Source organism: Stenotrophomonas sp. GD03794 (assembly GCF_029842145.1).
Classification (GTDB): Bacteria; Pseudomonadota; Gammaproteobacteria; order Xanthomonadales; family Xanthomonadaceae; genus Stenotrophomonas; species Stenotrophomonas riyadhensis.
Genome location: NZ_JAOCFV010000020.1, coordinates 1 through 57,379, shown reverse-complemented (window position 1 = coordinate 57,379; position 57,379 = coordinate 1). Strand labels below are relative to the sequence as shown.

Here is a 57,379-nt window from a genome sequence, read left to right as displayed (position 1 = left end):
GATGATGGCCGCGGTGACCGCCGCGTTCTTCGCCGCGCAGGACGACCCGGCACCGAGCATGGTGTCGTTCCTGGTGTGGGCGATGGTCGCCTCGGTGGTGGCCGGTGTGTATCTGTTCGGTGTGTTCCCGGCGGTGCACGACTTCGGCCTGCTGGGGCTGGTGCTGGCAGTGGTGTTCCTGCCGCTGGGCTTGATGCTGCACCATCCGAAGAGCGCGCTGTTCGCGCTGCCGCTGACGGTGAACCTGGCCGCGCTGCTGAGCTTGCAGAACACCTACAGCGCCAACATCCAGACCTTCCTCAACTCGTCGATCGCGATGTTCATCGGCATTGGCTTTGCGGTGGTGATGACCCGCCTGTTCCGTTCGGTGGGTGCCGAGTGGACCGCACGCCGCCTGGTGCGGCAGGGCTGGACCACGCTGGCCGAAGCCGCCGAAGGCCGTGGCCAACAGGACCGGCAGCGCTTCGCCGCACGCATGCTCGACCTGCTGGGCCTGCTCGCACCGCGCCTGGCAGCGACGCCCGAGGGCAGCGACATCGCCTCGGTGGACATGCTCAACGAGGCGCGCATCGGCCTGAACATCCTGCAGCTGCGTCGCGCACGGCTGGAACTGCCCGAACGCAGCCGCGAAGCAGTCGAGCACATCCTGGAAGAGATCGCCGTGCACTACCGTCGGCAGATCGCTGCGCGCAAACCGATTGTGGCGGCCGAAGCGCTGCGCGAGCGGCTGGATACCTCGCTGGGCCGGGTCGGCAGCGTGGCCGCCTGCAAGGCCCGCGATGAAGCCCTGATGGGCCTGATCGGCCTGCGCTTCGCGCTGTTCCCGGAGGCGAAGGCATTGGCGCCGGGGCTGGCGATGCGCACAGCGACGCAGCCGTAGCGCGCTACCCTGTGCGTCCACAGACTCCGCGCAGGGGTCGGATCCTTCGCCCCCGGCGAAGGCTCTGACCCCCGCTCAGCACAGGAAGCTCCAATGAGTTACGACATGATGGTGTTCGAGGCCAGCGCCGCCCCGCGCGAGGCGGCGGCCTTCATCGCCTGGTTCGAGAAGCAGACACAGTGGAACGAGCGCCACGAGTACGACGACCCGGCAGTCAGCAGCCCGGCGCTGCAGGCGTGGTTCGCGGAGATGGCGCAGGAGTTCCCGCCGATGAACGGGCCGTTGAGCAATGACGACGATGATCGTGCCGAGGTGACCGAGTACAGCATCGGTAGTCAGGTGATCTACGGTGCATTCGCCTATTCGGTGGCCGAGCGCGCGCACGGGCGGGTGCAGGACCTGGCCGAGAAGCACGGCGTGGGCTTCTTCGATGTGAGTGCTGATGAAGCGGCCATCGTGTTCCCCGATGGGCTGGTACTGATCGCGTAATGACGTAGGGTCGTATCCCTCCCGGAGGGAGGGCTCTGACCCGGAGCATGCGTGCCTCGGCGACGAGGGTCAGAGCCCGCTCCCGTTGGGAACGGGATCCGACCCCGTTTCAGAACAACGTGCCCTGCACCGTGGGCTGTTCAATGCGCGCCGGTGCTTCGGCCACTGCCTCCGCACCCAGCCGCCAGGCCAGACCACCCAAGCGGCTGGCATGGCGCTTCAATGCGGCCTGCAGCACGTCGGCGCTGCCCGCCACATGCAGCACCTGGCGGGCGCGGGTCAGGCCGGTGTAGACCAGTTCGCGCGACAGCACGCGGCTGTCCTGGCGCGGCAGCTGCAACCACACTTCATCGAACTCCGAGCCCTGTGCCTTGTGCACGGTCATCGCGAAGGCGCTTTCGTGCGCGGGCAGTGCCGCCGGGTGGAAGGCGCGTGGCTGGTCGACGCTGTCTCCGGGGAACCAGGCCACCATCGCGCCGCTGCCATCGCGCAGGCAGATGCCGATATCGCCGTTGAACAGGCGATGACGGTAGCTGTTCTCGGTGACCAGCAGCAGCCGGCCCTGGAAATAGCCCGGCGCATTGCCGGCCAGCAGCTGTTCAATGCGGCTGTTGAGCCCGCGTGCGCCCTGCGGGCCTTCGCGCAGTGCGGTCAGCACGCGCAGGCGTCCGGCCTGCTGCAGGGCGAGTACCGGATCGGCGGCGTCGGCCAGTGCACGCCAATGGCCCAGCAGGTGCTCGCGCTGGCCACGCAGCGGATCGGCTTCGCCTTCGTGGAAATGCACGCCGGCCAGTTCACCACTGCGCAGCAGCTGCAGCGCGGTGCTGCCGTCGCCCTCGCGCACGGCATGGGCCAGCGGTGCCAGGTCCAGCGCATTGCTCTGCCGGTAGCCGCGCTGCAGCTGTACGCGACGGCCGGCGAAGGCGCGTGGTGCGGCCTGTGGCTGCAAGGTGGCCGGCGCCAGCAGGCCGTGCAGCGCCTGCGCGTCGTCGGCACGGGTGCCGATGCCGTCGCCGCTGGCACGCAGGATCGCGCTGAGCACATCACCGGCCTCGACCGACGGCAGCTGGTCGGGATCGCCGAGCAGGATCAACCGGGTGCCGCTGGCGATCGCATCGACCAGCTTGGCCATCATCGGCAGATCGATCATCGAGGCTTCGTCGACTACGACCACGTCCACCGGCAGCGGATTGTCGGCGTGGTGACGGAAGCGCGGTGAATCAGGAATCACCCCGAGCAGGCGATGCAGGGTGGTGCCGGTACTGGGCAGCGCCGCGCACAGCGCCGGGTCCAGTCCTTGTTCCTGCAGGCGTTGCACAGCCACACGCAGGCTCTCGGCCATGCGCTCGGCGGCGCGCCCGGTGGGCGCGGCCAATGCCACCTCAGGCAGCGGCTGGCCGGCGTGCCCGGCCTGCGCGGCCAGCAGCAGCAACAGGCGCGCGATGGTGGTGGTCTTGCCGGTGCCGGGGCCGCCGGTGACCAGTGCCAGCGGATGGCGCAGGGTCACGCCGGCAGCGCGTGCCTGGTGATCCTCGCTGCCCGATGCCTGCGGGAACAGCTGCGCGAACAACGGTGCCAGCGCCGCCATATCCGGCGCCGGCAGCGGATGCCGGCCGATACGCTGCAGGCCGGCCGCCAGCTGACGCTCGTACTCGCGGTAGCGGCGCAGGTAGAGCAGGCCGTTTTCCAGCACCAGCGGCGCATCCTCGGCGATGGCATCGGCCTGCTCGGGTGTCGCGACCCACGGCGATGCGCGCAACTGTGCCAGCCAGTCCTGTGCGGCAGGCCACTCGGATACGCCTTCCAGCAACCGCTGCGGTTGCGCCGGATCGAACGCAGCATGGCCTTGCGATACCGCCAGCGACGCAAGCGCGGCCGCCAACGCCACGCTCTCGGGCGTGTCGTCGCGCAGCCGCTGCAGGCTGGTCGCCAGTGCATGGTCGAGGGTGCGCAGCAGGCCCTTCTGGTGCAGTTCCTTCAGCAGGCTCATGCACTGGCTCCACGGGCACGCGCGGCCAGTTCGGCCTGGGCCTGTTCGCCACCGGCGAACAACGCATCCAGGGCATCCACCAGCGCCAACGGAAAGCGGTCCACATGCACACCGTTGCCGGCGGCATCCAGGCCGCGGCAGAACAGGTAGCGGATGCCGCCCATGTCGCGCTCGTAGTCGTAGGCCGCACCCAGGCGGAAACGCAGCCAGCGATGCAGGGCCACGGTGTAGATCAGTGCCTGCAGGTCGTACTCGCTGTGGCGCATGGCAATGGCCAGCAGGTCCGGGCTGTAACCGGGCAGGCGGTTGGACTTGTAGTCGAGCACGTACCAGCGCCCGTCGCGCACGTAGGTCAGGTCGATCATGCCGGTCATCAGCCCTTCCAACCGGCGGCGCTGGCCGAAGCCGCGTCGCGTGCTGGAAACACCGTGCGCATGCAGCACCTGCAGCAGCGCCGGCACCGTGGTCGGCTCGATGGCGAAATGGAAGTCGATTTCCGCGCGACGCTCGCCTTCACCCAGGCTGTGCAGCGCGCCGCCTTCGGGTAGCGGCACGGTAAGCGTGTGGCCGACCAGCGGCACCAGTACGGCCACGCCATCGTCCAGATCGACGTCGGCATAGCCTTCGTCGTGCAGTGCCTTGCGCAGCACCTCGGCCTGGCCCTCAGGGGCTTGCAGGCCTGGCTGCCAGTCACCCCATGCGGCGAAGTCGACGTTCTCCATCGCTTCGTGCAGCACGTTGCCGAAGCGACTGCCCATGAAGCGCGGGTCGACAGGTGTGCTGTCTTCGGCCGCCGCAGCGGGTTCCGGCAGTGCCGGTTCCAGCGGCAGTTCCGGGCCCGCGGGTTCATCGGCGGCGGGCGCCGGCAGCTCGGTAGCGGCGGCTTCGATATCACTGTCAGCGCCCGCATCGGCATGCGCCAGCTGGGTGAAGCTGTACACCCACCAGTCGTGCGGGACGCGCCGGGTCAGGGCACGCACCGCCGGAAGGTCACCTTCCACTTCGGCCGCCAGCTGCGGCAGCGCGGCCGCTGTCTCGCTGTCATCGATGTGCACGTCGGCATGCGCGCGCAGCGCCTGCAGGTCGCCCAGCAACGGCGCCAGCCGTGTCCTGCCGAGCCCGGCCAGATCACCCACGGCGATCCACAACGCGTGTTCGGCACGGGTCAGGCCGACATACAGCAGGCGCGCATCCTCGGCGCGCTGCTCGCGCTCACGTTGGCTGCTGGCCGCTTCCCAGGCCTCATCCTTGTCCAGCTTCCAGTGCAGCTGGCGCTGGCCGCCGACGTGCACGGTGCAGTGCGAGGCGGTGTTCGGTGCGCCGCCGTCGATGCCGACGAAGGGCAGGAACACCAGCGGGTACTCCAGGCCCTTGCTCTTGTGCAGGGTGATGATCTGCACGCGGCGCGCATCCGATTCCAGGCGCAGCAGCTGCTGCTCGTCATCCTGGTCGGCGCTGGCCATCTGCCCCTGCAGCCAGTCCAGCAGGCCATGCATGCCCAGCGCCTGCGCCGAGGCTTCCTGCAGGAGTTCACCCAGCTGCAGGTAATTGGTCAGGCGGCGCTCGCCATCGATCAGCGCCAGCAGACGTTCGCCCTGCGCAGCACAGACATCGGCGATCACCGCGAACGGTCCACCGCGCTGCCAACGCTCGCGCCAGTGCAGCAGCTGCGCCTGGAACTCGCGTTGCAGGTCGCCCTCGCGCTCCATCGCGGCGATCGCACTTGCCCGCTGGCCAAGCAGCACGGTGGCCAGCACCGCACGCAAGCGGCCTTCGTCGGCCGGTTGCAGCAGCGCCAGCAGCAGCGCGCGCAGATCACGCGCTTCGCTGGTGGCGAACAGGCTCTGCTTGCCGGCCGCCACGGCGGGAATGCCGACCGCGGCCAGCGCGCGCTGCACCAGCGTCGCCTCGCGATGCGAGCGCACCAGCACCGCGATGTCACCGGGCTGCACCGGGCGCCCACGCAACACGGCATTGCCCGCACGCGCCTCGACCAGGATCTGGTGAATCGCAGCCACGCAGGCCTGGGTCGCGGCCTCACGCGAGGCGTCGGCGCTCATCGCCTTGTCACCGCCACTGCGCAGCACGCGCAGGGTAAGTGCCGTGGCGGCATGGCCGTCGCGCTGGTAGTCCTCGTCGATGCGCACGCCACCGGGCCGCACCGGCTCGAACTGGATGTCGCGCTCGAGGAAGGCGTCTTCGCCACCGTTGTCGTACAGCGCCTGCAACGCGCGCAATACAGCCGGTCGCGAGCGGAAGTTCTGGTCCAGCACCGGCGCCTGCTGCGCCACCTGCTTGGCCTTCAGGTAGGTGTGGATATCACCGCCGCGGAAACCGTAGATCGCCTGCTTGGGGTCGCCGATCAGGAACAGCGCCGGCGCCAGGCCGAGTTCGCGCACCTCCGGCGAATCGCCGAACACGGTGTGGAAGATGCCCCACTGGCGATCGTCGGTGTCCTGGAACTCATCGACCAGCGCGATGCGGTACTGCGCACGCAGTTGCTTGACCAGCATCAGCCGCTGCGGGCCTTCCAGGGCGAGCGCTACGCCATCGATCAGATCGTCGTATGTCTGTACCCGGCGCGCGCGCTTCAGCGCCTGCAGGCGCTGCGTGGCTTCGGCGCGAAGCGTGTGCAGGAAATTCAGCGCGGTACCACGCAACCAGGCATCGCGTTCGGCCAGCAGCGCGACATAGCGCGCCAACGGCGCCTGCAATGGCGACGACGGCGTGCGGTCGGGGAACTTCTTGTTGGTCTTGTCGGCCAGCACCTCCGGCAGCAGCGCCGGCAGGCGCTCGCCGGCCAGCAGCTCGCGCGGGTCGGCGTGCTCGGCCCAGGCCAGCAGCTGGCGGCCCAGAGGGTGCAGCCAGCCCAGCTTGTAGGACACGCCATTGATCCACTTGTTGTCGACGGCATCGCAGAGGTCGATGAAGAACTGCTCGCCATGTTCGCGCACGCTTGCGGACAGTGCCTCGGCCGCGCTCTGCAGCGCCGCGTGTGGATCAGCCAACGTCACCGGCTGTGGCAACGGGTGCAGTGGCGGCGTGCCCAGCAGCGCGCGCAGATCGGCGGCCAGCGCGTCCGGGTTGGACCACAACCAGGTCAGCGGCTCCAATGTGGCCGGGTCATTGGCATGCACCCGCCACAGATCAGCGGCCAGCTCCTCCAGCAGTTCACGATCGCTGGCCAGCAGTTCCGGCGGATCAAAGGTGTGGCCGCTTTCCAGCGCATGCTCGCGCAGCACGCGGGTGCAGAAGCCGTGGATGGTGAAGATGGACGCCAGGTCGATTTCGTCGGCAGCCACCTGCAGGCGGCGCTTCAGTGCAGCGGCGCTCTCGGAGCCGCCCTGCAGATGACGCTGCAGCACGTCGCGGGTCAATCTCGCGTCGGGTGCTTCACCCTCGGCCGGTTCCAGATCGACCAGGCGCGCGGCCAACGCCAGGCGCTCACGGATGCGCTTGCGCAGTTCCTGGGTGGCAGCGTCGGTGAAGGTCACCGCCAGGATCTGGCCGATGCGCAGGCCCTGCTCCACCACCAGGCGGGTGAACAGCGTCGCCAGGGTGAAGGTCTTGCCGGTACCGGCGCTGGCCTCGATCAGGCGGATGCCATCCAGCGGCAGGGCCAGGTAGGGATCGCCCGCCATGCGCTGGGTTTCCTCATCTGCGATGGCGGGGGTCATGCGCTGCCCTCCTGGCTGGTGTCGGCGCCAAGGGCGCGGCCTTCACGCACCGCACTGAAGACCAGCTGGCTGTTGCGCAGCAGGTCGGCATAGCTGGCGTCGGTGGCAAACGGGTCGGCACCGCGCAACAGCAGCTGCCAGGCGTCGCTGCTGGATTCGCCCCAGCGGCGGTCGCTGCCATGCCACTGCTTCCAGCCTTCGCTGCGTTGTTTTTCTGCCGGCGCGTTGTACAGCACCCAGCCGGTGTACGGGGCAAAGCGCAGCGGCTCGCGCAGGCCACGCTGGCGCAGCTGCAGCAATGCACGCAGTGCGGCGCGTGCAGCGGGAGCGCTCAGTGCCGGCAGCACATGCGGGCCGGGACCGGCGTCACCGCCATCGTGGAACTGCACCAGCGGCAGCGCATCGCCGGCGGCGTTGGCCAGCAGCCAGTCCAGGCCCTGGCGGATCACCGCATTGCCATTGAGGGTACCGGCGCGCAGGCGCACCAGGCCCTCGGGATGCCGATCGGCCACGCGGCCATGCAGGCGCACGCCGTCGATGTCCACTTCGTAGCGACGGCTTTCCAGCGGTTCGCCCTGCATCCAGCCCAGCAACGCACTGGCATACGGACGGGTCTTCAACTGCTCCACCTCGAACTGGCGCTCGCCCAATGGGCCCGACGGCAGCAGGCCGCGCGCGCGCAGCCGCGGGTACAACGGCTCGGTATCGCCGCTGAGCGTGGCGCGCACCACCGCCGCCTGCACGCTGCGCTTCTCCGGCCCGCGCGAGGACAGCACCAGCGGTTCCAGGTCATCGACGTCCTCGACATCGTCGGCCAGGCGCAGGCCCAGCGACTGTGCGAGGAACTGCCCGGCCGGGTCGCACAGGAAGCGGCGCAGGGTATCGAGTGCGACGTCGTCTTCCACCGCATCGTCGAGCGGCGGCGGCAAGGGGGCATCGAACCACGGCTGCAGGCCCCCACGCTGGCCGGTGAGGCGACCGGCGGCCGGATGCCATTGGCGGCGATAGCTGAAGCGGCGTGGATCGCCGTCACCGAACGCGGCTGGCGAGAACGGCTGCAGTGCGTGGCGCACGGTGAAGTCGCGGACCGCCGCAGGCGGATCGAGGTGATACGCGGCGGCGGCATCGATCAGTTCACTGACCAGCACCGACGGCTCGCGCACGCTGCCATCGCGCGGATCGGCACCGAGGTAGCTGAGGTAGAACACCTCCTGCGCGGCGGCGAACAGCTGCAGGAACAGGAAACGATCGTCTTCGCGGGTGGAGCGGTCGCCCGGACGGCGGCGCGGCGTGTCCAGCTCGGCGGTGAGCTGGTTGAGACCGGCCGCCGGGTCACGGCGCGGGAAATCACCATCATTGAGACCGAGCACGCAGATCACCCGGAACGGCAGCAGGCGCATCGGCACCATGCGGCCGAAGCTGATGCCACCGGTCAGCAGCGGTGCGCGCGTATCCGCCTCGCCCAGCGCGCCGGCGAAGTGCGCGCGCACCACCTCCGGCGGCACCCCGTCCGCGAAACCGGCCTTGGCGGCATCATCGGCGAACTGGTTGAGCAGCTTGCGCAGGCGCTCCAGCGCGCGCTGGCTGTTGGGCGAGCTGGGCGCAGTCGGCAGCAGCGCGTCCAGCAGCGACAGCAGGCGTTGCCGCCACTGCGCCGGGGTCAGCAGCTCACCGAGGCGGCGCTGGTAGACCGCCAGTACGCGCAACAGGCGCAGCAGCCGGTCCAGCGCTTCCAATGCGCCGCCCTCCAGCTCGATCCACGGTGCGACACCGGCCAGGTCGGCCTCGCTGCCGGTCGCGTGACCGAGCACCAGGCGATCCAGCGCGAACTGCCAGGTGTAGGCGTCGTCGGCCGGTGCCTGGTGCTGGTTGCGGTGCTTCGCATCCAGGCCCCAGCGTGCGCCCGCCTGCTGCAACCAGCCATGCAGGCGATCGAAGTCCACCGCTTCCAGACCGGCCGCTTCGGCCAGCGGTGCACTGGCCAGCAGGTCCAGCACTTCGTTCAAGCCGAAGCGCGAGACCGGCAGGCCCAGCAGGTGCACGAACACATCGGCCAGCGGTTCACCGGCCAGCGGGCTGCTGTCGGCCAGCGCATAGGGGATGTGCTCCTCCTCGCCCCCACGGCCGCCGAACACCGCCTCCAGGTATGGCACGTAGGGATCGATGTCCGGCGCCAGCACCGCGATCTCGCGCGCCTGCAGCGGCGGGTCGAAGCGCGGGTCCTGCAGCAGGCTGCGCAGCTGGTCGTGCAGCACCTGCAGTTCGCGCAGGCGGGTATGGCAGGCGTGTACCTGCAGGCTGGGATCGTCGCTGCGCAGCCCGTCACGCAGCTCGCCGGAGGGCAGTGCGCGGCGGTGGAACAGGTCACGCTGCAGGCAATGCAGCAGGCTGTCGGACAGGCCGCCTTCATCCAGGGTCGGGCGGGTGTCCTCCTCCGGATCGGAATAGGCGGCGATCTCGCCAGCAGGGTGCACCACCTCGTAGCTGCCCAGCACCGCCATGAAGTCGCGGCCGGCTGCGCCCCAGGCTTCCAGCAGGCGGTTTTCGCCGGCTGCTTCGCCGAAGGGATCGGGCGCGCCGCTGCGCAGGCGCTCGGCCAGTGTCTGCAGGTCACCCCAGTACGACTGCACCGGGGTGGGCATATAGAAGTGCAGCTCGCCCACCCGCGCCTGGGTGGCCATCACCCGCAGCACGTCGGGCGAGATGTTGAGCGTCGCGAACGCAGACATGCGCGGCGGCAAGCCCTGTGGCAACGGCTGGCCGGCCCCTTCGAAACGGTCCAGGTATTCCTGGATGCGGCGCGCGCGATAGTCGTGGCCGTGGGTGATGGTGCGCCACAGGATCGCCTGCGGATCGGCCGGATCGGCACCGGCCGCCCAGCGCAGCAGCCAATCGCGGCGCCAGGCCTGGTACTTCTCGAACACCGAGGCCAGCTCGCCGGCCAGCGCCCACGGCTTCAATGCGTCATCGCCGGCAAGATAGGACTGCAGCGCGCGCATCGGTGGCTGCGCCAGCAACGCCGGGTCGCGCAGGGCCTGGTACAGCTTCCAGTGCAGGCCGGCCGCGTCCAGGTCGTCCTGCTCGCCGCTGACGTTGGCCTTCAGTGCGCGGGCCACGAACTCGCCCGGGGTCAGGAATTCGAGGTTGGCGGCGACGCCGAATTCCGCGGCCAGTGTCGCTTGCAGCCAGCGGCGCATCGCCACCTGCGGGATCAGCACCACTTCCGGCGCCAGCAGTGGCTGCCCAGGTACGGGCGCGCGCACGTTGCGTGCCAGCAGCGCGGCCAGCACGTCCAGGGAATTGGAATGGTAGAGGCGGAAATCGCTGCCTGGGTCACTCATCATGCACAGTGTGCAGGACGGCAGGCAGTATTCAATGGTTGGCCCGCCAGCGGTACGGATTGTTCCGGGATGCCGGCCGATTGTCCCGGCCTGCGCCAGGACGTGTCGTGCAACAATACTGCACCGTCCAGTCTGCTTATGTTCAGCCGGCTGGCCCGATCCTTCGATGTCTAAAAAACGTTAATGGTGCCCATGTCGGCTTCCTCCTCCAGTCTGGTGCAGTTATCCGACGTCCGCATCGACCGGAGCGGGCGCACGATCCTGCGCGACGTGTCGCTGCAGGTGCCCAAGGGCAGCATCACCGCCGTGCTCGGTCCGTCCGGCAGCGGCAAGTCGACCCTGCTGGCGGCGCTGACCGGCGAACTGCGCCCGGTCGCTGGCGAGGTCACCCTGTTCGGCAAGCCGATCCCGCATGACAGCACCGCGCTGCTTGAAATGCGCAAGAGCGTGGGCGTGCTGCTGCAGGGCAATGGGCTGCTGACCGACCTGACCGTGGCGGAGAACGTCGCGCTGCCGCTGCGCACGCACACCCGCCTGCCGGCCGCCGTGCTGCGCCGGCTGGTGCAGATGAAGCTGCATTCGGTGGGCCTGCTGGCCGCCGCCGACGCCTGGCCGCGCGAGCTGTCCGGTGGCATGGCGCGCCGCGTGGCGCTGGCCCGCGCACTGGCACTGGACCCGCCGCTGATGATCTACGACGAGCCGCTGACCGGGCTGGACCCGATCGCCTCCGGCGTGATCATGAGCCTGATCCAGCGCCTCAACCACAGCCTGGGCCTGACCAGCATCATCGTCAGCCACCACGTGCACGAGACCCTGCCGATCTGCGACCAGGTGATCGCGATCGCCAATGGCGGCATCGTGTTCCAGGGCACGCCCGAGGCGCTGCAGTCCAGCCAGGACCCGCTGCTGCGGCAGTTCCTGCACGGCCAGCCCGATGGCCCCATCCCGTTCGATGCCGCGCCGCGCGCGAGGGTCGCCTGATGCCGTTCGTCCAAGCCACCCGCTCGCTGGGTCGCGCCGGCCTGTTCTCGCTGACCGTGCTGCGCGGTTCGCTGCCAACCCGTGATTTCCTGGCCGAGCTGACCCGCGAGATCTACAAGATCGGTGCGCGCTCGTTGCCGATCATCGCCGTCGGCGGTGCCTTCGTCGGCCTGGTGCTGACCCTGCAGGGCTACCGCACGCTGACCACCTTCGGTGCGGCCGACGCGCTGTCGACCCTGCTCGGGCTGTCGCTGTACCGCGAGCTGGCGCCGGTGCTGACCGCGCTGCTGTTCATCGGCCGCGCCGGCAGTTCAATCGCCGCCGAACTGGGCCTGATGCGTGCCACCGACCAGATCAAGGCGCTTGAGCTGATGGCGATCGACCCGGTGGCCAAGGCGGTGGCGCCGCGCTTCTGGGCGGCGGTGCTGACCGTGCCGCTGCTGACCGGCATCTTCTGTTCGCTGGCGATCAGTGCCAGCTACTTCGAAGCGGTGCACGTGCTGGGCCTGGACAACGGCGTGTTCTGGTCGGCGCTGCGCAACAGCGTGGACTTCTGGGACGACTTCGGCGTGGCAATGCTGAAGTCGGCGATCTTCGGCGGCACTGCCGCGCTGGTTGCCGCCTATGTGGGTTTCCACGCCGAGCCCACCATTGAAGGCACTTCGGTGGCGACCACCCGTGCGGTGGTCAATGCTTCGCTGCTGGTGCTGATGTTCAACTTCGTGCTGTCGGCAATGTTGTTCACCTAACCCCTCCACCGGCGGTGCGCAGGCGCGCGCGGCCACAACGACTCGATCAGGTAATCCACATGGCCATCCGCGGTCCCAGACTCGAATTTTCCGTCGGCGCCTTCCTGTTGCTGGCCCTGGCCTCGCTGATGGTGCTGGCCGTGGCCTCGACCAACCAGCGCTGGAGCTGGGGCAGCGAAGGCTACGAGCTGAAGGCACGCTTCTCCCAGGTCGGCCAGCTGCGCAAGCAGGCGCCGGTGAAGATCGGCGGCGTCACTGTCGGCCAGGTCGCCGCGATCGACCTGGACCCGGTGAAGTTCGAGTCCATCGTCACCCTGCGCATGGACAGCAAGGTCAAGGACCTGCCGGCGGATACCTCGGCCGGCATCTTCACCAGTGGTTTGCTCGGCGAGAGCTATATCGGTCTGCAGCCGGGCGGTGATCCGGAGGTGCTGAAGGCCGGCGACGAGATCGTCTTCACCCAGCCGGCGGTGGACCTGATCCAGCTGGTCGGCAAGTACATGTTCAGTGGCGGCGCCGGTGGCGGCGCTGCTCAGAAGCCCAACGATGGCGCGCAGGCGCCTGCAACGGAACCGCAACCATGAAGATGAAACTGATCCCGGCCCTGCTCGCCTCGGCGCTGCTGGCAGCCACTCCGTTCCTGGCCCAGGCACAGGCCGCCGCTCCCGCCGCTGCCGCGACGCAGGGCCAGGCCGGCAAGGTGGTGATCGATGCCAGCAGCCGCATCCTGTCCACGCTGCAGCAGCGCAAGAGCGAGTTCACCAGCAACCCGGCCAGCCTGCGCAGCTACATCGACAGCGAGCTGACCCGCACCTTCGATCGCGACTACGCCGCGCGCCTGGTGCTGGGCCCGCACGCCCGTGGCGCCTCCGACGCCGACATCAAGCTGTTCGCCGATGCCATGGCCGACAGCCTGATGCAGCGCTACGGCTCGACCCTGCTCAACATCCAGGGCAAGCCGAGCTTCCGCCTGAAGGGTGAAAGCCCGCTGCCGGGCAACCGCGGCGTGCGCGTAAGCACCGAGCTGGTCCGCGCCGGCAACGAGCCGACCCCGGTCGAGTACTGGATGCGCAACGTGAACGGCCAGTGGAAGATCTTCGACGTCAACATCGAAGGCATCTCCTACGTGCAGACCTTCCGCAACCAGTTCGACACCCCGCTGCGCCAGAAGGGCATCAAGCAGGTGGCCACCGAGCTGCACAGCGGCAGCATGCAGGCCGGGCCCGCGGGCAATGGCAAGTAACGCACTGGCATTGCTGGAAGGCGACACCCTGCGCCTGCGCGGGGTGCTCGACCGTGCCGCGGTGATCGCACTGTGGCCACAGCTGCAGGCGCTGCCGGCACAGCTGGCACGACTGGAACTGGGCGAGGTCGAGCGCGTGGACAGCGCCGGCCTGGCCCTGCTGGCCGAACTGGCGGCACGTGCACGCAAGGCCGGCCATCCGCTGGCGATCTCCGGCGCACCGGCCGGTTACAACGAGCTGAGCGCGGCCTACCGGCTGTCGCCCGACCTGGATTTCAACGCTACTTCTGCTGCGAGCTGACATGAACGTCGTACGCACTCTCCCCCTGATCGTCCTGGCCACCGCCCTGACCGCCTGTGCCGGCAAGCCCGCGCGCAGCGATGCGCCGGCGGCCAGCACCGTGGTCCCGGCCAGTGCCGCAACCGAGGCCCCGGCCGTGGTCGCCGACACCGGCACGGTTGACGCTGCACCGGTCGCCCCGGTGGCCAATCCGCCGGCCGCCACTGCATCTGCACCCGCCCCTGCGGCGGTCAGTGCCGAGGCTGACGCGGCGAAGACCGCAGCCGCCACCGCACCCGGCGGTGACGACGACTTCGATGCCCTCTACGGCGGTGCCGGCAACACCGGTAGTGCAGCGGCCTACGACCCGTGGGAACCGTTCAACCGCAAGGTGCACACGTTCAACAACGCGGTCGACCGTGGTATCGCCCGTCCGCTGGCCACCGCCTATACCCACGTGGTGCCACGCTTCGCGCGTACCGGCGTCAGCAACTTCTTCAGCAACCTGCGCGCACCGGTGACGATCACCAACCAGCTGCTGCAGGGCCGCGGTGCCGATGCCTGGGACAGCCTTGGCCGCTTCCTGATGAACAGCACCCTGGGTATCGGTGGCCTGTTCGATCCGGCCAGCAAGGCGATGGTGCCGCGTCGCAATGAAGACTTCGGCCAGACCCTGGGTGTCTGGGGCTGGCGTCGCTCGCGTTACGTGGAACTGCCGTTCTTCGGCCCGCGTACGGTGCGCGATGTGTTTGGCCTGGCCGGCGACATCCCGCTGTCGCCGATGCGCCGCATCGAGGAAGACAAGATCCGCATCGGCCTGCAGGGCCTGCAGTTGGTCGACACCCGCGCACAGCTGCTGGCGATCGACGACCTGCGTGACACCGCCGTGGACGAATACTCGCTGGTACGCGATGCGTGGATGCAGCGCCGCAACTACCAGATCGAGAACGATCTGCGCAGCAAGCGCGACCGTGGCCACGACGATGCCAATTCGCCGATCCCGGTCGATGCGATGCCGATGCCGCAGTGGACGCACTGAGTCCGGTCTGCAGCGCATGAAAAACCCCGCCAAGGCGGGGTTTTTCTTTTGTGGCCCTTAAGGGGGTCGGAGCCCTTTCCAAAGGAAAGGGCTCCGACCCCGACCGATCAGGCAGCCAGCGCTGCCTCGATGGCTTCGCGCAGGCGCGCGTCATCGGCAGCCACGTCCGGGGCGAAACGCGCGATGACCTTGCCGTCGCGGCCGACCAGGAACTTCTCGAAGTTCCACAGCACCGCCGGCGCCGGATGGATGGGGATTTCCTTGCTGGCCAGGCGCTCGCGCAGCGGGCCTTCGCCGATCGACTGCGGCTGCGCGGCGGTCAGCTGCTGGTACAGCGGGTGGGTGTCGTCACCGGCCACGCTGATCTTGGAGAACAGCGGGAAGCTGACGTCGTAGGTGAGCTGGCAGAACTGCTGGATCTCCGCCTCGCTGCCCGGTTCCTGGCCGAGGAAGTTGTTGGCGGGGAAGCCCAGCACTTCCAGGCCCTGTGCGTGCTTTTCCGCATACAGCGCCTGCAGGCCTTCGTACTGCGGGGTCAGGCCACACTTGGAGGCGACGTTGACCAGCAGCAACACCTTGCCCTGGTAGTCGGCAAGCGAGGACGGCTGGCCGTCGATGGTGGTGAGGGAAATGTCCTGGATCGAAGTGCTCACGCGGGGGCTCCGGCAACAGCGGGGAATGGCCCACCAGCATAGCGCCGCGCGATGCCGGTAGTGCCGGCCGCTGGCCGGCAATCATGCGATCGTTCGCAAGGGTTCATGAGGTTGCCGGCCAGCGGCCGGCACTACGATCAATCCACGCAGATCGTGCCCTGCGCCTTGCCGTCATCAATGCGCTGGCGGCAGCCGAAGCTCTGGCGCACATCGCGCTGGCAGGTGCCTGTGGCGACACTGCCAGCGGCCACCTCGGCACCGGCCAGGCACTGGCCGGTGCAGTCGCTTTTGCGGCTGCAGGCCTTGCCGGCGTCGGCATAGGGAATCACGCACTGCTCGCGTTGCAGGCGGCCCAGCCGCTGCAGGGTGCCGCCGGCGGCCTGGCAGTCGACGTCACGTGCTTCGCGGTAGGCCTCGGTGGCTTCTGGGCTGGTGCCTGCGGCAGGTGCCGCGGTCGTATCGGCAGCCGGTGGTGCGCTGCTGCAGGCGGCAAGCAGCGCGGTCAGGACAAGGCTGGTGAAGCGGCGCAGGCGCATGACGATACCTGATCGGGGCGGACAGGCCGCCAGCATACGCATCGGCGATGCAGGCGGCGTGTCAGCGTGGCTCAGGCCTCGTCGCCGTCACTGCCTTCGTCCTCGCCCGCCGCATCCCCCTCGGCAAGATCGCCGAGCAGCGACTGCGCCTGTTCCGACGCCAGCGACTCCACGCCGCGCAGGCGGCGTTCGATGGTGCGCGTCTTGCGGCTGGCCTCGCCGATGCTGCGGCCAACCGTGGTGATCTGCTTCTCGGCCTTCTCGAGAATGCCGGCAAACTTGCCGAACTCACTCTTCACCGCGCCCAGCAGGCTCCACACCTCGCTGGAACGCTGCTCGATGGCCAGCGTGCGGAAGCCCATCTGCAGGCTGTTGAGCAGCGCGGTGACCGTAGTCGGGCCAGCCACCACCACGCGGTGCTCCCGCTGCAGCAGATCGACCAGGCCCGGGCGCCGGATCACTTCGGCATACAGGCCTTCGGTGGGCAGGAACATCACCGCGAAGTCGGTGGTGTGCGGCGGCGCAATGTACTTGTCGCAGATCGATTTGGCCTGCACGCGCACCGCGCGTTCAAGCTGGATGCCCTGCAGGCGTACGCCCTCGGCGTCGCCCTGTTCCTGCGCGTCCAGCAGGCGCTCGTAGTCTTCACGCGGGAACTTGGAGTCGATCGGCAGCCATACCGGCGTATCGTCGCTGCTGCGGCCCGGCAGGCGCACCGCGATATCGACCATCTCGCCACTATCCGGGCGCACCTTCACCGCACGCGCATACTGCTCCTGGGTGAGCGTCTGCTCGAGGATGTTCTCCAGTTGCACTTCGCCCCAGCTGCCGCGGTTCTTGACGTTGGTCAGCACGCGCTTGAGGTCGCCGACGCCGGTGGCCAGCTGCTGCATCTCGCCGAGGCCGCGCTGGACCTGCTCCAGGCGCTCGGAAACCAGCTTGAAGGAGTTGCCCAGCCGCGTTTCCAGCGTCGACTGCAGCTTCTCGTCCACGGTGTGGCGCATCTGCTCCAGCTTCTGCGCATTGTCGTTCTGCAGCGCGCGCAGCTGTTCTTCCAGCGTGGCACGCATCTCGGCGATGCGTTGCTCGTTGCGCTGGGTCAGCTCCTGCAGGCGCAGGCCCAGGTTCTCGGTCAGGCGCTGCTGCGATTGCGCGCCTTCCTCGCGGCCCTTGCGTGCATCGTCCACCAGGGTCTGGCGCAGCGCGCCGAGCTGGGTATCGGTACGCCCGGTGAGCTCCTGCAGCTGCTGGCCAAACGCATGGATGCGCGCTTCCTGCTGCTGGCCGAAGGTCTCCAGCTGGCCGCGCAGTTCCTGCAGCCGCTGCCCCATCAACGCGGCGCCCCGCTGCTGGCTCTCGGCCGCTTCGGCGCGCGCCTTGCGGGCATCTTCACCCAGCGCTTCACGTAGCAGGTCCAGGCGCTGGTCGGTGCGGGTGGACAGATCGGTCAGCGCGCGGGCGAAGCCATCGAGCTGTTCGCGCAGCTCGCTGCGCCCGGCCCGCGCCTCCTCGCGCACGGCCTGTTCCAGGCGGTCATGCGGCGGGCGGCGCAGCAGGGCGACCAGCTGCAGGATGAGCACGGCCAATAGCAGGCCGCCAATGAGCAGATATTCGGTTTGCATGAGGCAAGTGTAGGCTGGCCGAGTCTCAGCTGCTGCGTCAGGACCATGCTCGCTCTGTACGGAAAGCCCACCTCAATCAATGTGCGCAAGGTGCTGTGGCTGTGTGCCGGGCTGGACCTGCATGTACAGCACGAGCCAGCGCCACTGCCGGACATGCTGGCCACGCTGAACCCGAACCGGCAGGTGCCGGTGCTGCGCGATGGCGACTTCGTGCTGTGGGAATCCAACAGCATCTGCCGCTACCTGGCCACACGCGGCGGACGCGAGGACCTGCTGCCCGCCACGGCGCAGGCCCGTGCACGGGTGGAGCAATGGATGGACTGGCAGGCCAGCGACCTCAACAGCGCCTGGCGCCATGTATTCATGGCGCGCGTGCGCCAGCATCCGGACTATCCGGATGACGCCCGCGCCGAGGCCAGCCTGGCGCAGTGGAACCGGCTGATGGGTGTGCTTGATGCACAGCTGGCCACTACCGACGGCCATGTGGCGGGCAACACCTTCACTCTGGCCGACATCGTGCTCGGGCTGTCGACCCAACGCTGGCGCAGCACACCCGGCCACAAGCCCGTGCTGCCACACCTCGCGGCGTGGTTCGAGCGCCTGCGCCAGCAGCCCGGTTTCGCCGAACACGTCGACAACGGCGTGGCCTGAGGCAGAGGTCAGATCCCTTTCCCAACGGGAAAGGGATCTGACCCCGAGTGCGCGGGAACAACCTGCGTTACCAGCCTTCCAGCACGATCTTGCCCTTGGCGCGGTGGCTCTCCAGCAGCGCGTGGGCACGCCGCAGGTTGGCCGCGTCGATGCGCCCGAAGTGCTCGCCCAGGGTGGTCTGCAGCACGCCCATGTCGATCAGCTCGGCCACCCGGTTCAACAGGTCGTGCTGGCGCTGCATGTCGGCGGTCCTGTACAGCGGCCGGGTGAACATCGATTCCCAGTGCAGGGACAGGGCCTTGCGCTTGAGCGCCATCACATCGACCTGGCCGGGATCATCGATCAGGCCCAGCTGGCCCTGCGGCGCCAGCAGTTCCACGATCTGCGCGTAGTGCTGGTCGGAGTGGGTCAGGCTGGCCACGTGCTGTACCTCGCTGATGCCGAGCCGCGCCAGGCCCTCAGCCAGCGGCAGGCTGTGGTCGATCACATGGTGTGCACCCATTGCGTAGGCCCAGTCCTGGGTATCCGGACGCGAGGCGGTGCCGATCACCGTCAGTTTCGTCAGCTTCCGCGCCAGCTGCACCAGGATCGAACCGACACCGCCGGCAGCGCCGATCACCAGCAGGGTCTGGCCTTCGCCCCCGCCCTCGGGAATTCTCAGGCGGTCGAACAACAGCTCCCAGGCGGTGATCGCGGTCAGTGGCAGCGCGGCGGCGGCGGCGTCATCCAGACTGGCCGGCTTGCGGCCGACGCTGCGTTCGTCCACCAGCTGGTACTCGGCGTTGCTGCCCGGGCGATCGATGACGCCGGCGTAGTAGACCGCATCGCCGGGCTGGAACAGGGTCACCTCGCTGCCCACCGCGTCGACGATGCCGACCGCATCCCAGCCCAGCACGCGCGGGCCATCGGTGGCCACGCCGCGACGGACCTTGGTGTCGACCGGGTTCACCGCCACCGCACGTACCGCCACGCGCAGGTCACGCGGGCCGGGCAGCGGCAGCTCCAGTTCGATGTCGATCAGGGCCTGGGCATCATCGATCGGCAGGCCGGCTTGGGTGTAGGCAATGGCGCGCATGGCAGCGGTCCAGTGGGGAAGGAGGCGACAGGTTGCGCCGCACGCGCTCCCACAGAAAGGCGCAGAATCGGGCAGCACTTTCACTCTGGCAATGAAGATGATCCGCTTCGACGATCTGCAGCTGTTCGTCCGCACTGCCGCACTGGGCAGCTTCTCGCAGGCGGCGCGCGAGGCCGATCTGCTGCCCGGGCAGGTCGCCGCGGCGGTGGCGCGGCTGGAACGCGAGCTGGATCTGCGCCTGTTCGTGCGCACCACCCGCAGCCTGCGCCTCACCGGCGAGGGCGCGCTGTACCTGCCGTACGCGCAGGACGTGCTGTCCACCCTGCGTGAGGGCCAGGCGCGCGTGCAGGGAGAGGACACCGAGCTGCACGGCACCCTGCAGCTGTCGGCCCCCTCGGACCTCGGCCGCAACCTGCTGCTGCCCTGGCTGAGCGCCTTCCGCGCTGCGCACCCGCGGCTGCGCCTGCACCTGCGCCTGTCCGACGAAGTGGCCGATGTGTTCCGCGATCCGGTCGATGTGGCCATCCGCATCGGCCACTTCGACGACGCCAGCTACGTCGCCCTGCCGCTGCTGGAAGGCAACCGGCGCGTACTCGCAGCCTCGCCCCCGATTACCTGCAGCGGCGTGGCACGCCCACCCGCCTGGAGGATCTGCGCGAGCACGACTGCCTGGTCTATCAACTCAACGGCCGCGCCTACGATCGCTGGTCATTCGAGGTCGAAGGGCGTCGCAGCGTGATCCCGGTGCGCGGCCCCCTGGTCTGCGACGATGCCGATGTAGTGCGACGCTGGGCCGTGGCCGGCGAAGGCATCACCTACAAGTCCTGGCTGGACCTGCGCGAGGACGTGCTGGCCGGGCGCCTGCAGCTGCTGCTCGACGGTGTTGGCAGCAGCATTCCGCTGCAGCTGGTGTGCCCGCACCGCAAGCAGTTCTCACCGGCCGTGCGGCAGCTGCACGCGCAACTGCGCCAGCACCTGCAACCGCTGCTGTCTGGCATGCCCACTGGCCTCACCCGCCCCCTGTCGCCAACGGCGGCACTGGCCGACAATGGCGGCCCCCCGTAACAAGAGAACGCCGCCATGCCGTGGATGGGCATCCAGGACCTGTGGACGTTTCTGGTCGCTGTGCTGGTGTTTCTTGCCCTGCCCGGCCCCGGTACCTTCACGCTGCTGACCGCCACCGGCCGTGGCGGCGTGCGCGGCGGCTACACCGCGCTGGCCGGCCTGCTGGTCGGCGACCAGATCCTGATGTGGCTGGCGTTGGCGGGCGTGGCGGCGCTGCTCAAGGCCAACCCGCTGGTGTTCCACGCGGTGCAGTACCTCGGTGCGGCCTACCTGGTGTGGGTCGGCATCAGCCTGCTGCGCACACCGAAGCACGAGAGCGGCGACGCCGGCCCGATCCGCATGCAGCCGGGCCGCTACTTCCAGCAGGCGATCCTGGTCAGCCTGCTCAACCCGAAGGCGATCCTGTTCTACATGGCCTTCCTGCCGTTGTTCATCGATCCGAAGGCACACCAGGGCATCGCCACCTTCGCTGCGCTGGCCGGCATCATTCTGGTGGTCAGCATCGCCTACTGCTCGATGCTGATCGGCGTGGGCAACCTGGCCCGTCGCCGCCTGATCCAGCATCCACGGATCAGCGATGCGCTGCGCCGTGTGGCAGGCCTGTTCCTGGTGGGGTTCGGCATCCGGTTGGGGCTGAACGGATGAAACCCTGGCCGACGGCGATGGGCGCCCTGCTGCTTCTGGCCAACACGACCGCCCCGGCGGCCACCGCACAGGATCATCGCTGCCTGAGCGGCGGCCGCAATGACGGCATCCATCTGGAATGGCGTTGGCTGGATGACGGCCAGGCCGACGTTCGCTATGCCGGGCAGCGCGAACGCCTGCTGCTGCGCCGGGTTTCAATGGAGACCACGGTGCTGGCCGAAGACCGCCCCTACCAGTTCGACAGCGTCTGGGAAGAGCGCATCAACGGGCGCCTCAACGGCCGCTACCTGCTGAGCACGCAGGGCGCGCTGGTGCTGGACCTGAGCTACGAGCGTAGCCGCGACGGACGTCGCACCACCTTCCACGATGACGTCGAGGCCTGGCAGGAAGACGGCTGCCGCTGGCCCGGCAAGGTGGCCGAGTGAGCACCATGGACGACGACACCCTGCTGGAGCGCAGCTGGGAATATCGGGAGGAGACGCTGTACCGGCGGTTGTTCGGCGATACCGGGCCGGGGATCTATCCGATCGACATGGATCTGCTGCGCAACGTCTTCAAGCAGGACCAGATCGACCCGCGCTGGCTGCATGTCGGCGTCAATGCCTGCCCTCCGCACGGTGATCGAAGGCACTGGATCTATGTCAGTTCCGGCCTGTCCAACCCCTGGGAAGGGCGGCACGAAGATGGCGATTCGGGGTTGGGCATCGAACTGATGCTTGAGACGCAGGAAGAAGCGACCTGGGCACTGACCACCTTGCGCTGGTTCACCGCGTACCACCTGCTGCTGTGCCACTCACGCATGCCCGGCAATCCGTTGGCGCCATGGGACCGGCTGAAGCTGGGGGGGCCGGTGGATCACGCAGGGAGCATGCTGCAGGCGGCCGTCTTCGTTCCGTCGTTGCATTTCCCGGGACCCCAGCAACTGCCATCGGGACGATTCGACTTCCTGCAGCTGCTGCCGTTGACCCTGGACGAGCACGCGTTCGGCCGCGCGCAGGGCTTCGAAGTACTGGTGGCCCAGTTGAGAACCCAAGGTGCGGCGCCAGTGGTTGATCCGCAGCGGGTCAGCATCGATCTGGCCCCTGCTCTCACGCTTCAAGCGCCTCCCGGCTCGCCTTGAGGGATCGAATCATTTCGAATCCTGCCAGCATTTGTGCCGATTCCGGCAGAATGCTCGGAGTACAGCCGCGCCGGTGACGCATCTGACCCTCGCATGACCCCCGTCAGTGGTAATGCTGCGCTGCGTTCGGTCACACTCGGGAACTTGTCGTTCTTAGTCACCCCTTCCGAGGCCTGCATGTCCCTGTTCCGGCGCAAGTCCCTAGATTCCGTCACCGTCCACGAAGCCGGCAGGCGTCTGATCCCGACGCTCAGCTGGCCGCACCTGATCGCGCTGGGCATCGGTGCCATCGTCGGCACCGGCATCTACACGCTGATCGGTGTCGGTGCCAACCTGGCCGGCCCGGCCGTGCTGATCTCCTTCGCCATCGCCGGTGCGGTCTGCGCCTGTGCGGCACTGTCCTACGCCGAGCTGTCGACGATGATGCCGGCCGCCGGCAGTGCCTACACCTACAGCTACAGCGCGCTGGGCGAGGTGTTCGCCTGGGTGGTGGGCTGGAGCCTGATCCTGGAGTACTCGCTGGTGGTGAGTACCGTGGCGGTGGGCTGGTCCGGCTACTTCGTCGGCTTCCTCGAATGGGTCCACACCCAGTTCGGCTGGAACGTGCACCTGCCCGCGTGGCTGGCGGCCGGTCCGCACGTGGAAGGCGGCATGATCAACCTGCCCGCGATCATCATCACCTGGCTGGTGGCCGGGATGCTGATGGCCGGCACCAAGGAAAGCGCCACCCTCAACGCCATCCTGGTGGTGTTCAAGCTGATCGCGCTGGCCATCTTCGTGGCGGTGGCCCTGCCCGCGTTCGACAGCAACAACCTGCAGCCGTTCATGCCGTACGGTTTCGCCAAGTCGATCGGCCCCGATGGCGTCGAACACGGCGTGATGGCGGCAGCGGCGATCATCTTCTTCGCGTTCTATGGCTTCGATGCGATCTCCACCGCTGCCGAGGAAACCAAGAACCCCGGCCGCGACCTGTCGATCGGCATCATCGGTTCGATGATCGGCTGCACCATCGTCTACGTGCTGGTGGCGCTGGCCGCGGTCGGTGCGATGAGCTACGCGGTGTTCGGCCACAGCGCCGAGCCGCTGGCCCTGATCATGCGCCAGCTGGGCCATCCGACCGCCGCGATGGTGATCGGCGTGATCGCGATCATCGCGCTGCCGACGGTGCTGCTGGCCTTCCTGTACGGTCAGAGCCGCATCTTCTTCGTGATGAGCCGCGATGGCCTGCTGCCGCGTGGCCTGTCCAAGGTCAACGCACGTACCGGCACGCCGGTGGCGACCACGCTGTTCACCGCGGTAGTGGTGTCGGCGCTGGCCGGCGTGGCCCGCCTGGATGAGATCGCCGCCCTGGCCAATGCCGGCACCCTGGCCGCGTTCACCGCCGTGGGCATCTGCCTGGTGGTGCTGCGCCTGCGCGAGCCGAACCGCGAACGTACCTTCCGTACGCCGCTGGCCTTCGTGGTCGGCCCGTTGGCCGCGCTGGGCTGCATCTATCTGTTCCTCAGCCTGCCGCACAGCACCCAGCTGTACTTCCTGCTGTGGAACCTGGCCGGCCTGGTGCTGTACTTCCTGTACAGCCGCCGCCACGCGCTGATCGCGAAATAACCGGATCACCGGTAGTGCCGGCCGCTGGCCGGCACCTCGCATCCTGTTGATACGGCCAGTGCCGGCCAGCGGCCGGCACTACCCCAGGGCGGTCAACCGCCCTGCTTTGCGGCGTAGTCCTGCGCCTGGCGCATCACCCGCAGCAGGTTGTCGCCCCAGATGCCGGCAATCTGCTTCTCGGTATAGCCCTTGCGCAGCAGCCACGCGGTGATCTTCGGCAGCTGGCTGACATCGGGCAGGTCACTCAGGCCACCGCCGCCATCCCAGTCCAGGCCGATGCCCACGTGCTCGGGGCCGACCACCTTGAGGATGTGCTCGAAGTGGGCGAAGAAATCGTCCAGGCTGGCATGGCGCACCGGATGCTCGTGGTCCAGCGCCTGCTCGGCCTTCAGCAGGGCAACGCCCTGCTCGATGCCCATTCCTTCCCAGCCGCCCAGCTGCTTGCTCAGCGCTTCTTCGGCCTGCTTGCGCTCGGGCGTCTTCGCGGTGTCAATCAGGTAGCCGCCATAGGCGTTCACCTGGATCACGCCACCGGCCTTGGCCAGCTTGCGCAGCCGCGCGTCATCAAGATTGCGCGGGTGGTCGTAGACCGCCTTGGCCGAGCTGTGCGACAGCACGAACGGCACCGGCATCATCGCCAGCAGGTCGTCGAACACCGCGTCGGACGCATGCGACTGGTCGATCACGATGCCCAGCTTCACTGCTTGCCGCACCAGGTCCTTGCCCGTCGGGCTCAGGCCTTTCCACTCGGCGCCCTTCGGATCGGTGGCCGAATCGGCGAACTCGTTGTTGGCGAAGTGCACGGTGCTGAGCAGTCGCAGGCCAGCGCGGTGGTAGAACGAAAGCAGGCTCGGGTCTTCCACCAGCGGGCTGGCGTTTTCCATGCTGATGTAGACCACGCGCTTGCCGGCGGCCTTGATCCGCGCCGCGTCATCGGCGGTCAATGCCAACGCGAAGCGCTCGGGGTTGGCGGCCAGCATTTCGCGGATCTCCAGCAGCCGCTGCAGGCCATGGTCACGCTCCGCGAGGTGCGCGGCGGGGCTGCGATCGCCCTGATCGGTGTAGATCGCCCAGAAGCCGCCGTCCAACGCACCCTCGACCATGCGCGGGTAGTCCACCTGCGAAAGCGCGTTTCGGTCATGCCGCTGTTCGATGTCGAAGCCGCTGCGACCGAAGTTGGCCGGCGTATCCAGATGGCTGTCCAGGGTCACCAGGCGCTGCTGCAGGGCCTTGGCACGGGCCAGCTCCTGCGCGCTGAACTCGATGGCGTGGGCGGACAGTGGCGCGCACAGCGCCAGGGCAAGCACGACGGACAAGCGACGCAACGAAGGCATGGGCATCCACCGATGTTGGGAGACGCCGACCATAGCGCCGTGAGGGTGGCCCGGGGTAGTGCCGGACGACAGCACGCGTGCTCCATTACACTCGGCGGCAGCCGCTAACGGCACTGACGGCCCCGCGCTGCATTGCCCCTGGAACGGAACCTTGATGCCGCATCCTGTCCCTCCACCACTCCCCAGCGAACACCCGGTTGCCGCCGGGCCCTGCGTCGAACAGCTCAAGCGCGATGTGCTGCCGGTCCTGTTCGCCGGGCGCATCGACATCGGTCGCTATGGCCCGGCCGAACTGGCCAGCGCCAGTGCGGAGCCCGCTTGGCAGGATGGTAGTGCCAACGCGTTGGCCAAGGCGCTGGCTGAACTGGTCAGCCGCCTCTCCGAGCATGACCCCAACGCACTGCTGGAACGCGCAGGCTGGTGGGACCGGTTCACTGGTGCCGACATCGAGCAGCGCCTGCGTCGACGCATCGCGCTGGGGGGAAACGGTGACGTCCTGGCCGAGATCGAGCGCCAGGCGATCGCGGTGCGCGGCAGCGTCGATCGGTTGAACGCACAGCTGGAGCTGCATGACGTGCAGGGCGCCCACTTGCAGATCTACATCGATGCGGGCGTGCAGTTCCTGCAGGAACTGCCTCCGGGCAGTGGTGCCAGTGACGATCCGATGGTGCTGGATCGACCGGTGGAGCGCCTGCAGCGCCGCATCGCCAACCTGACCGCGCTGCTGGCCAGCCATTCGATGAGCCGGATCCAGGTGCAGCTGGCGCGCAACCACGCCATCGAACTGCTGGACCGCTACAGCGAGACGGTGCAGATCCTGCTGCCGATCTGGCGCCAGACCATCCTCGCCCTGCACAACAACGACAACGCCAGCCCGCAGATGGTCGCCCGCGCCTCGCAGGCACAGGACCAGTTGAAACAGGCCCTGCAGCAGCTGCTGCGCACTTCCGGAGAACCGGCATGATCACGTCCCGGCCCGACCCACTGAGGGTACCGGCGGAACTGCAGCCGCGGGTCGAAGCCGTTCCCGGGCTGCGCGCGCTGTATCGCCGGGGTTCGTTCGCACGCACCCTGGGTCTGGCGTGTCTGGCGGTGCTGCCGGCCACTGCGCTGCTGTCCATGATATTCCTGCAGGGGCTGACCGGCAGTCCGCCCTCGGCACACGTGCCGGCCGGCTACGGTACTGATCCCGGCACGTCTGCCATGCTGCTGCTTGCCAGCCTGATCCTCTTTGGCGGGTTGCTGTTCTGGATGGGATTCGGCCTGCGCAGGGTGCTGCTAAACCGCGGCGTACGCCACTTCACCTTCTCGTTCGTGATTGGTGGCTCGTTGCTGGTCGGCTTGCTGTTCGGCAACGGAATCGTCAGTCCCGACTTCAGCCGGGCTGACGCCGGCGATGGCACGAAGCTCGACAGCAGCCAGCTCGGCAAGCTCATCGACAGCCCGGGTTTCACGACGCTCAGCCCGCAATGGCAGGGCTACCTGCAGGCGCAGCGCTCGCTGGCAAGACCCAGCATCCCCTTGAACGACATCGGCCAGGCCATCGCCCGCGGCGAGGACATCGGTATCGCGGTGCCCGATGTCATCCGTGCGCGCTTTGAGGCCAAAGCCAAGGTCCCCTATTCGGTGCGCAGCCAAGCGTGGCTGCGTGACCATTGGCTGCGCATGGGCGCGCTGCACTTCATCGGCACAGCGATCGCCTGGTCACTGCTGCTGCTGGTCATCGCTGGCATCGGCCTGACCACCCTGGGCTATCACGTGCGCGGCCGGGCCCGGGTGATCAACGGCCTGCTGCAGCAGTTGCAGGCGCCACCGGCGCAGGCGGGCGCGCAGCCCTGAGGCGCGCGCCGCCGGTGATCAACCGGGCAATTCCCTGGCGCTGCAGGCCGGGGGCCATGGATTTGTAGAGCCGAGCCATGCTCGGCTGATCTGATCTGGCCAAGCACCGCGCGCGTCGAGCAGGGCTCGACTCTACAGGTTGGAATCAGTCCACCACGCGGCAGAACACGGCCTTCAGGTAACGCGATTCCTGCACGTGGGCCATGAACGGATGATCCGGACCGGCGCCGGCCACCTTCAGGATCTGGATCGTGCGGCCGGAGAAATAGGCCGCGCGGCGCAGCATGTCGAGGAACTGGTCCTCGGCCACCAGGCCGGTGCAGGAGAACGTGGCGAACAGGCCACCGGGCTTGACCACGCCCAGCGCCAGCTTGTTCATGTCCAGGTACTTCTTCAGCGCGGTGATCACCTGGTCACGGTCGCGGGTCATCTTCGCCGGGTCCAGGATCACCACGTCGTACTGCTCGCCGCGGTTGGCGGCGTCGCGCAGCCACGGGAAGATGTCGGACTGGATGAACTTCGGGCGCACGTTGTTCAGGCGCGAATTGCCCTTGGCGATCTGGATGACGTCTTCATCGATGTCGATGCCGACCACGTCCGAGGCGCCGCGCGCCGCCGCATACACCGCAAAACCGCCGGTGTTGCAGCACAGGTCCAGCACGCTCTTGCCTTCCACCTGCTGGCTCAGCCACTCGCGGTTCTCGCGCTGGTCGGCAAAGAAGCCGGTCTTGTGCGCACCGGCCGGGTCAGCGCGGAACTTGATGCCGTACTCGGTGATCACCGCCGCTTCGGTGGTGGTGTTGCCGTGGAAGTCGAAGCTTTCCTGCTTCTGCACGTGCTCGTCGGCGAAGCTGTGGAAGCGGCAGCCCGGGAACTGCTCGTGCAGGGCGTCGTAGATCCACTCGCGGTGGCGGAACATGCCGGCGGCGAAGAATTCGACCACCACCAGGTCGCCGTAACGATCGACCACCAGGCCGGACAGGCCGTCGCCTTCGCTGTGCACCACGCGCCAGGCGTCGGACACCGCATCGAGCTTCAGCACCTCACGGCGCAGCGACACCGCCTGGGCGATCTTGCGCGAGAACCAGCCGGCATCCACCGGCACGTTCTGGTCGGTTTCGAGGATGCGCACGGCAATGCGCGAGTGCCCGTTGTAGAACCCGCGGCCAATGAACTCGCCATCGATGCCGACCACGTCGACGATGGAACCGGGCTTGGGCCGGACGGTCGGCTTCTCGACCAGTTTCTGGAAGATCCACGGGTGGCTGGAACGCCACGCATTCTTGAGGCGGACAATCGGAAGGGGGGTATTCATCCACCTATTGTAAACCGGGCACCGGGGTCAGATCCCCGCAGGGGCTCTGACCCCGGCCGGCATGCCAACCAAGGTTGGCATCTACCAGGGCGGGGGCCCCGGCCGCCCGGCATTTGACGGCAGCCCGGCCAGGCCGCAGAATCGGCGCCAGAAGGGGAGTAGCTCCCAGACGTTGTCGCCGTCATTTCGAGCCCGCAGGCTCCGGTGCAACGGCAGTTCCAGCCGACTGGAACTGCGAGCGAGACCTTCGCCGTACTGGCGAAGCTCTGTCCCTGGATCCCCCTCCCGATCCTCCGTTGCAGATCCTCGCCGTCCGGCCTGGCATTCATCTTTCCAACGGACATTCCCAATGCAGACGATCGGTAACGTGTGGTTGTGGGGCGGCTTCGCAGCGGTGGTGGTCATCGCCCTGCTGGTCGACCTCGTGTTGATGCGCCATGGTGGGCCGCACAAGGTCACCTTCAAGGAGGCCCTGTGGTGGTCCATCGGCTGGGTCGCGCTGGCCCTGCTGTTCAATGCGGGCCTCTGGTACTACCTGAATGAGACCGCCGGCCAGGTGGTGGCCAACAAGGTCGGCCTCGAGTTCCTGACCGGCTATCTGGTCGAGAAGGCGCTGGCGGTCGACAACATCTTTGTCTTCCTGATGATCATGAGCTACTTCGCAGTGCCGGAGGAGCAGCGCCAGAAGGTGCTGATCATCGGCATCCTGGGCGCGATCGTGCTGCGTACGATCATGATCTTCGCCGGCAGCGTGCTGATCAGCCAGTTCCATTGGCTGCTCTACGTGTTCGGTGCCTTCCTGCTGTTCACCGGCTGGAAGATGTGGTTTGCCGCCGGCCAGGAGCCGGACCTGGAGACCAACCCGGCCCTGCGCTGGATGCGCAAGCACCTGCGCCTGCTGCCGGATTACGCGGGCAATGCTCTGAGCGTGAAGCGTGATGGCGTGCGCTGGTTCACTCCGCTGTTCGCGGTGCTGATCCTGATCGCGGTCACCGACGTGATCTTCGCGGTGGACAGCATCCCGGCGATCTTCGCGATCACCACCGACCCGTTCATCGTGCTCACCTCCAACGTGTTCGCGGTGCTGGGCCTGCGCGCGATGTTCTTCCTGCTGGCCGGCATGGCCGACCGCTTCCACCTGCTGCCGTATGGCCTGGCGCTGGTGCTGGGCTTCATCGGCATCAAGATGATGATCATCGACCTGTTCAAGATCCCGACCCCGGTGTCGCTGGGCGTGGTGGCGGTGATCATCGCCGCGACCGTGGTGCTGAGCCTGAAGTACCCGCCGAAGGAAGGCGAAGGCCAGGCCTGAGCCCGACCCGCTGGATGGCACGGCCGGTGGGATTGTCCCGCCGGCCGTTTCCACTCTCCCGCCGCGGTGGCCTTGGTTTCGCACCAACCACCGCCATTGCTGAGGTATGAACAACAACGCGCCCCTGCCCGCCGGCGACACGCCGGCGCCCCGCAATGACCGCTCACGCATCCTGCGGGCGTTCAATGTCAGCCTGGCCGCCGTGCTGGTACTGGTGGCCGTGTTCGCCCTGCAGGGCACGTTCGACTGGCGACCGTGGGCGGTCGCGCCGCTGGAAGCCAAGGGCCTGCTCGGCCTGATCGGCGGCCCGATGCTGCATGCCTCGGTCGAGCACATCGCCGCCAACAGCATCGCGATCCTGATCCTGGGCACGCTGGCCGGCAGCGTCTACCCGAAAGCCACCGTGCGCGCCCTGCCCCTGCTGTGGCTGGGCTCGGGCATCGGTGCGTGGATGCTGGGCAATCCGGGCAGCGTGCACCTGGGCGCCAGCGGCGTCACCCATGGCCTGATGTTCCTGCTGGCCAGCCTGGGCCTGCTGCGCCGCGACCGCGCGGCGATTGCCACCGGCCTGATCGGCATGCTGTTCTACGGCGGCATGCTGATGACCATCCTGCCGCACGCCGACGGCGTGTCCTGGCAGTCGCACATGGGCGGCGCCTTCGCCGGCATCATCGCCGCGCTGCTGTTCCGCAACGCCGACCCGCTACCGCCGCGCCCACGCTACAGTTGGGAAGACGAAGAAGACGAGGCCGAACCGCTGGCCGACGACGAGCTGGAACCGCCGTCACCGCAGCGCGTGCCGGTGCTGTGGCAGCCGCGCGAAGGCCAGGACTACGTGGTGATTCCGTTCCGCCGGCCGGAAGACCCCCGCGGTTGAGGTGACCGATAGTGCCGGCCGCTGGCCGGCAACCTCATGAACCGGTAGTGGCCGACCTTGGTCGGCACTCCTGCCGTGTGCCAACCAAGGTTGGCATCTACCAGAGCCCGTCAGTTCGCCGCATTCCCCGCCGTGCCCATGCCATCCACCGCCTGCCGGGGTAGTGCCGGCCGCTGGCCGGCAACCTCATGAACCGGTAGTGGCCGACCTTGGTCGGCACTCCTGGCGTGTGCCAACCAAGGTTGGCATCTACCAGAGCCCGTCAGTTCGCCGCATTCCCCGCCGTGCCCATGCCATCCACCGCCTGCCGGCCCAGCGCCGGGTCATCGGTGAAGAACGCATCGATGCCGGTGGCCAGATAGGCGCGCATCTCGGCGACCGAACCCTCGGCATTGCGCGCGTTGTCGGCTCCCTTGCGCAGGTTGCTGGCCTGGAAGTGGTTCTCCGGGCGGAAGGTATACGGAATCACCATCAGGCCCACTGCATGTGCGTCCTGTACCAGCGTGGTCGGTGTCCCCAATGCGCCCTTGGCGTCCAGCGGAATGATCGAGCGCAGCTCCGGACCGATGCTGTCGGCGTAGCTGGCGATGTCCTTCAGTCCGGCCGGGGTCATCATCTGCGCGTAGGTCAGCTTGCCACCGGCCTTGGCGATGTCGGCCGGCTGGGTATCGCCTTTCCACAGCAGCTGCAGCAGGCGGATGTTGCTGCCCCGCCCGATCTTGCCGCGCAGGTAGCGCAGGTTGGCAGTCTCGAACGACTGGATGGTGACCGGCCCGACGTTGGTATAAGCGTTGCCGCGCAGCGCGGTCAGGAGCTTGTCTTCCATCGGCAGGCCGATCGACTGGAAGTAGGTCGGATGCTTGATCTCCGGCACCAGGCCGATGCCGCGGTTGGCACGGCCGGCCTGCTGCACCAGGAAGGCAAGGATCTCGTCGAGGCTGGCAATGCGGAACTGGCCATCGTAGGCAGTGCTGCGCAGTTCCGGCAGGCGCTCACGTGCGTACAGCGTCTTCAGCTCGGCCAGGGTGAAGTCTTCGGTGAACCAGCCATCGACCTTCTGCCCGTCGATGACCTTGCTGGTGCGGCGGCTGGCGAATTCGGGATGCGAGGCGACATCGGTGGTGCCACTGATCTCGTTCTCGTGGCGGGCCACCATCACCCCGTCCTTGGTCATGACCAGGTCCGGTTCGATGTAGTCGGCGCCATCGGCGATGGCCTGCGCGTAGGCCGCCAGGGTGTGCTCGGGCAGCAGTGCGCTTGCCCCGCGGTGGCCATAGACCGACACCTTGTGTGCGGCCGGGGTGGAGGATTCAGCACTCATGGCCACCGATGGTGCCACGGCCAGCGACAACAGCAACGCACAACCCCACGACTTCACTGCGACTTCCCCAAGCGGTATGTGATGGGCGTCAGTATGCGGCGGCAATGTGACAGGCGGGGGACCCCATGGATCCGGTAGTCGCCGACCTTGGTCGGCGCTCTGCCAGCCGGCGTCCATGACCCCGGACGCCCTGTGCCAACCAAGGTTGGCACCTACCAGAGCGAAGGTTGGCACCTGCCAGAGCATGAGCCACACGGTTGATCGATGACGGGGTCGGAGCCCCTTCGGGGATCTGGCCCCAGCCTCACTTGCCGATGCAGAAACTGGAGAAGATCCTTCCCAGCAGGTCATCGGCACTCATCTGCCCGGTGATCTCGCCCAGCGCATCATGCGCCAGCCGTAGTTCCTCGGCGGCCAGTTCCAGGTGCTCATGCGCCAGCTCACCATCGGCGCGCTGCGCATGTTCCTGCGCGCGCTCGATCGCATCGACGTGGCGGGTGCGCGCGGAGAACTCGCCGTCCACCTGCTCGCCTGCCCCGGCCGAAGCGATGCTGTGCAGGCGCACGTGCAGATCTTCCAACCCGGCGCCGGTGGCGGCGGAAACGAACACGCGGTCCGGATCGTCCAGCGTCGGCAGCGCCGTCAGCAGATCCGACTTGTTGTGGATGTAGACCTTGTGCGGCACCGCCGCCACGGCATCGCCCAGCGCCGCTTCGCCGGCCGCCGGATCGCGCGCATCCAGCACGATCAGCGCCAGGTCGGTGCGCTCGATTTCCACGTGCGCGCGGCGCATGCCTTCGCGTTCGATGGCGTCGCCGCCGTCGCGCAGGCCCGCAGTGTCGACCAGGGTCAGTTCCAGGCCATCCAGGCGTATGGTCTCGCGCAGGGTGTCGCGGGTGGTGCCGGCGATGTCGGTGACGATGGCGCGCTCGCTGCCGGCCAGCGCGTTCAGCAATGAACTCTTGCCCGCGTTCGGCGGACCGATCAGCACCGCGTGCAGGCCGTCGCGCAGGCGACGGCCGCGTTCGGCATCCCGCCGCAGCAGAGCAAGATCGCCGCGCGCCTGTTCCAGGCCACGGCGCACCTGCGCGCCACCGAGGGTATCCAGCGGTTCGTCGGCGAAGTCGATGGCCGCTTCCACATGGATGCGCAGCAGCACCAGCTGTTCGACCACTGCCTCGATGCGGCGCGAGAACACGCCGTCCAGCGAACGGCGGGCAGCGCGCGCGGCACGGTTGTCGCCTGCGGCGATCAGGTCGGCGATGGCCTCGGCCTGGGCCAGGTCGAGCTTGCCGTTGAGGAACGCGCGCTCGCTGAACTCGCCCGGCCTCGCCTGCCGCGCACCGAGCGCGATGCAGCGCGCGACCAGTTGCTGCAGCAGCACGGGGCTGCCATGGCCCTGCAGTTCCACCACCTCTTCGCCGGTGAAGCTGTTCGGTGCCGGGAACCACAGCACGATGCCATCGTCGATGACCTCGCCGTCGGCATCACGCAGGCGCGCGTAGTGCGCGTGGCGCGGACGCAATGCAGGTGCGCCCAGCGCATTGGCAATCGCTGCAGCGCGCGGGCCGGACAGGCGCAGCAGGCCGACACCGCCGGCGCCGGGCGCACTGGCGATGGCCACGATGGTGTCGGTACGGATCGCGTCGTTCATCGCTCAGAGCTTCCCCAGCTGCGCACGTGCCTGCGCCGCGCCACTGCCCTGCGGCTGCAGCGCAAGGTAGGTGGTGTAGGCCTGTTTGGCCTTGGCCTTGTCGCCCGCGTTGAAGTAGGCATCGCCCAGGTTGAGATAGGCCACCGCACGCGACGGGTCGATCTTCAGCGTGTTCTCCAGCCAGCGCGCGGCTTCGGCATAGCGCTGCTGGCGGTAGTAGACGAAACCGAGGTTGTTGGCGGCCTGGGCGAAGTCCGGGCGCAGCTTCAGCGCCTCGGTGAACTGCGCGGCCGCCTCGTCGTACTGCTTCTCGCGGTACAGCTGCAGGCCGCGGTCGTTGGCCTGCTGCGCGCGCTGGCGGTCGGATGCCGGGCCGGCGGTGGGCACCACCAGCTTGGCCTTGCCACCCTGCAGGTCGGCCACGGTCACCGGTGCCTGGCTGCCCTTGGCCTCGCTGGCGGCATCGACCTTGTTGTTCAGCGCGATCGCATCGGCGGTCAGCTGGCGCGTATCGGCGTTGAGGAATTCCTGGCTGTCCGGCACCTGGAACACGAACTCGCCGCCCTGCGAACCGGGCAGGCTGCCGAAGGCCGGGGTCTGGTGCGAGACCGCCGAGACCGCCGGCGCCACGTAGGCGGCCAGTTCGGTACCGGTGATCAGGCCATCCCCGTTGAGGTCGCCCTTGCCGGCCAACGCCTGCAGCAACACCCAGGTAAACACCGAGTGACCGTTCGGGCCGGCATCGGCCACCTGCTGGTCGGCACCGCCGGCGGTCAGCATCTGCCGCGCGCTGCGACGCGCGTTCTCGCGCAGGAACGACGACGACGACGGGCCGCCACGGGTCAGGCCGAGGCCGCTGTAGCAGGCATCCATCACGAACATCACATGCTTGGCCTGCATGCTTTCGGCGATGTTCTGGATGTCGGTCATCGCGATCGCGTCGGTGGCGAATTCCTTCGGATCCGAATCGACCGGGATGATGTAGCCGAGGTCGCGCCCGGAGGCGAGCTGGCGGGTCGCGCCATGACCGGCGAAGAACACGAACACGCGATCGTTCTTGCCGGTGCGGTCGTCGGCCAGGCGGTCGTGGAAAGCGGCCAGGATGTTGTTGCGGGTGGCCTGCTCGTTCTTCAGCACGATCACCTGCGAGGACGGGAAGCCGAACTGCCCGGTCAGGGTATCGGCCACCGCCTGCGCATCGTGGCTGGCGTACTCCAGCTTCGGCCATTTGGCGTAGGTGTCGATGCCGACCACGATCGCCCAGGACTTCTCGTAGCCGGTGGTGACGGTGGCAGCACTGGCCTCGCCCTTGCGCGCGCGGGCAACGGTGAACTCGCGGCCATTCCAGCCGGCGAACTGGTAGCCATCGGCGATCAGCCGGTCGAGGATCTGCGGCAGCGCCTTTACCGCACGGTCGTGGATGTCGTGGAACAGGATGATGCCGCGCTGTTCCTTGTTCACCTGGTCGAGCACGCGCTGCACGATCGACTCCGGTACCGGGTCGGCCCAGTCCATCGAGTCGATGTTCCACATGATCGACTTCAGCCCGGCCTCGTTGAGCAACTGCAGGCCTTCGGCGTTGCGCGCGCCGTACGGGAAGCGGAACAGCGGCGCGCGCTTGCTGTCGACGTCCTTCAGCAGCGTGTCGGTGTCGAGTACCTGTTGGCGCAGCGCATCCCCGGTGGTGCGCGACAGCTGGGCGTGGGTCAGGCTGTGGTTGCCGACCGCATAGCCCTCTTCCATCAGGTTGCGGCTGATCTTCGCCATCGGGCCGAGGCTGACCTTGCCGTCGGCCTCGACCTTGCCCAGGTTGCGACCTACCTCGAAGAACACGCCCGGCACGTCATAGCGCTTGAGGATGGCCACCACTTCATCGGTGTAGGCCTTGTGCGGGCCATCGTCGAAGGTCAGCACCACGGTCTTGGCCGGCAGGTCGCGGCCGAAGATCTCGCGGTCGCTGTCCTTCATCGACATCGGGTACGGCTCGATCACGCCATAGTCGCGCAGGATCGCTTCGCGGCTGTAGTCCTTGTGCAGGTGGGCGATGTAGTCGTCCCACTTCTCACGCTTCAGCTCGATGGCACGGGTGCGCTCGAAGCGGCTGAAGATGCGGGTCAGTTCCTGGTTGTAGTTGCGCTCGATCTCGTCGAGCGCCTCCAGATCCTCGCCGACGCGCTGGTGCAGCTTCACCGCCGGCAGCGACGAATCCGTGCCAATGCGCTCATGCAGATCACGCAGCACTTCGCGGAAGGCCAGGCGGTCAGCGTCGAACAGTTCCGGCGCCGACTCGATGTAGTCCAGCACGGTGCCGAGGGTGGCGAAGCGCTGCGGGCTGGTACCGCACAGCAGGGTGTCGAACTGCGCGGCGATCGCCGAGCGTTGTTCCAGGCCATCGTGGAACAGCTGCTGTCCCACGCGCGTGGAGGTGCCGCGGTCGGCGGCCGACTGCTGGTCCTCATCGGCCAGCAGCACGATGATCCGGCGGTAGCCGTCGAGCTGCTTCTGCAGCGCGGCCAGCAGCGGTGCCGCGGCCGGATCGGCGGCGGCCGCAGCCTGCGCGCTGGGCTGGATGACCGTGGTCGTCGGCGCCTTCGCGTCCTTGTCGCCGCAGCCGGCAACAACCAGCGTCAACAACAGCGAGGGCAGGAACAGGCGGAACGACGACGCACGCGGCATGGTGGACTCGAAGGTGGGAGGAACGGTGTGCCGGCGATTCTAACGCCGCATGCGAAAAGCCCGCCTTGCGGCGGGCTTCTGCTGGGGTCAGCCGGCCAGCGGCCGGCTCTACCGATTACTTCTTTTTGACCGGGGCCGGCGCGGTGGTGGCCGGGACCGGCTCGCCGCCATGGCGCTTGGTCATCCACCACTGCTGCAGCAGGCCCAGGCCGCCGTTGACCACCCAGTACAGGACCAGGCCGGACGGCATGAAGGCCATCATGACGCCGAACACCAGCGGCATGAACTGCATCATCTTCTGCTGCATCGGGTCCATGCCCGGTGCCGGGGTCAGCTTCTGGGTGAACCACATCACTGCCACGTTGATCACCGGCAGGATGAAGTACGGGTCGCGTGCGGTCAGGTCCTGGATCCAGCCGAACCAGGGCGCCTGGCGCAGTTCGACCGATTCCACCAGCACCCAGTACAGGGCGAAGAAGATCGGCATCTGGATGAGGATCGGCAGGCAGCCGCCCATCGGATTGATCTTTTCCTTCTTGTACAGCTCCATCATCGCGGTCTGGAACTTCTGGCGGTCATCGCCATAGCGTTCCTTCAGCTGCGCGATGCGCGGCTGGAAGCGGCGCATCTTGGCACCGCTCTTGTACTGGGTCGCCGACAGCGGGTACAGCACCAGCTTCAGCAGCACCACCAGGCCGACGATCGCCCAGCCCCAGTTGCCGACCAGCTTGTGCACCTGGTTCAGCACCCAGAACAGGCCCTGGCCGATCACCGCCATCATCGAGAAGCGGCTGTAGTCGACCACGCGGTCCAGGCCCGGCACGTCTTCCTTGGCAATCAGGTTGACCAGCTTCGGGCCGACCCACAGGCGGGCTTCGGTGCTGGTGGACTGGCCCGGGGCCAGGGTGAAGGCCGGGCCACGCGCTTCGATCAGGTCACGACCGGCCACCTGCGACAGCACGTAATGCGCGGTCTGGTCCTTCTGCGGGATCCAGGCGGTGAAGAAGTGGTGCTGCAGCATCGCCAGCCAGCCGCCGGTGATGTTCTGGTTCAGCGTGCCGTCGTCCAGGTAGTCCTTGAACGCACGACGCTGGTACTTCTTGTCGTTGTCGTACCAGGTGGCACCGTTGAAGCTGAACGAATCCGGGTTGGTCATGCTCCGCGACAGGATGGTCGGGGTGCGGTCCAGGGTGCGGTAGACATAGCCGTTCCACGGTGCGGCGCCGGCGTTGCTGACTTCATCCTTGAAGCGCACGGCGTACTCGTTGCGCGAGACGGTCAGCGTGCGCTTGATGGTCACGCCATTGTCGGCGGTCCACACGAACGGGATCTGCAGTTCGTTCTGGCCCTTGGCCAGCACGAAGTCGGTGGTGTCACCGACCAGCTTGAAGCCGTCGGCGCCCGGCACCGGGGTGTTCTTGTCTTCGCTGGCCCAGCCACTGATCGCGCTGTATGGATGCGCGGGATCTTCGGTCAGCAGGCGAACCGGCGGGCTGCCTTCGTCCTTGGTCTGCGGGAAGTGCAGCAGCTCGGCGTCGAGCACGCGGCCGCCATCGAGCACCAGGCGCAGCACGTCGGTGGTGACGGTCACGCGCTGGCTGGCCGGGGTAGCGCTGGCCTGGGCCTGCACGGTGGCCTGGCCGGGGGCGCCCGGCACCTGGGCGCTGGGGATCGCACCCGGGGTCGCACCCGGAACGCTCTGTGCGGCGGCCGGGGCCGACGTCGTCGTCGGAGCCGGGGTCGGAGCAGCCTTTTCACGGCTCCACTCCATCCACAGCAGCACGGCCACCATCAGCCAGGCAAAAATGAGGAATACGCGGGTCTGGTTCATCAGCGGACAGGCTCGGCGGGGCCGGGACGCGATGCCGGCTCGGTCAAAGAAGGAGTTGCGATGCCATCAGGCGGCGGCATTGTGCCGTCCACGCCCGGCGCGGGCAATGCACGCAGGCGACGCAGCAGGCGCAGGAAGGCCTGGCGGATCTCGTCGTTGCTGGCGGAACGCGCAGCACTACGAGCCACGACGACAAAGTCGCCTGGCTGGATGTCGGTACGTGTCTGACGCAGGATGTCGCGCAGGACGCGCTTGATCCGGTTACGCCCGACGGCGTTCGGATCAACCTTGCGGGAAACCGCCAGACCCAGCCTGGCCGGCCGGTCAGCCGGCAGCCAGTGCAGGGTCATCAGCGGATCGGACACACGGCGGGCGCCGTTGAAGACCGTTGAGTATTCGGCACGCGTGCGAACCCGCGCAGAGCGAGGGAATCGCTTGCGCGGGTCTGCAGTATTCACTGTCGAAGGGATTGCGTCTGCCGCGAGGTGCGGCATGGCAATCAGGCGCTCAGGACTTTGCGGCCCTTGGCGCGGCGACGCGACAGGATCTTGCGGCCGTCAGCGGTCTTCATACGGGCACGGAAGCCGTGGTCGCGCTTACGCTTGAGGTTGCTGGGCTGGTAGGTGCGCTTCGTGGCCATTGGGGGCCTCTCGTATGAATGGGACGGAAAGAACCGGAAATTCTAGAGAGGTACCCCGCCCCAAGTCAACCCCTGGCAGCTACGCGAATTCACTGGGCTGTGCAATAGCTGTGGATGTTTTTGTGAATAAGTAGGGGACAAGCATTCCGAAGGCAGGCGCTCGGTGGTAGTCTGAGCCATCCATTTCCCCCCTTTCCGGCCTGTGTTTGGGCGCCTTGTCGCGTCCATGCCCCGGCCACCGGACGATTATTGCTGATGGATGCTTGGTCCCGTAGTCTCGAGCGCCTCGAAGCGGAGTTCCCGCCGGAAGACGTTCATACCTGGTTGAAGCCGCTGCAGGCCGATCTGCGCGTGGACAGCCTGGTGCTGTATGCACCGAATGCCTTCATCGTCGACCAGGTCCGCGAGCTGTACCTGGCCCGGATCCGCGAACTGCTGGCGCATTTCGCCGGTTTCAGCGACGTTTTTCTTGAAATCGGCTCGCGCCCGCGCCCTGTGGAGGCGCAGAACGCGCCGGTTTCCGCGCCGTCGGCGCATGTGTCCAGCGAACCGCAGGTGCCGTTCGCCGGCAATCTGGACAATCACTACACGTTCGCCAACTTCGTCGAAGGCCGCAGCAACCAGCTGGGCCTGGCCGCCGCCTTCCAGGCAGCGCAGAAGCCGGGCGACCGCGCGCACAACCCGCTGCTGCTGTACGGAGGCACCGGCCTGGGCAAGACCCATCTGATGTTCGCCGCCGGCAACGCCATGCGTCAGGCCAATCCGGGTGCGAAGGTGCTGTACCTGCGTTCGGAACAGTTCTTCAGCGCGATGATCCGGGCCCTGCAGGAAAAGACCATGGATCAGTTCAAGCGCCAGTTCCAGCAGGTGGACGCGCTGCTGATCGATGACATCCAGTTCTTTGCCGGCAAGGACCGCACCCAGGAAGAGTTCTTCCACACCTTCAACGCGTTGTTCGATGGCAAGCAGCAGATCATCCTGACCTGCGACCGCTATCCGCGCGAAGTCGAGGGCCTGGAAGCGCGCCTGAAATCGCGGCTTGCCTGGGGCCTGTCGGTCGCGATCGAACCGCCGGACTTCGAGACCCGCGCCGCGATCGTGCTGGCCAAGGCACGCGAGCGCGGTGCCGAGATTCCCGATGATGTTGCGTTCCTGATCGCCAAGAAGATGCGCTCCAACGTGCGCGACCTCGAAGGTGCGCTCAATACCCTGACCGCCCGCGCCAATTTCACCGGCCGCGCGATCACCACCGAATTCGCCCAGGAAACCCTGCGCGACCTGCTGCGCGCCCAGCAGCAGGCGATCAGCATTCCCAACATCCAGAAAACCGTTGCCGACTACTACGGCCTGCAGATCAAGGATCTGCTGTCGAAGCGTCGGACCCGCTCGCTGGCCCGCCCGCGCCAGGTCGCCATGGCCCTGACCAAGGAACTGACCGAGCACAGCCTGCCCGAGATCGGCGATGCCTTTGCCGGTCGCGATCACACCACGGTGCTGCATGCCTGCCGCCAGATCCGGACCCTGATGGAAACCGACGGCAAGCTCCGCGAGGACTGGGACAAGCTGATCCGGAAGCTGAGCGAATGATGCACGGATGCCGATGAGGCGTCATCGCACAAAACGGTGCAGAATCCGGTAGCAAGCGCGGGACACGTTGTGGATAAAAATGGCGTTTGAAATGGCGCCAGATCTATCCACAGCTTTCCCCACCCCCTGGGGGTCGGTAATACAGAGGGTTTCGATGCCTGAAACTCTTTTATTTACAAAGACTTAGCGTTGTTTTCCAGCGATTCTGTCTCTACCAGCACCACCAAGCTTTTGATTTATTCCACATTTTTTAAAGCATAGGGGCACGGAACCACATGCGTTTCACACTGCAGCGCGAAGCCTTTCTCAAGCCGTTGGCACAGGTCGTCAACGTGGTCGAACGCCGCCAGACCCTTCCGGTTCTGGCCAATTTCCTGGTCCAGGTGCAGAACGGCCAGCTGTCGCTGACCGGTACCGACCTGGAAGTGGAGATGGTGTCGCGGATCGCGGTTGAAGATGCCCAGGACGGCGAAACCACCATCCCCGCCCGCAAGCTGTTCGAGATCATCCGTGCTCTGCCCGACGGCAGCCGGATCACCGTCTCGCAGACCGGTGACAAGATCACCGTGCAGGCCGGCCGCAGCCGCTTCACCCTGGCCACCCTGCCCTCCAACGACTTCCCGTCGGTTGACGAAGTGGAAGCCACCGAGCGCGTGGCCATCGGCGAAGCGACCCTGAAGGAACTGATCGAGCGCACCGCGTTCGCGATGGCCCAGCAGGACGTGCGCTACTACCTCAACGGCCTGCTGTTCGATCTGCGCGGCGATGCCCTGCGTACCGTCGCCACCGACGGCCACCGCCTGGCGCTGTGTGAAACCGACCTGGCCAAGCCCAGTGGTTCCAAGCGCCAGATCATCGTGCCGCGCAAGGGCGTGACCGAACTGCAGCGCCTGCTGGAGAGCGGCGATCGCGAGATCGAGCTGGAAGTCGGCCGCAGCCACGTCCGCGTCAAGCGCGACGATGTCACCTTCACCTCGAAGCTGATCGACGGCCGTTTCCCGGACTATGAAGCGGTGATCCCGATCGGTGCCGACCGCGAAGTGAAGGTTGATCGCGAAGCACTGCGTGCCTCGCTGCAGCGCGCCGCGATCCTGTCCAACGAGAAGTACCGCGGCATCCGCGTGGAAGTCTCGCCGGGCAACCTGAAGATCAGCGCGCACAACCCGGAACAGGAAGAAGCCCAGGAAGAGATCGAAGCCGACACCACGGTCAGCGATCTGGCCATCGGCTTCAACGTGAACTACCTGCTGGACGCCCTTTCCGCCCTGCGCGACGAGGAAGTCATCATCCAGCTGCGCGACTCCAACTCGTCGGCGCTGGTGCGTGAATCCAGCAGCGAGAAGTCGCGCCACGTGGTGATGCCGCTGCGGCTCTGACCGCTGCGCTGTTCCACGTGGAACCGAACGACGCCCGGGATCTTCCCGGGCGTTTTTTTTTGCAGGTTCCACGTGGAGCATCGAACGCGAACCCGTTGAAACGGATCCTGCCCGAGTGGATGTCCTCGGTCACGGGATGCTTGATGTCTCCGAACGATCCTTCTGAAACCTTTGAACTGAAGCAGCCGGGCAACAGGCCATGGTCAGAGAATCAAACCGCATTGCTCTGCCGCGCTTGCCGGATTCCAGGATCAAGCTTCGGTGCCCCGCTTGCCCATCAGCGAGCAGGTGGAATGGACGTCCTGCATCTTCGTTGCCGCTTCTGAAAACGCCACTGTCCACAGCTCTGGTTCGGGTCAGATCGGGCCGAGCCTAGCTTCTAAATCTGGGTATAAATCTAAAGCATGGTGATGATGGTAGCGCCAGATCTCGTGGAAAAATGCCTTATCTATATGATTTAAAGGGTATTTATGCACCTGAAACCCCCTGTATAGAGGCCCCTCAGGCTGGGGGGGAACCTGTGGATAGTTTCAGAGCCTGGTCAAAATGACTTTTTTATCCACAGATTGCCCATACCTTGTGTATAAGTCATACATGGCCGCTGTGGACAGCGTGAAACGGACGGCGTGAATTCCTTGAAATCTGTGGAACCGTCCAGGAGACGGCATCGCAGATTTCTTGAAATCTGCGGGCCATTTACGGCGACTGCGGGAACGTGGCGCGCACGGGGTCCGGACACAGGGAGTGGAATCGTTGAATTCTGAGGGTCCATACCCTGCCTCCCGCTGCAGATTTGAAGGATTTCCAGGGGCTTCAGACCGGAGATCGTGCCCTTCGCTGAAGCGCCGCCACGTGGAACACGCGATCCGGACCTCCGCTTCGTTCCACCCTCCGGCATGGCAGCCGCCGAGGGCCCGTCCGGCTTGACCGATGCAGTAAGCTGATGGATTCCCTGCCCCTCTACCGCCCCGTGCGGATGGTCCTTCGCGCCCCATGCTTATCCGCCGCCTCGCCCTGCACCAACTGCGTCGCTTCAGTGCGGTGGACCTGTCGCCCCAGCCAGGATTGAACCTGCTGACCGGTGACAACGGTGCCGGCAAGACCAGTGTGCTGGAAGCCCTCCACCTGATGGCGTATGGGCGCAGCTTCCGTGGTCGGGTCCGCGATGGATTGGTACGCCAGGGCCAGGAAGCGCTGGAAATCTTCGTGGAATGGGACGAACAGCGTGCCCATCACCCGCCCCACCGCCGCAAGGCTGGCCTGCGCCACAGTGGCCAGGACTGGAAGGGACGATTGGACGGCGAAGATGTCGCGCAGCTGGGCAATCTCTGCGCAGCGCTGGCGGTAGTGACCTTCGAGCCCGGTAGCCATGCGTTGGTCAGCGGTGGTGGTGAACCCCGCCGCCGCTTCCTCGATTGGGGCTTGTTCCACGTGGAACCGGATTTTCTGTCCCTGTGGCGCCGCTACTCCCGGGCGCTGAAGCAGCGCAACGCCCTGCTCAAGCAAGGCGGGCCGTCGCGGATGCTCGATACCTGGGATCATGAGTTGGCCGAGGCCGGAGAACCGCTGACCAGCCGTCGGCAGCACTACCTGGAACGCCTGCAGCAGCGCACCGTGGCCCTGGCCGCGAGCCTGGCTCCGCAACTTGGTATCCAGGGATTGGAGCTGAGCCCCGGTTGGCGGCGGCATGAGCTTCCCCTGGCGGATGCCCTGCTTCTCGCGAGGGAACGTGACCGGCAGGCCGGGTATACCTCGGTCGGCCCCCACCGGGCGGACTGGAGTGTGGATTTCCACAGCATCCCGGGTCGTGATGCGTTGTCCCGCGGCCAGGCCAAGCTGACGGCATTGGCCTGCCTGCTGGCCCAGGCCGAGGACTATGCGGAACAACGCGGCGAATGGCCCGTGATCGCCTTGGATGATCTGGCCTCGGAGCTGGATCGCACCCATCAGGCGCGGGTTCTGGAGCGCCTGCTCAACGGACCGGCACAAATCTTCGTCACCGCCACCGAAACACCGGCGGCGCTGGAAGAACTGACCCACATCGCCCGGTTCCACGTGGAACATGCACAGATCGTGGCTGTGCCATAGTGGGCACACCAGGGCCGCTCGACCCCGGCTGGTATAATTCGGGTTGGAATCCTTTCATTCTCGGCGCATCGCTCCAAGCGGTGGCCGACCTGCGGAGCCTACGGCAAGCGCAATGAGCGACGAACAGAACACCCCGGCAAACAACGGCAATTACGACGCCAACAGCATTACCGCCCTGGAAGGCCTGGAGGCTGTCCGCAAGCGTCCCGGCATGTACATCGGCGACGTGCATGACGGCACCGGTCTGCACCACATGGTGTTCGAGGTCGTCGACAACTCGATCGACGAAGCGCTGGCCGGCCACGCCGACCACGTTGCAGTGACGATCCACGCCGACGGCTCGGTTTCGGTATCCGACAACGGCCGCGGTATCCCGACCGGCAAGCACGAGCAGATGAGCGCCAAGCTCGGTCGCGAAGTGTCCGCCGCCGAAGTGGTCATGACCGTCCTGCACGCAGGCGGCAAGTTCGACGACAACAGCTACAAGGTTTCCGGCGGCCTGCACGGCGTCGGCGTCAGTGTGGTCAACGCGCTGTCGCAGAAGCTGCTGGTGGACGTGTTCCAGAACGGCTCCCACTACCAGCAGGAATTCAGCAACGGCGCAGCCGTGACCGCACTGGCCAAGCTGGAAGCCACCACCAAGCGTGGCACCACCGTGCGCTTCTGGCCGTCGACCGTCGCCTTCCACGACAACGTGGAATTCCACTACGACATCCTGGCCCGCCGCCTGCGCGAACTGTCGTTCCTGAATTCCGGCGTCAAGATCGTCCTTGCCGACGAGCGTGGCGATGGCCGTCGCGATGATTTCCATTACGAAGGCGGCATCCGCAGCTTCGTGGAGCATCTGGCCCAGCTGAAGACCCCGCTGCACCCGAACGTCATCTCGGTCACCGGCGAGCACAACGGCATCGTCGTGGATGTGGCGCTGCAGTGGACCGACTCCTACCAGGAGACGATGTACTGCTTCACCAACAACATTCCGCAGAAGGACGGCGGTACCCACCTGGCCGGTTTCCGCGGTGCGCTGACCCGTGTGCTCAACAACTACATCGAGCAGAACGGCATCGCCAAGCAGGCCAAGATCAACCTGACCGGCGACGACATGCGCGAAGGCATGATCGCGGTGCTGTCGGTGAAGGTGCCGGACCCGAGCTTCTCCAGCCAGACCAAGGAAAAGCTGGTCAGCTCCGACGTGCGTCCGGCGGTGGAAAACGCCTTCGGTGCGCGCTTGGAAGAGTTCCTGCAGGAGAACCCGAACGAAGCCAAGGCGATCGCCGGCAAGATCGTCGACGCCGCGCGTGCGCGTGAAGCGGCGCGCAAGGCCCGTGACCTGACCCGCCGAAAGGGCGCGCTGGACATCGCCGGCCTGCCGGGCAAGCTGGCCGACTGCCAGGAAAAGGATCCGGCGCTGTCCGAACTGTTCATCGTCGAGGGTGACTCGGCAGGTGGCTCGGCCAAGCAGGGCCGCAACCGCAAGAACCAGGCGGTGCTGCCGCTGCGCGGCAAGATCCTCAACGTGGAACGCGCGCGTTTCGACCGCATGCTGTCTTCCGACCAGGTCGGTACGCTGATCACTGCGCTGGGCACGGGCATTGGCCGTGACGAGTACAACCCGGACAAGCTGCGTTACCACAAGATCATCATCATGACCGACGCCGACGTCGACGGCGCCCACATCCGCACCCTGCTGCTGACGTTCTTCTACCGTCAGATGCCGGAGCTGATCGAGCGCGGTTACGTCTACATCGGCCTGCCGCCGCTGTACAAGATCAAGCAGGGCAAGCAGGAGCTGTACCTGAAGGACGACCCGGCGCTGGACAGCTATCTGGCCAGCAGCGCCGTGGAAAACGCCGCACTGGTGCCCGCCACCGGCGAACCGGGCATCGAAGGCCTGGCGCTGGAGAAGCTGTTGCTGGCCTATGCTGCCGCCCTCGATTCCATCGAACGCAACGCGCACCGCTACGACCGCAACCTGCTCGAAGCGCTGGTTGATTTCGTGCCGATGGATCTGGACAGCCTGCGCAGCGCTGGCGAAGGCGAAGGCCTGGATGCACTGGCCAAGCGCCTCAACCAGGGCAGCCTGGGCAGCCCGCGCTTCAGCCTGGAGCTGCAGGAAGCCAATGACGAGCGCCCTGCCGCGGTGCTGGTGACCCGTCGCCACATGGGCGAACAGCACACCCAGGTGCTGCCGATGTCGGCCTTCGAAAGCGGTGAACTGCGCGCGATCCACCAGGCATCGAAGCTGCTGCACGGCCTGGTCCGCGAAGGCGCGACCATCTCGCGTGGCGCCAAGTCGATCGAAGTGGACAGCTTTGCCAAGGCGCAGAACTGGCTGCTCGAGGAGGCCAAGCGCGGCCGCCAGATCCAGCGATTCAAGGGTCTGGGTGAAATGAATCCGGAGCAGCTGTGGGACACCACTGTGAACCCGGAAACGCGCCGGCTGCTGCAGGTCCGCATCGAAGATGCCGTCGCCGCCGATCAGATCTTCAGCACCCTGATGGGCGATGTGGTCGAACCGCGCCGCGACTTCATCGAGGACAATGCACTGAAGGTCGCCAACCTGGATATCTGACACAATCTGGTGACGGCCGGTGCGCGGGGAGGCGCGCCGGCCTTCGACCCTTGAACGCAGGTACCTGATGTCCGCATCCGCCCCGGTTTCCGCCCCGCCCCCGATTCCACCGGCCTCGGTCGCGCCGCGTGCCGGCTCCCCGTTGGCGGGCTTCTTCATCGACCTGGGCATTGCCGCCATCACCCTGTTCGGCCTGAGCCTGGTCACCGGGCTTTTCTGGGGTTTCTACCGCGCGATCATGGTCAGCCGTGCCAATGCCGAGGCCAATGGCGGCGTGCTTTCGCCTGACGCAGTCGGCGCGGCGGTTGGCCAGCCGGGTGCCCTGGCGCAGATCCTGATGGCATTGATCGCTACCGGAGGCGCCGCACTGCTGTTGTACTTCTGGCGCCGTCCCGCCAATGCGGACGAACGCCTCGCCTCCCGCCAGGCACTGCGGCGTCCCTCGACCTGGGGCTGGACCCTGCTGGTGGCCACGCTGATCGTGCTCGGCAGCAACGGCATCGCCTTCCTGGCCAAGCAGTTCGGCATCGAGCCGGTACCGACCAACGTGGAACTGATGCAGAACGCGATCGCGCGTTTCCCGCTGTTCCTGGTGCTGTTCGCGGTGGTGCTCGCCCCGGCTTACGAAGAACTGCTGTTCCGCCGTGTGTTGTTCGGGCGCCTGTGGCAGGCAGGCCGCCCCTGGCTGGGCATCGTCCTCAGCAGCCTGGCCTTCGCCCTGGTCCACGAAGTGCCCGGCCTGAGCAAGAATTCACTGCTGGGCATGGCCCAGCTGTGGCTGGTCTATGGCGGCATGGGCGCCGCGTTCTGCTGGCTCTACCAGCGCACCGGTACGCTGTGGGCGGCGATCACCGCGCATGCGCTGAACAACGCTGTCGCACTTGCAGCGATGGTGTTCCTGGGGTCAATGTAACGCCGTGTCCGCTTGACGAAAGATTAAGCCGTTACGCTACACACTGCGCACATGAACACGGGGGAGCTTCCATGAAACACCTGCTGCTGGCCCTTGTCATCACCACTCTGGTCAGCGCCTGCGCGACCACGACCTCCCCGACCGGCCGCCGGCAGATGGTGGGCGGCGTATCGCAGGCGCAGCTGGACCAGCTCGGTGCACAGGCGTTCGCCGAAACCAAGCAGAAGGAAAAGATCAGCACCGACGGGCGCCAGAACGGCTACGTGCAGTGCGTGGTCAACGCGCTGGTCGCACAGCTGCCGCCTCAGTACCGTGGCGTACGGTGGGAGACCGCGGTGTTCGTGGACAAGGAACCCAATGCCTTCGCGCTGCCCGGCGGCAAGGTCGGCGTGAACACCGGCATCTTCACCGTCGCGAAGAACCAGGACCAGCTGGCTGCCGTGATCGGCCATGAAATCGGCCACGTCATCGCCCGCCACCACGAAGAGCGCATCACCCGCCAGATGGGCGCGCAGACCGGGCTGGCCGTGCTCGGTGCACTCGCCGGCGCCGCCTACGGCGAGGGGGCGGCCAGCACCGTGAACCAGCTTGGCGGGATGGGCGCGCAGACCGCCTTCCTGCTGCCCGGCTCGCGTACCCAGGAGAGCGAGGCCGACGTGATCGGCCAGCGACTGATGGCCCAGGCCGGTTTCAACCCGGCACAGGCGGTCGATCTGTGGCAGAACATGATGGCCGCCAGTGGCGGTCGCAGCCCACAATGGCTGTCCACCCACCCCGACCCGGCCAACCGGATCCAGGAACTGCGACGCGATGCACCGGCCCTGGCGCCGGTCTATCAGCAGGCGCAGGCGGCCGGGCTGCGGCCAAAGTGCGGATGAGTGCGCAGTTTCATGCTGTATTGCAGCACATAAAACGATTTCTCACGCCATCTGTTTCTGATACGTTTGGCGGCTCAGATTTTTCTGACAGTCCGACTTTGCCGCTAACCGGCGGTTCGATCGAGGTGAACGATGATTTTCCGTAACCACAAAGCTGTGCTTTCCGTCCTCGTCGCGACCGCCCTCACCGGCGCCGTGGTCACCGATGCCTTCGCGCAGTCCTCGCGCTCGTCCGAGCGTGGCAACCGCGGCGGCAAGCAGGCCAAGGCCGAGGTGCTGTACCCGAACGCGACCCGCCAGGAGCCGACGGTCAAGGCTTCGGCCAAGCTCGGCAGCAAGCTGCAGAAAATGATCGACAGCTACAACAAGGAAAAGTTCCCGGAGACCCGCACCCAGGCCGACGCGATCCTGGCCGACAGCGCCGCGAACGAGTACGACAAGTCGCTGGCTGCGCAGCTGGCCTCGCAGGCCGCGTACCAGACCGACGACACCGCTGCGGCGATCGCCTACCTGAAGCAGGTCCTGCAGTTCAACGGCCTGGACAACAACGGCCACTTCCAGTCGATGCTGATGCTGGGCCAGCTGGAGCTGCAGGAAGACAAGACCGCCGAAGGCCTGGCGACGCTCGACAAGTACTTCGCCGAGAGCAAGTCGACCAAGCCGGAAGAGCTGATCGCCAAGGGCCAGGCGCTGTACCAGCTGGAGCGCTACCAGGAAGCGATTCCGGTGCTGAAGCAGGCCATCGCCGGCTCGACGGAACCGAAGGACAACTGGAACCAGCTGCTGATGGCGGCCCTGTCCGAAGCCGGCCAGTCCGGTGAAGCGGTCAAGGAAGCCGAGGCCCTGGCTGCCAAGAACCCGAACGACAAGAAGGCCCAGCTGAACCTGGCCAGCATGTACATGCAGGCCGACCAGATGGACAAGGCGGCCGCGGTGATGGACAAGCTGCGCAGCAGCGGCCAGCTCACCGAAGAGCGCGAGTACAAGCAGCTGTACTCGATCTATGCCAACACCGAGCACAAGGAAAAGGACGTCATCGCGGTCATCAACGAAGGGTTGCAGAAGGGCATCCTGAAGCCGGATTACCAGGTTTACCTGGCGCTGGCCCAGTCCTACTACTACTCCGACCAGGTGCCGCAGGCGATCGATGCGTGGCAGAAGGCTGCCCCGCTGTCCAAGGACGGTGAGACCTACCTGAACCTGGCACGCGTCCTGCATGCCGAAGGTCGCATCCCGGAGGCCAAGCAGGCCGCCCAGCAGGCGCTGGCGAAGGGTGTGAAGAACCAGGCTGATGCCAAAAAAATCATCAACCTGAAGTAAGTAGGAATAACGCCTGAATGCCTGCTCAGTTGATGCGCAGGCGCTCAGGATTGGTATAAGCTTGGAGGTTCCTGCGGTGTCATGCACCGCTGATCAGGGATTCCGCCCCCGGCATCCCGGCCCCACTATTGAGCTCTTGGCGCATGACGGAACAACTAGTCGTTCACCGGTACGAACAACCCGATGACAAGGGGCTGAGCTGGCCTCGCATCGTCGGCATCGCGTTTGTAATTGCCCTGCATCTGGCCGCCTTCATGATGCTCCTCATTCCTGCCGTGGCTCCCAAGGCCGTTGCGGAGAAGGAGCGCAACGTCATGGTGACCATCGTCGATGCGCCGCCGCCGCCGCCCCCGCCGCCGCCGCCGCCGCCGACCGATACTCCGCCGCCGCCGGTGAAGAATCTGTCGCCGCCGAAGCCGTCGCCGGTCCCGCCGCCGCCGCAGGCGCCGGTCGTGGATGTGCCGGAACCGCGTCCGAACGATATCGTCACCCCGCCGTCGCCGCCTGCGCCGCCGGCACCTGCGACCTCGATCGAGGCCAGCGTGGACATCTCGTCGAAGGCCATGAATCCGCCGCGCTACCCGCCGGCAGCCTTCCGCGCTGGTATCCAGGGCGAAGTGATCCTGATCATTGATGTCGATGCCAGCGGCAACGTCACCAATGTCACGGTGGAAAAGTCCAGCCGTAACCGCGACCTGGACCGTGCTGCGATGGAAGCAGCTCGCAAGTGGCGCTTCAACGCCGCTGAATCTGGCGGTAAGAAGGCGGCAGGTCGCGTTCGCGTCCCGGTCAACTTTGCGCTGAACTGATGCGTCCGGGTGGCCGCTTGGCCACCCCCGCTCCCGGTTCGATTGTTTAGCTTAGCTACACCCTTTATCACCACACACAACAAAGGTAAGCGTCATGCTGCAGGAAATTTTCATCGCCGCTGCTGCCGGGGGCAATCCGTCCAACGCCCTGTCGCAGATGGGCTTCGAGCACCTGATCCACGAAATGACCACCAAGCCGGGTGATTTCGCGGTTTCCTGGGTCGTGCTGCTGACCCTGATCGCCATGTCGGCCATGTCCTGGTACTGGACCGTCATCAACATCTTCCGTGCCACCCGCCTGAAGAGCGCCGCTGATCGCGTCGTCAGCCTGTTCTGGGACACCCCGAATGCGCAGGACGCCATCCGTGCGATGGAAGAACAGCCGGCTTCCGAGCCGTTCTCGAAGATCGCCCTGGACGCTGCCCAGGCAGCTGCCCACCACCAGCGCGCTGAAGGCGGTGCTACCGGCGGCGTCGGTGAGAACCTGAGCCGTTCGGAGTTCGTCGACCGCGCTCTGCGTCAGGCCGTCACCCGCGAAAGCAACAAGCTGCAGTCGGGCATGACCCTGCTGGCCACCGTCGGTGCAACCGCTCCGTTCGTCGGTCTGCTGGGTACCGTGTGGGGCATCTACGGCGCGCTGATCAAGATCGGTGCCACCGGCTCCGCTTCGATCGACGCCGTTGCCGGCCCGGTGGGTGAAGCGCTGATCATGACCGCGATCGGTCTGTTCGTCGCGATCCCGGCCGTGTTCGCCTTCAACTTCTTCAGCAAGATCAACAGCGCGACCATCAGCAAGTTCGATACCTTCGCGCACGACCTGCACGACTTCTTCGCCACCGGCTCGCGCGTCCGCTAATTGCGGCGCGCGTCACCCAGCGACGAACGTAAGTAGTCACCAAGATCTAGACGGAGCCCGTTATGGCTTTCAGTAGTGGTAACAGCGGCGGCCCCATGGCCGACATCAACGTAACGCCCCTCGTGGACGTGATGCTGGTGCTGCTGATCATCTTCATCATCACGGCGCCCCTGATGTCCCACAAGGTCAAGGTGGATCTGCCGGAAGCCAACCTGATCCAGAAGCCGGAAGACGCTGAAAAGCGTTCCGGACCGATCACCTTGGCAGTCAAGGAAGACGGCTCGATCTACTGGAACGACGAAGAAATCAACAAGCAGACTCTCGAGTCGCGCTTGGCGACCGCCGCCCAGCAGACCCCGCAGCCGCCGCTGAACCTGCGTGGTGACCGCACCACCAAGATGCGCGTCATCAACGACCTGACCAAGGTCGCGCAGGAGCAGGGCATGCTGGACGTCGGCTTCGTCGCGACCAAAGAAAAGGGGCAATAAGCCATGGCATTCAGTAGTGGTGGTGGCAAGGGCCCCATGGCAGACATCAACGTCACGCCCCTCGTGGACGTGATGCTGGTTCTGCTGATCATCTTCATCGTGACCGCGCCGATCATGACGTACCCGATCGCCGTGGACCTGCCGCAGCGCGTGCTCAACCCACCGCCGCAGCTGGTCGAACCGCCGCCGCCGATCGAACTGAAGATCGACGCCAGCAACCAGGTCTCGTGGAACAACAGCCCGATCAATACCAGCGAGCTGCAGCAGCGGATGGAGCAGGAGGTCCAGCGTGACCCGACCAACCAGCCGGAACTGCGCATCGACGCCAGCCCGGATTCCGAGTACGACGTGATGGCCAAGGTTCTGGCCGCCGCGAAGAATGCTCAGATGAAGAAGATCGGTTTTGTGCAGCAGTAATCGCAACACCGCAATACAACAGTCATGACGCGACTGCAGACGCCCCTGGAAACAGGGGCGTCTTTTTTTGTGTCCGAGGGGTCCCATCGGGGTCAGATCCCTTTTCCTGCGGAAAAGGGATCTGACCCCAACAGGCAGCATGCGCCGCTATGATCGGCGGATGCTCGCCCTCTTCGACTCCCTGCGCCATTGGCTCGACGGCATCGCCCACCTCGGCACGATCCTGGCGGTGGCCTACCTGCTGTACCTGTTCGCGCTGGCGGGCTGGATCATGCTGCAGAAGCGCGAGCCGGTCGCCACGCTGAGTTGGATCCTGTCACTGGCGCTGCTGCCCTACCTGGGCCTCTTCATCTACTACCTGCTGGGCCCGCAGAAGGTGAAGCGGCAGCGCCTGCGCCGTGGCCGCGCGCGTTCGGGCATGGAGCATTACAGCGATGTCTGCCCGCCCGATGCCGACTGCACCGAGCTGGCGAAGATCGCCCAGGCCACGACAGGACTGGCACCGAGCAGTGCCACCGAAGTGACCTGGCTGGTGGACGGTGCGGCGACCTACGCCGCCTTGCTGGAAGCGGTCGCACAGGCGCGCGACCACGTGCATCTGGAGTACTACATCTTCAACCCGGACCACGCTGGCACTGCGCTGCGCGATGCCCTGGTCGAGCGCGCCCGCGCCGGTGTGCAGGTGCGCCTGCTGCTCGATGCCGTGGGATCGTCCGCCCTGCCCCGCCGCTTCCTGCAGCCGCTGCTCGACGCCGGTGGCGAAGCGATCTGGTTCCACCCACGGCAGCTGCTGAAGCCCTTCAAGCGCCCCTGGTTGAACCTGCGCACGCATCGCAAGCTGGTGATCATCGATGGCCGTCTGGCGTTCACTGGTGGCATCAACATCACCGACGACGAGGATGAGAGCCGTAGGGCGGATGCCTATCGGGACCTGCACATGCGCATCCGCGGCCACGTGGTACGCAGCCTGCAGCTGGTGTTCGCCGAAGACTGGCTGTACGCCAGTGGACAGGATCCCTCGCGGATGGACGTCGCTCGTCTATGGCCGGCCGACATGCCGCTGCGCGCGGATGGCCCGATCAACGCCCAGGTGCTGGTGTCCGGCCCGGATTCGGGCTGGGAAACCATTCACCGCCTGCACGTGGCGGCGATCCAGGAAGCGCACGCGCGGGTGTGGCTGGTGACGCCCTATTTCGTGCCCGGCGAAGCGGCGCGGATGGCACTGACCTCGGCCGCACTGGGCGGACTGGACGTGCGCCTGCTGGTACCGAAGATGAGTGATTCCTGGTTCGTCACCCAGGCCGCACGCTCCTATTTCGACGAGCTGCTGCACGCCGGCGTGAAGATCTACGAGTACGGCCCGCGCATGCTGCACACCAAGGCGTTCATCGCCGACGACGATGTCTGCATCGTTGGCAGCGCCAACTTCGACCACCGCAGCTTCCGGCTCAACTTCGAGCTGTCGATGATGATCAGCGACCGTGACCGTGTCGCCGCGCTGGCCGAACTGCTGCAGGGCGAATTCGACCGCGCCACCCGCGTGCATGACCAGGCCGGCCGCTCGCTGTGGCTGCACCGCCTGCCGGAGGCCTTCGCGCGGCTGGCCTCGCCGCTGCTCTGACGCAGCGCTACACTGCGGCGATCATCCGGGGAGCCCGACTATGTACTGGTTGTACCTGCTGCTGGCGCTGGGCTGTTTCGCCTTCGCGCTGAAGACGCCCAGCGCCGGGCTGATGAGCCTGTGCCTGCTGGCCGCCCTCGCCTTCCTGCTGGCCTGGGTACGTGGCCGCTATGTGGCCCGCTTCGGCGACCTGCAGCGCGACCCCGCCACCCTGGTCGATGCCGAGGAACTGCGTCGCCTGCGCGAGCAGGCCCAGGCCCGGCGCAATGATGACGCCACCGACCACGATCCGTCCCCTCTTTCCAAGTAGTCCCGTTCCATGACCCAGCTCAGCGTCAACGTCAACAAGATCGCCGTCCTGCGCAATTCGCGCGGCGGCGCCGAACCGGACGTGGTGCGTGCCGCCCAGGCTTGCCTGGATGCCGGTGCGCATGGCATCACCGTGCACCCGCGACCGGACCGCCGCCACATCACCGCCGAGGACGTGCTGGCCCTGTCCACGCTGACCCGCGCCCGAGGCGTGGAGTTCAACATCGAAGGCAATCCGTTCGCGCCGCCGCGAGAGGGCTACCCCGGCCTGCTGCCGCTGTGCGCGCAGACCCGCCCGGCGCAGGCCACCCTGGTGCCCGACAGCGACGGCCAGATCACCTCCGACCACGGCTTCGACTTCGAGCGCGATGCCGAGCGCCTGCGCCCGCTGGTGGCCGAACTGAAGGCGATGGGATGCCGGGTCAGCCTGTTCGTCGACGCGGGCAACCCGCTGCTGGAGCAAGCGGCCGAAGTGGGTGCGGACCGCATCGAGCTGTATACCGGGCCCTATGCGGAGGCGCATGCGGCTGGTGATGCCGACGCGATGCTCGCGTTGTTCGCCACTGCTGCTCGACGAGCGCAGGCTGTCGGCCTGGGCGTCAATGCTGGCCACGACCTGTCGCAGGACAACCTCCGCGAGTTCCTGGCCCACGTGCCAGAGGTACTGGAGGTGTCGATCGGCCACGCGCTGATCGGCGAAGCGCTGTACGACGGGCTGGATGCCACCGTGCGCGGGTACCTGGCGCTGCTTTGATGCATTGCAGCCGAGCGTAGGCTCGGCTCTACAAGGTCCCAGCATCAACTGTAGAGCCGAGCCCATGCTCGGCTCAGCATAGTCCTGAACCCTTCAGGCGGCCGTCGCAGCCAATGAGACAGCCACGACGTACCCTGCCGCAATGGGTATCGCGATCAAGGGCCGAGGTTCCACGTCCCACCTTGCCGGGCGCTTTGAAAGCACCGTCAGCGAGGCGGTGGACGACGGCTGGGCGGTCGACGAGAGCGAGGAATTCCTCGCCCCGCGCCTGCGCACCGAGGTGCGTGCCGAAACCGCACGCAGCATCATCACCCGCAACAATTCGCCGGACGTCGGCTTCAGTCAATCGGTGAATCCCTACCGCGGTTGCGAGCACGGTGCGAACGTGCCGTAAGTGCTCACGGAAATTATTTATATAAAACAATCACATATGCTCATTCTGATGAGCACTTTGCACACTGAATGCAACCCGCGCCTCTCTGCCAGGGCCAATGGAACGACTCCTAGTTCGTGTCCGTACTTCGAAGAACCCAACCGAGCCGCCAGGCTCAACGGCGCCTGACATTGAGGTGTGGATAACTCTGGGGGCAATGGGACGTCGAATTCAGCTCAGTCCCTACGGCTACATGAATCCCCGTCAGTTGCACTGCCTGTGGTTAGCAATAATACTAATTGCTCGCTGAAGGGCTTGAGGGAGATATGGAACAAGACGCCCGCAAGGTCCAGGCGCCAATCAAAGGCCGAGGCTCCGCCTCACGCGTACCGAGCAGGTTCGATACGACAGCGACAGTCGGAATCGATGATGGCTGGGAATCAGTCTATGAAGATCTTCGCGAGATGCCCCCGCTGAGGACTGAGGTAACTGAAGAGCGGGCGAGGAGTGTGATCAGCCGGAACACTTCACCTGACGTTGGCTTCAGTGCATCGGTCAATCCCTACAGAGGATGTGAGCACGGATGTGTCTACTGCTTCGCCAGACCCTCGCACGCCTACCTGAGCCTATCGCCGGGTTTGGACTTTGAGACCAAGCTGTTTGCCAAGACGAATGCCGCAGAGCGATTGCGTAGTGAGCTTAGCCGTCCGAGCTACAAATGTGCAGCAATCGCTCTAGGCATCAACACAGATGGTTACCAGCCTATCGAAAGGAGTTATCAGATTACCCGTCAATGCCTTGAGCTCCTGGCCGAGACGCGCCACCCTGTGAGCTTCGTCACCAAGAGTGCGCTGATCACCCGCGACATCAACCTGCTCGCAGCGATGGCGAAGGATCGTCTGGTCACGGTCTACTTCTCCGTGACCACGCTTGATCGAAAGCTGTCAGCCAAGCTCGAGCCCAGGGCAGCGGCACCGCATGCGAGACTCAGGGCGATGGATGCACTGCATAGAGCCGGCGTTCCGGTAGGAGTACTGGTTGCCCCAGTAATTCCCCGCATCACTGACAACGAGCTCGAGGCGATCCTCGAAGCAGCTCATGCCCATGGAGCGCGGGCTGCAGGGTATGTGTTGCTGCGCCTACCCAACGAGATCAAGGAAATCTGGAAAGAATGGCTGGAGCTGCACTATCCGGATCGGGCGGAACATGTGCTGAGCCTGATGCGCCAACTGCACGGCGGGAAGGAATACGACTCTACCTTCGGAACGCGCATGCGTGGTACCGGGCCCTTCGCAGACCTCTTGGCGCAACGTTTCAAGAAGGCACACCGGCAGCTCGGCTTCACAAAGCTCCCGCCTCTGAACACAGAACTATTCCAGCCTCCTAGGGAGTACTCCCCACAAGGCCAACTCTTCTAACGCCGAAAAAGAGCGATCGCTGCAGGCAACTAGGAACGAAACGGTCTCATGCCGTGAGACAGGCTGAGCCTAGCCTTCCCACGACGACGGAGAGCAAACCTATGAACTGGCTGAAGCTACTGCGCTTGTACTTCCCTGCCCTGCTGGCCGCATTCTTGTCCTTGATCTGCGCACTCATAGTGTCCTCGCTAAGCGGCAATAGCATGACCAGAGGGTTCTATCAGGCGATGATCTGGCTCCCAGTGGCAGGAATGGCATTTGCCTTCATTCTCGGGGCCTGGACAACCTATCGCTGCAGGCAAGCGGAGCTCGGACTTGGTCCAACCTGCCCCTACTGTGGCGGCCCGCTTGGCCCTGAGAAACAAGGCCGATACAGCTTGCATCGGACATGTATGGCTTGCGGCAAGCATGCAAATGAGCGCCACTACCGCTAACGGTAGCTAGAGGTCAAAGGACCTCGGACATGGTTGCCTACAGGCAAAAAAGTTGAAGCGTTGCATGCTGCAGCACCGAGTCAGCTCCGCAGCGAGCGCACAATCTGCGCACTGGCCATGGAGAAAATGCGACCTGAGTCGCACAAACTTCGTTCTGTGAAATCGGTCTAAGAACTGCAGCGCATCCTTCCCTCTGAGCGTAACGCATTGAGTTCCCACAACTAACTGTTCGAAGATTGAGGCTGTCTGAGCGATCTCCGACAAGAATTTTTCCAGTCTTGAACTGGAAACAATGGTGCGACTATGTTCTCGCGCCATGACGATCTATGACGCTGAAATCCGGCACGTAAAAGCGCCAAAAGCAAAGGATCAAAGCGCTGGGAAGCGCACACATTCAAAACGATCCGGAGATGCCAGCACACCACTACCAGCAGGTTTCAGCTTCCTGGTCAGCCGAGACACGGCAATGGCCATCGAGCCAGCATTTGAGTTTCTTTGCTATGAAACCCTGACCAGGGAAAAGCGGCCGTCTCTTGTTTGTTCCCCTGCATCAGCAAAGGGCTGGGCTGAGGACCTCATAGACTTCCATCACTACCTCGATGCGAGAGGCAGAACGTTCGAGCTGATCGATGAAGAGCTTCTTCAAGGCTATGCATACGATTTAAACAACAGCATCTCGCCTGTGACCTTTAGAAAGTTTGCGGCAAGTACGATACGTCGCCGCTG

Annotated in this window: 48 protein-coding genes and 2 pseudogenes (1 of these 50 cut by a window edge); 35 read left to right on the top strand and 15 right to left on the bottom strand. The window is 66.2% G+C overall.

Going from position 1 to position 57,379, the window contains the following annotated elements; translation table 11 throughout:
* Both N5D91_RS12700 and N5D91_RS12695 read left to right on the top strand, forming a co-directional pair.
* Nucleotides 1–880, top strand: the 3' portion of a protein-coding gene (locus N5D91_RS12700; protein ID WP_164161481.1) for an FUSC family protein. 1,160 nt of this gene lie to the left of the window's left edge; 880 of the gene's 2,040 nt are visible here — the last part of the coding sequence; its start codon lies off the left edge, out of view; its stop codon occupies nucleotides 878–880.
* 93 nt (nucleotides 881–973) lie between these two features.
* A complete protein-coding gene (locus N5D91_RS12695; protein WP_049446855.1) occupies nucleotides 974–1,369 on the top strand; it encodes a hypothetical protein in 396 nt (131 codons plus the stop codon).
* Nucleotides 1,370–1,478: 109 nt separating this feature from the next.
* Here the strand turns inward: N5D91_RS12695 and recD are convergent, their stop codons facing one another.
* Genes recD through recC form a run of 3 tightly spaced genes read right to left on the bottom strand, consistent with a single transcriptional unit; the run spans nucleotide 1,479 to nucleotide 10,380 of the window.
* A complete protein-coding gene (gene recD / locus N5D91_RS12690) occupies nucleotides 1,479–3,359 on the bottom strand; it encodes an exodeoxyribonuclease V subunit alpha (protein WP_279907706.1) in 1,881 nt (626 codons plus the stop codon).
* Nucleotides 3,356–7,036, bottom strand: coding sequence for an exodeoxyribonuclease V subunit beta (recB, locus tag N5D91_RS12685; RefSeq protein ID WP_180854313.1), 3,681 nt, complete (start codon nucleotides 7,034–7,036; stop codon nucleotides 3,356–3,358). The genes recD and recB overlap by 4 nt, the downstream gene beginning before the upstream one ends.
* On the bottom strand, nucleotides 7,033–10,380 hold the full coding sequence (gene recC, locus N5D91_RS12680; RefSeq protein ID WP_180854312.1) for an exodeoxyribonuclease V subunit gamma: 3,348 nt from the start codon (nucleotides 10,378–10,380) through the stop codon (nucleotides 7,033–7,035). The genes recB and recC overlap by 4 nt, the downstream gene beginning before the upstream one ends.
* 189 nt (nucleotides 10,381–10,569) lie before the next feature.
* Here recC and N5D91_RS12675 point away from each other — a divergent pair, with 189 nt between their 5' ends.
* The 6 genes from N5D91_RS12675 to N5D91_RS12650 are packed head-to-tail and all read left to right on the top strand — an operon-like array spanning nucleotide 10,570 to nucleotide 14,669.
* On the top strand, nucleotides 10,570–11,358 hold the full coding sequence (locus N5D91_RS12675; RefSeq protein WP_180854311.1) for an ATP-binding cassette domain-containing protein: 789 nt from the start codon (nucleotides 10,570–10,572) through the stop codon (nucleotides 11,356–11,358).
* Nucleotides 11,358–12,107, top strand: a complete 750-nt coding sequence (locus tag N5D91_RS12670; RefSeq protein WP_005414955.1) for an MlaE family lipid ABC transporter permease subunit — start codon at nucleotides 11,358–11,360, stop codon at nucleotides 12,105–12,107. The genes N5D91_RS12675 and N5D91_RS12670 overlap by 1 nt, the downstream gene beginning before the upstream one ends.
* A gap of 59 nt (nucleotides 12,108–12,166) precedes the next feature.
* Nucleotides 12,167–12,691 carry an outer membrane lipid asymmetry maintenance protein MlaD gene (gene mlaD, locus N5D91_RS12665; RefSeq protein WP_153856626.1) on the top strand — a complete coding sequence of 175 codons (525 nt, stop codon included), beginning with the start codon at nucleotides 12,167–12,169 and terminating at the stop codon, nucleotides 12,689–12,691.
* Nucleotides 12,688–13,350: an ABC transporter substrate-binding protein gene (locus N5D91_RS12660; protein WP_088028135.1), complete on the top strand. Its 663-nt coding sequence runs from the start codon at nucleotides 12,688–12,690 to the stop codon at nucleotides 13,348–13,350. Before mlaD ends, N5D91_RS12660 begins: the two co-directional genes overlap by 4 nt.
* Entirely contained in the window at nucleotides 13,340–13,651 is a 312-nt protein-coding gene (locus N5D91_RS12655; protein ID WP_008266246.1) for an STAS domain-containing protein, read from the top strand. Before N5D91_RS12660 ends, N5D91_RS12655 begins: the two co-directional genes overlap by 11 nt.
* A gap of 1 nt (nucleotide 13,652) precedes the next feature.
* Entirely contained in the window at nucleotides 13,653–14,669 is a 1,017-nt protein-coding gene (locus N5D91_RS12650) for a VacJ family lipoprotein (RefSeq protein WP_180854310.1), read from the top strand.
* 107 nt (nucleotides 14,670–14,776) lie between these two features.
* Here N5D91_RS12650 and N5D91_RS12645 read toward each other — a convergent pair whose 3' ends face one another.
* From N5D91_RS12645 to rmuC, 3 genes are all read right to left on the bottom strand, one after another.
* Complete coding sequence (locus N5D91_RS12645; protein WP_110714216.1) at nucleotides 14,777–15,322, bottom strand: glutathione peroxidase; 546 nt, start codon at nucleotides 15,320–15,322, stop codon at nucleotides 14,777–14,779.
* A gap of 137 nt (nucleotides 15,323–15,459) precedes the next feature.
* The gene (locus N5D91_RS12640; protein ID WP_164161475.1) at nucleotides 15,460–15,858 is read right to left on the bottom strand and encodes a hypothetical protein; all 399 of its coding nucleotides are present in this window, start codon (nucleotides 15,856–15,858) and stop codon (nucleotides 15,460–15,462) included.
* A 71-nt stretch (nucleotides 15,859–15,929) separates the two neighbouring features.
* The gene (gene rmuC, locus N5D91_RS12635; RefSeq protein WP_110714217.1) at nucleotides 15,930–17,480 is read right to left on the bottom strand and encodes a DNA recombination protein RmuC; all 1,551 of its coding nucleotides are present in this window, start codon (nucleotides 17,478–17,480) and stop codon (nucleotides 15,930–15,932) included.
* Nucleotides 17,481–17,525: 45 nt separating this feature from the next.
* On the opposite strand from rmuC, the gene N5D91_RS12630 reads away from it, so the two are divergent.
* A complete protein-coding gene (locus tag N5D91_RS12630; protein WP_180854309.1) occupies nucleotides 17,526–18,131 on the top strand; it encodes a glutathione S-transferase N-terminal domain-containing protein in 606 nt (201 codons plus the stop codon).
* 67 nt (nucleotides 18,132–18,198) lie between these two features.
* Here the strand turns inward: N5D91_RS12630 and N5D91_RS12625 are convergent, their stop codons facing one another.
* The gene (locus N5D91_RS12625) at nucleotides 18,199–19,206 is read right to left on the bottom strand and encodes a zinc-binding alcohol dehydrogenase family protein (protein WP_153856630.1); all 1,008 of its coding nucleotides are present in this window, start codon (nucleotides 19,204–19,206) and stop codon (nucleotides 18,199–18,201) included.
* Nucleotides 19,207–19,297: 91 nt separating this feature from the next.
* Here N5D91_RS12625 and N5D91_RS12620 point away from each other — a divergent pair.
* The 5 genes and pseudogenes from N5D91_RS12620 to N5D91_RS12600 all read left to right on the top strand — a co-directional run bounded on the left by N5D91_RS12620 (nucleotide 19,298) and on the right by N5D91_RS12600 (nucleotide 23,641).
* A pseudogene (locus tag N5D91_RS12620) lies at nucleotides 19,298–20,271 on the top strand (LysR family transcriptional regulator).
* A gap of 15 nt (nucleotides 20,272–20,286) precedes the next feature.
* A complete protein-coding gene (gene leuE, locus N5D91_RS12615; protein ID WP_049420930.1) occupies nucleotides 20,287–20,916 on the top strand; it encodes a leucine efflux protein LeuE in 630 nt (209 codons plus the stop codon).
* Nucleotides 20,913–21,341, top strand: a complete 429-nt coding sequence (locus N5D91_RS12610; RefSeq protein ID WP_049420929.1) for a hypothetical protein — start codon at nucleotides 20,913–20,915, stop codon at nucleotides 21,339–21,341. Before leuE ends, N5D91_RS12610 begins: the two co-directional genes overlap by 4 nt.
* Nucleotides 21,342–21,346: 5 nt before the next feature.
* Nucleotides 21,347–22,036 (top strand): suppressor of fused domain protein, encoded by a 690-nt coding sequence (locus tag N5D91_RS12605; protein WP_219629534.1) that lies wholly within the window; start codon nucleotides 21,347–21,349, stop codon nucleotides 22,034–22,036.
* A 177-nt stretch (nucleotides 22,037–22,213) separates the two neighbouring features.
* Nucleotides 22,214–23,641, top strand: coding sequence for an amino acid permease (locus tag N5D91_RS12600; RefSeq protein WP_180854307.1), 1,428 nt, complete (start codon nucleotides 22,214–22,216; stop codon nucleotides 23,639–23,641).
* Nucleotides 23,642–23,733: 92 nt separating this feature from the next.
* Here the strand turns inward: N5D91_RS12600 and N5D91_RS12595 are convergent, their stop codons facing one another.
* Entirely contained in the window at nucleotides 23,734–24,975 is a 1,242-nt protein-coding gene (locus N5D91_RS12595) for a dipeptidase (protein WP_180854306.1), read from the bottom strand.
* A gap of 154 nt (nucleotides 24,976–25,129) precedes the next feature.
* On the opposite strand from N5D91_RS12595, the gene N5D91_RS12590 reads away from it, so the two are divergent.
* Together N5D91_RS12590 and N5D91_RS12585 are read left to right on the top strand one after the other, a co-directional pair.
* Complete coding sequence (locus tag N5D91_RS12590) at nucleotides 25,130–25,939, top strand: protein klaA (protein ID WP_153856634.1); 810 nt, start codon at nucleotides 25,130–25,132, stop codon at nucleotides 25,937–25,939.
* Nucleotides 25,936–26,814: a hypothetical protein gene (locus N5D91_RS12585; protein ID WP_153856635.1), complete on the top strand. Its 879-nt coding sequence runs from the start codon at nucleotides 25,936–25,938 to the stop codon at nucleotides 26,812–26,814. The genes N5D91_RS12590 and N5D91_RS12585 overlap by 4 nt, the downstream gene beginning before the upstream one ends.
* A 145-nt stretch (nucleotides 26,815–26,959) precedes the next feature.
* Here the strand turns inward: N5D91_RS12585 and N5D91_RS12580 are convergent, their stop codons facing one another.
* The gene (locus N5D91_RS12580; protein ID WP_180854305.1) at nucleotides 26,960–28,129 is read right to left on the bottom strand and encodes a class I SAM-dependent rRNA methyltransferase; all 1,170 of its coding nucleotides are present in this window, start codon (nucleotides 28,127–28,129) and stop codon (nucleotides 26,960–26,962) included.
* 349 nt (nucleotides 28,130–28,478) lie between these two features.
* Here N5D91_RS12580 and N5D91_RS12575 point away from each other — a divergent pair, with 349 nt between their 5' ends.
* Nucleotides 28,479–29,441 (top strand): TerC family protein, encoded by a 963-nt coding sequence (locus tag N5D91_RS12575; RefSeq protein ID WP_010487446.1) that lies wholly within the window; start codon nucleotides 28,479–28,481, stop codon nucleotides 29,439–29,441.
* A 106-nt stretch (nucleotides 29,442–29,547) separates the two neighbouring features.
* Nucleotides 29,548–30,318, top strand: a complete 771-nt coding sequence (locus tag N5D91_RS12570) for a rhomboid family intramembrane serine protease (protein WP_180854304.1) — start codon at nucleotides 29,548–29,550, stop codon at nucleotides 30,316–30,318.
* A gap of 262 nt (nucleotides 30,319–30,580) precedes the next feature.
* Here the strand turns inward: N5D91_RS12570 and N5D91_RS12565 are convergent, their stop codons facing one another.
* The 6 genes from N5D91_RS12565 to rpmH form a co-directional block, all read right to left on the bottom strand.
* Entirely contained in the window at nucleotides 30,581–31,696 is a 1,116-nt protein-coding gene (locus N5D91_RS12565; RefSeq protein ID WP_180854303.1) for a glycerophosphodiester phosphodiesterase, read from the bottom strand.
* Between the two features lie 247 nt (nucleotides 31,697–31,943).
* A complete protein-coding gene (gene mnmE / locus N5D91_RS12560; RefSeq protein WP_180854302.1) occupies nucleotides 31,944–33,293 on the bottom strand; it encodes a tRNA uridine-5-carboxymethylaminomethyl(34) synthesis GTPase MnmE in 1,350 nt (449 codons plus the stop codon).
* A 3-nt stretch (nucleotides 33,294–33,296) separates the two neighbouring features.
* Nucleotides 33,297–35,969, bottom strand: coding sequence for a polysaccharide deacetylase family protein (locus N5D91_RS12555; protein ID WP_180854301.1), 2,673 nt, complete (start codon nucleotides 35,967–35,969; stop codon nucleotides 33,297–33,299).
* 115 nt (nucleotides 35,970–36,084) lie between these two features.
* The gene (gene yidC / locus N5D91_RS12550; protein WP_110714229.1) at nucleotides 36,085–37,800 is read right to left on the bottom strand and encodes a membrane protein insertase YidC; all 1,716 of its coding nucleotides are present in this window, start codon (nucleotides 37,798–37,800) and stop codon (nucleotides 36,085–36,087) included.
* The gene (rnpA, locus tag N5D91_RS12545) at nucleotides 37,800–38,294 is read right to left on the bottom strand and encodes a ribonuclease P protein component (protein WP_014039039.1); all 495 of its coding nucleotides are present in this window, start codon (nucleotides 38,292–38,294) and stop codon (nucleotides 37,800–37,802) included. Before rnpA ends, yidC begins: the two co-directional genes overlap by 1 nt.
* A gap of 5 nt (nucleotides 38,295–38,299) precedes the next feature.
* A complete protein-coding gene (rpmH, locus tag N5D91_RS12540) occupies nucleotides 38,300–38,440 on the bottom strand; it encodes a 50S ribosomal protein L34 (RefSeq protein ID WP_005411729.1) in 141 nt (46 codons plus the stop codon).
* Between the two features lie 255 nt (nucleotides 38,441–38,695).
* Between rpmH and dnaA the strand changes: the two genes are divergently transcribed.
* From dnaA to N5D91_RS12455, 17 genes and pseudogenes are all read left to right on the top strand, one after another.
* Nucleotides 38,696–40,027, top strand: coding sequence for a chromosomal replication initiator protein DnaA (gene dnaA, locus N5D91_RS12535; RefSeq protein WP_049420939.1), 1,332 nt, complete (start codon nucleotides 38,696–38,698; stop codon nucleotides 40,025–40,027).
* 275 nt (nucleotides 40,028–40,302) lie between these two features.
* The gene (gene dnaN, locus N5D91_RS12530) at nucleotides 40,303–41,403 is read left to right on the top strand and encodes a DNA polymerase III subunit beta (RefSeq protein ID WP_005411731.1); all 1,101 of its coding nucleotides are present in this window, start codon (nucleotides 40,303–40,305) and stop codon (nucleotides 41,401–41,403) included.
* A 993-nt stretch (nucleotides 41,404–42,396) separates the two neighbouring features.
* Entirely contained in the window at nucleotides 42,397–43,491 is a 1,095-nt protein-coding gene (recF, locus tag N5D91_RS12525; RefSeq protein WP_180854300.1) for a DNA replication/repair protein RecF, read from the top strand.
* Nucleotides 43,492–43,603: 112 nt separating this feature from the next.
* A complete protein-coding gene (gene gyrB, locus N5D91_RS12520; RefSeq protein WP_164161464.1) occupies nucleotides 43,604–46,063 on the top strand; it encodes a DNA topoisomerase (ATP-hydrolyzing) subunit B in 2,460 nt (819 codons plus the stop codon).
* Nucleotides 46,064–46,130: 67 nt separating this feature from the next.
* Nucleotides 46,131–46,976 (top strand): CPBP family intramembrane glutamic endopeptidase, encoded by an 846-nt coding sequence (locus N5D91_RS12515; RefSeq protein WP_153856644.1) that lies wholly within the window; start codon nucleotides 46,131–46,133, stop codon nucleotides 46,974–46,976.
* Nucleotides 46,977–47,047: 71 nt separating this feature from the next.
* Nucleotides 47,048–47,854 carry a M48 family metallopeptidase gene (locus tag N5D91_RS12510; RefSeq protein WP_110710624.1) on the top strand — a complete coding sequence of 269 codons (807 nt, stop codon included), beginning with the start codon at nucleotides 47,048–47,050 and terminating at the stop codon, nucleotides 47,852–47,854.
* A gap of 132 nt (nucleotides 47,855–47,986) precedes the next feature.
* Nucleotides 47,987–49,174, top strand: a complete 1,188-nt coding sequence (locus tag N5D91_RS12505) for a tetratricopeptide repeat protein (RefSeq protein WP_049447424.1) — start codon at nucleotides 47,987–47,989, stop codon at nucleotides 49,172–49,174.
* A gap of 143 nt (nucleotides 49,175–49,317) precedes the next feature.
* Complete coding sequence (locus N5D91_RS12500) at nucleotides 49,318–49,983, top strand: energy transducer TonB (protein ID WP_279907735.1); 666 nt, start codon at nucleotides 49,318–49,320, stop codon at nucleotides 49,981–49,983.
* A gap of 94 nt (nucleotides 49,984–50,077) precedes the next feature.
* Nucleotides 50,078–50,839, top strand: a complete 762-nt coding sequence (exbB, locus tag N5D91_RS12495) for a TonB-system energizer ExbB (protein ID WP_005411738.1) — start codon at nucleotides 50,078–50,080, stop codon at nucleotides 50,837–50,839.
* Between the two features lie 62 nt (nucleotides 50,840–50,901).
* Nucleotides 50,902–51,327, top strand: a complete 426-nt coding sequence (locus N5D91_RS12490; protein ID WP_005411739.1) for a biopolymer transporter ExbD — start codon at nucleotides 50,902–50,904, stop codon at nucleotides 51,325–51,327.
* 3 nt (nucleotides 51,328–51,330) lie between these two features.
* Nucleotides 51,331–51,744, top strand: coding sequence for a biopolymer transporter ExbD (locus N5D91_RS12485; protein ID WP_005411740.1), 414 nt, complete (start codon nucleotides 51,331–51,333; stop codon nucleotides 51,742–51,744).
* Nucleotides 51,745–51,904: 160 nt separating this feature from the next.
* The gene (gene cls, locus N5D91_RS12480) at nucleotides 51,905–53,365 is read left to right on the top strand and encodes a cardiolipin synthase (RefSeq protein ID WP_164161459.1); all 1,461 of its coding nucleotides are present in this window, start codon (nucleotides 51,905–51,907) and stop codon (nucleotides 53,363–53,365) included.
* A gap of 40 nt (nucleotides 53,366–53,405) precedes the next feature.
* Nucleotides 53,406–53,675, top strand: a complete 270-nt coding sequence (locus N5D91_RS12475) for a hypothetical protein (RefSeq protein WP_153856648.1) — start codon at nucleotides 53,406–53,408, stop codon at nucleotides 53,673–53,675.
* 9 nt (nucleotides 53,676–53,684) lie between these two features.
* On the top strand, nucleotides 53,685–54,428 hold the full coding sequence (locus tag N5D91_RS12470; RefSeq protein WP_180854299.1) for a pyridoxine 5'-phosphate synthase: 744 nt from the start codon (nucleotides 53,685–53,687) through the stop codon (nucleotides 54,426–54,428).
* 142 nt (nucleotides 54,429–54,570) lie between these two features.
* A pseudogene (locus tag N5D91_RS12465) lies at nucleotides 54,571–54,807 on the top strand (radical SAM protein); the annotation flags it as partial.
* Between the two features lie 320 nt (nucleotides 54,808–55,127).
* On the top strand, nucleotides 55,128–56,219 hold the full coding sequence (locus N5D91_RS12460; protein ID WP_019658807.1) for a PA0069 family radical SAM protein: 1,092 nt from the start codon (nucleotides 55,128–55,130) through the stop codon (nucleotides 56,217–56,219).
* 750 nt (nucleotides 56,220–56,969) lie between these two features.
* Nucleotides 56,970–57,379 (top strand): hypothetical protein (locus N5D91_RS12455; protein ID WP_279907733.1); only part of this gene is annotated, 410 nt, incomplete at its 3' end.

Coding starts and splice junctions, on each gene's coding strand:
- N5D91_RS12695 (WP_049446855.1), top strand. CDS start 974: ATGAGTTACGACATGATGGTGTTCGAGGCCAGCGCCGCCCCGCGCGAG.
- recD (WP_279907706.1), bottom strand. CDS start 3,359: ATGAGCCTGCTGAAGGAACTGCACCAGAAGGGCCTGCTGCGCACCCTC.
- recB (WP_180854313.1), bottom strand. CDS start 7,036: ATGACCCCCGCCATCGCAGATGAGGAAACCCAGCGCATGGCGGGCGAT.
- recC (WP_180854312.1), bottom strand. CDS start 10,380: ATGATGAGTGACCCAGGCAGCGATTTCCGCCTCTACCATTCCAATTCC.
- N5D91_RS12675 (WP_180854311.1), top strand. CDS start 10,570: ATGTCGGCTTCCTCCTCCAGTCTGGTGCAGTTATCCGACGTCCGCATC.
- N5D91_RS12670 (WP_005414955.1), top strand. CDS start 11,358: ATGCCGTTCGTCCAAGCCACCCGCTCGCTGGGTCGCGCCGGCCTGTTC.
- mlaD (WP_153856626.1), top strand. CDS start 12,167: ATGGCCATCCGCGGTCCCAGACTCGAATTTTCCGTCGGCGCCTTCCTG.
- N5D91_RS12660 (WP_088028135.1), top strand. CDS start 12,688: ATGAAGATGAAACTGATCCCGGCCCTGCTCGCCTCGGCGCTGCTGGCA.
- N5D91_RS12655 (WP_008266246.1), top strand. CDS start 13,340: ATGGCAAGTAACGCACTGGCATTGCTGGAAGGCGACACCCTGCGCCTG.
- N5D91_RS12650 (WP_180854310.1), top strand. CDS start 13,653: ATGAACGTCGTACGCACTCTCCCCCTGATCGTCCTGGCCACCGCCCTG.
- N5D91_RS12640 (WP_164161475.1), bottom strand. CDS start 15,858: ATGCGCCTGCGCCGCTTCACCAGCCTTGTCCTGACCGCGCTGCTTGCC.
- rmuC (WP_110714217.1), bottom strand. CDS start 17,480: ATGCAAACCGAATATCTGCTCATTGGCGGCCTGCTATTGGCCGTGCTC.
- N5D91_RS12630 (WP_180854309.1), top strand. CDS start 17,526: ATGCTCGCTCTGTACGGAAAGCCCACCTCAATCAATGTGCGCAAGGTG.
- N5D91_RS12625 (WP_153856630.1), bottom strand. CDS start 19,206: ATGCGCGCCATTGCCTACACCCAAGCCGGCCTGCCGATCGATGATGCC.
- leuE (WP_049420930.1), top strand. CDS start 20,287: ATGCCGTGGATGGGCATCCAGGACCTGTGGACGTTTCTGGTCGCTGTG.
- N5D91_RS12610 (WP_049420929.1), top strand. CDS start 20,913: ATGAAACCCTGGCCGACGGCGATGGGCGCCCTGCTGCTTCTGGCCAAC.
- N5D91_RS12605 (WP_219629534.1), top strand. CDS start 21,347: ATGGACGACGACACCCTGCTGGAGCGCAGCTGGGAATATCGGGAGGAG.
- N5D91_RS12600 (WP_180854307.1), top strand. CDS start 22,214: ATGTCCCTGTTCCGGCGCAAGTCCCTAGATTCCGTCACCGTCCACGAA.
- N5D91_RS12595 (WP_180854306.1), bottom strand. CDS start 24,975: ATGCCTTCGTTGCGTCGCTTGTCCGTCGTGCTTGCCCTGGCGCTGTGC.
- N5D91_RS12590 (WP_153856634.1), top strand. CDS start 25,130: ATGCCGCATCCTGTCCCTCCACCACTCCCCAGCGAACACCCGGTTGCC.
- N5D91_RS12585 (WP_153856635.1), top strand. CDS start 25,936: ATGATCACGTCCCGGCCCGACCCACTGAGGGTACCGGCGGAACTGCAG.
- N5D91_RS12580 (WP_180854305.1), bottom strand. CDS start 28,129: ATGAATACCCCCCTTCCGATTGTCCGCCTCAAGAATGCGTGGCGTTCC.
- N5D91_RS12575 (WP_010487446.1), top strand. CDS start 28,479: ATGCAGACGATCGGTAACGTGTGGTTGTGGGGCGGCTTCGCAGCGGTG.
- N5D91_RS12570 (WP_180854304.1), top strand. CDS start 29,548: ATGAACAACAACGCGCCCCTGCCCGCCGGCGACACGCCGGCGCCCCGC.
- mnmE (WP_180854302.1), bottom strand. CDS start 33,293: ATGAACGACGCGATCCGTACCGACACCATCGTGGCCATCGCCAGTGCG.
- N5D91_RS12555 (WP_180854301.1), bottom strand. CDS start 35,969: ATGCCGCGTGCGTCGTCGTTCCGCCTGTTCCTGCCCTCGCTGTTGTTG.
- yidC (WP_110714229.1), bottom strand. CDS start 37,800: ATGAACCAGACCCGCGTATTCCTCATTTTTGCCTGGCTGATGGTGGCC.
- rnpA (WP_014039039.1), bottom strand. CDS start 38,294: ATGCCGCACCTCGCGGCAGACGCAATCCCTTCGACAGTGAATACTGCA.
- rpmH (WP_005411729.1), bottom strand. CDS start 38,440: ATGGCCACGAAGCGCACCTACCAGCCCAGCAACCTCAAGCGTAAGCGC.
- dnaA (WP_049420939.1), top strand. CDS start 38,696: ATGGATGCTTGGTCCCGTAGTCTCGAGCGCCTCGAAGCGGAGTTCCCG.
- dnaN (WP_005411731.1), top strand. CDS start 40,303: ATGCGTTTCACACTGCAGCGCGAAGCCTTTCTCAAGCCGTTGGCACAG.
- recF (WP_180854300.1), top strand. CDS start 42,397: ATGCTTATCCGCCGCCTCGCCCTGCACCAACTGCGTCGCTTCAGTGCG.
- gyrB (WP_164161464.1), top strand. CDS start 43,604: ATGAGCGACGAACAGAACACCCCGGCAAACAACGGCAATTACGACGCC.
- N5D91_RS12515 (WP_153856644.1), top strand. CDS start 46,131: ATGTCCGCATCCGCCCCGGTTTCCGCCCCGCCCCCGATTCCACCGGCC.
- N5D91_RS12510 (WP_110710624.1), top strand. CDS start 47,048: ATGAAACACCTGCTGCTGGCCCTTGTCATCACCACTCTGGTCAGCGCC.
- N5D91_RS12505 (WP_049447424.1), top strand. CDS start 47,987: ATGATTTTCCGTAACCACAAAGCTGTGCTTTCCGTCCTCGTCGCGACC.
- N5D91_RS12500 (WP_279907735.1), top strand. CDS start 49,318: ATGACGGAACAACTAGTCGTTCACCGGTACGAACAACCCGATGACAAG.
- exbB (WP_005411738.1), top strand. CDS start 50,078: ATGCTGCAGGAAATTTTCATCGCCGCTGCTGCCGGGGGCAATCCGTCC.
- N5D91_RS12490 (WP_005411739.1), top strand. CDS start 50,902: ATGGCTTTCAGTAGTGGTAACAGCGGCGGCCCCATGGCCGACATCAAC.
- N5D91_RS12485 (WP_005411740.1), top strand. CDS start 51,331: ATGGCATTCAGTAGTGGTGGTGGCAAGGGCCCCATGGCAGACATCAAC.
- cls (WP_164161459.1), top strand. CDS start 51,905: ATGCTCGCCCTCTTCGACTCCCTGCGCCATTGGCTCGACGGCATCGCC.
- N5D91_RS12475 (WP_153856648.1), top strand. CDS start 53,406: ATGTACTGGTTGTACCTGCTGCTGGCGCTGGGCTGTTTCGCCTTCGCG.
- N5D91_RS12470 (WP_180854299.1), top strand. CDS start 53,685: ATGACCCAGCTCAGCGTCAACGTCAACAAGATCGCCGTCCTGCGCAAT.
- N5D91_RS12460 (WP_019658807.1), top strand. CDS start 55,128: ATGGAACAAGACGCCCGCAAGGTCCAGGCGCCAATCAAAGGCCGAGGC.